The sequence below is a fragment of the Nonomuraea sp. NPDC050643 genome (genome assembly GCF_040654715.1).
Lineage (GTDB): Bacteria > Actinomycetota > Actinomycetes > Streptosporangiales > Streptosporangiaceae > Nonomuraea.
The window spans coordinates 1-57,061 of the sequence record NZ_JBFAIM010000047.1 but is presented as its reverse complement, the minus strand read 5'-3'; the positions used below and the strand labels follow the sequence as shown (position 1 = coordinate 57,061).

Sequence of the window (57,061 nt, the reverse complement as noted above, 5' to 3'; positions counted from 1 at the left end):
GGCTGCTGGCCGACAACCCCGAGGGCAACCTGTCGGAGCAGGAGGTCGAGTTCGCCACCACGATCCACAACGCCGGCAGCGACCTGCTCCAGCTCATCAACGACATCCTCGACCTGTCCAAGATCGAGGCCGGGCGCATGGACGTACGCCCGGAGAAGCTGCCGCTGAGCAAGCTGCTCGACTACGTCGACGCCACGTTCCGGCCGCTCACCGTGGACCGGGGGCTCACGTTCGAGATCGAGGTCAGGCCCGGCACCCCGCGCGAGCTCTACAACGACGAGCGGCGCCTGCAGCAGATCCTGCGCAACCTGCTGTCGAACGCGGTCAAGTTCACCTCCGCGGGCGAGGTGCGGCTGCGGGTCTCGGTCGACCGGGAGGCGTCGGAGGAGGGCGAGGTGATCGCGTTCGCGGTCAGCGACACCGGCATCGGGATCGCGGCCGACAAGCTGCCGGCCATCTTCGGCGCGTTCCAGCAGGCCGACGGCACCACGAGCCGCAAATACGGCGGCACCGGCCTGGGCCTGTCGATCAGCAGCGAGATCGCCCGCCTGCTCGGCGGCGAGATCCACGCCAGCAGCAAACCGGGCAGCGGCAGCACGTTCACCCTCTTCGTGCCCGCCACCTGCCCCGCCTCCAACGCGCCGGGCGAGCCCGAGTGGCCCGCCGGGCCCCTGCCCGAGGTGGTCGAGGCCCGCACCACCCCGGCACAGGAGGAGTGGCCGTCCGGGGAGGGCGACGACCTGTGGCAGTCCGGCTCCACGCTCTCCAGGCTCACCGAGGGCCCGCTCGGCGAGGTGTTCGGCGGCAGGCGGGTGCTCATCGTGGACGACGACATCCGCAACGTGTACGCCCTGACCCACGTGCTCGGCCGCCTCGGCATGGAGATCGTCTACGCCGAGAACGGCAGGGAGGGCATCGAGACGCTGGAACGCGAGGAGGACATCGCGCTCGTGCTCATGGACGTGATGATGCCGGAGATGGACGGCTACGAGACGCTCGTCGCGGTACGCCAGATGCCGCGGTTCGCCGAGCTGCCGATCATCGCGCTCACCGCCAAGGCGATGCCCGGCGACCGGGAGAAGACCATCGCCCGCGGCGCCTCCGCCTACGTGCCCAAACCCGTGGACCTCGACCAGCTCCTGGAGGTGATGCGCGGGTGGCTCGCGGGCGAGAGAGAGGGTGGCGGATGAACCGCCAGGTCAAGATCCTGCTGGTCGACGACAACGACGAGAGCCTGGTCGCGCTGGAGGCCGTGCTGCGGCCGCTGCAGCAGGTGCTGTTCAAGGCCAGGTCGGGGCCCGAGGCGATGAAGCTGATGTTACGCCACGACTTCGCGGTCGTGCTGCTCGACGTGCTCATGCCGGGCATGGACGGCTTCGAGACGGCCACCCACATCAAGCGGCTCGACCAGACCCGCGACGTGCCCATCATCTTCCTGACCGGCACCGAGCCCAGCTCGGGCGCCGCCTTCCGGGGCTACGCGGTGGGCGCCGTCGACTACCTCACCAAGCCGTTCGACCCGTGGGTGCTGAGGTCCAAGGTCGCGGTCTTCATCGAGTTGTTCCGCAAGAACGCGGTGCTGGTCGAGCAGGCGGCGCTGCTGAGCCAGCTCGTGCAGGACAACGAGGTGCTGACGGACTTCGCGCTGCGGCTCGGCGCGGTGGAGACGCGCCTGGAGGGGCTGGGTGACGCCGCGGGGGGAGACGAGGGGGTGCGGGAGGCGGTCAAGGACCTGGCCGACCGGGTGGCCGCCATGCAGGCCGCCTTCGAGGCCGTCTCGTCCGTCCGCGGCCGGGACTGAGCCCCGGAAGAGGGCTCAGGGGGGTTCAGGGGAGGAGGGCGGCGCGCAGTCGGTCGGCGTGGGAGCCGGTCAGGCCGTGGGCGAGCAGGAGCCGCTCCGCGCCGCCGCGCAGTCGGTCAGCGCCGCCAGGAACGTGCGCATCGCGCTCTCCGGCGCCTCCAGCAGTGCGGGTGGCATGCCGGGGCGCAGGTTCAGGCCGAGCATGGGCAGCACGTCGGGCAGCGCCTGGGCGGTGAGCGCGTAGTCGCGCACGATGGCCTCGTGCGGCACGGCGAGCAGGTCGAGGATCAGCGCGACCACCAGGCCGGTGCGGTCCTTTCCGGCGGCGCGTGCCGCACACCCAGGACGGCGCCGTCCACGACGAGGGCCCAGTCGTCGGCGGCGCGTTCGTCGTCGCCGCGCAGGTCGGCGATGAGCCGCAGGCCCGCCACCAGTGCGGCGTCCTCCCGGGTGAGGGTGTGCGGCTGCGCCGAGCGGTAGAGCACGCCGGCGCGTAACGCGGTCTCCCCCGCGACGTCCCGGAGGTTGAGAAGAGGCATAAGACAGGTATACGAATCTTTACGCGGTGGAAAGCGGCATTGAGCTGGATGGCGGATGAACCTCGCGTCACCTTTGAGGTGGTCGCATCGGCGAGCCTCCGCGCGTACCGCGGTGTCTCCGACGTACCTTTGGCATCATGGCCACCCGTACGCCGAAAAGCGCATCGAAGGGGCCGGCGAAGCGGTCGACCTCGTCTCGCCCGACTCCCGCCAAGCGCGCGAGCACGTCGGCGGGACGGTCCAGGGCGAAGGGAGCCGCCTCCGGCCGTAAACCCTCGATGACCCACCAGGACCCCATCAGCTGGGTCTTCACCATGATCTGCAAGCTGATCGTCGGGCTCTGGATGCTGCTCGCCAACGGCATCGGCAGCACGGCTCGCGCGCTGGGCAAGAACGCCCGCGAGCTGGATCCGGCGCACCGGCGCGACGGCGTGGGGCTGACGGTCCTCGCGGGCGCGGTCGTGGTCGCGTCCATGACCTGGCGCAACGCCGACGGGGCCGTCTCCGGTGTGGTCAACGTGACCGTACGCGGGGTGTTCGGCTCCCTGGCCTGGGCGCTGCCGCTGCTGCTGGGGCTGCTGGCCTGGCGTTACCTGCGTCACCCCGACCAGAACGCCGACACCGGGCGCATGGTGATCGGGTGGGCCGCGCTGCTGGTCGGCGTGCTCGGCGTGATCCACGTGGCCAACGGCACCCCCTACCCGGCCGGTGAGGGCCAGGGCATGGACCGGGTGTCGGCGGCCGGGGGCATGATCGGGTTCATCGTGTCGGCGCCGCCGATGAGCATCCTGCCGCCGTGGATCACGATCCCGCTGCTGCTGCTCCTGTCCGGGTTCGGCGTGCTGGTGATCACCGCGACGCCCGTGCACCGGATCCCCGAGCGGCTGGCCGAGCTCAAGCACATGCTGTTCGAGCGGCACGCGGAGCCCGACCAGCAGCAGAAGACGCCGGCCAAGAGGCGGACCCGGGCCAAGAAGGGCGAGGACGGCGAGGGCGTCGAGATCGTCAAGCCCTACGACACACCCGTGCTGGCCGAGAAGGACAAGCGTCCCGACCACTCGCCCGAGATCGTGCCGGGGCTGACGGACGAGGACGAACAGCCCGCTCCCGAGGCGGAGAAGCGCCCTGAGCCGCCGCTGCCCACCCCCGCGCCCCGCAAGGTCGAGCAGCTCGTCCTGTCGCCGCAGGCGGGCCCCTACAGCGTCCCGGACCTGCAATTCCTCAAGCAGGGCAGCGCGCCCAAGCCGCAGACCAAGGCCAACACCACCGTGGTCAACGCGCTGACGAGCGTGCTCGAGCAGTTCACCATCGACGCGCAGGTGATCGGGTTCACCCGGGGGCCGACCGTGACCCGCTACGAGATCGAGCTGGGCCCGGCGGTCAAGGTGGAGAAGGTCACGGCCCTCACCAAGAACATCGCGTACGCCGTCAAGTCCGCGGATGTCCGCATCCTGTCTCCCATTCCGGGCAAGTCGGCCATCGGCGTCGAGATCCCGAACGCCGACAAGGACCTCGTCTCGCTCGGCGACGTGCTGCGGGCCCAGGTGGCGCAGGCCGACCACCACCCGATGATCGTCGGCCTGGGCAAAGACGTCGAGGGCCGGACCATCGTCGCGAACCTCGCCAAGATGCCCCACCTGCTCATCGCGGGCGCCACCGGCGCCGGCAAGTCGGTCTGCGTCAACGGGCTGATCACCAGCATCCTCATGCGGGCCACGCCCGACGAGGTGCGGATGGTGCTGGTCGACCCCAAGCGGGTCGAGCTCAGCGTGTACGAGGGCATCCCCCACCTGATCACCCCCATCATCACGAACCCGAAGAAGGCCGCGGAGGCCCTCGAATGGGTGGTGGGCGAGATGGACCGGCGCTACGACGACCTGGCGGCGTCGGGGTTCCGGCACGTGGACGAGTTCAACAAGGCCGTGCGGGCGGGCAAGCTGCAGCCGCCGCCGGGCAGTGAGCGGGTCTACCAGCCGTACCCGTACCTGCTGGTGATCGTCGACGAGCTGGCCGATCTCATGATGGTGGCCCCGCGCGACGTCGAAGACTCGATCGTGCGCATCACGCAGCTCGCCCGCGCGGCCGGCATCCACCTCGTGATCGCCACCCAGCGGCCGTCGGTCGACGTGGTCACCGGCCTCATCAAGGCCAACGTGCCGTCCAGGCTCGCCTTCGCCGTCTCCAGCCTCACCGACTCGCGCGTCATCCTCGACCAGCCGGGCGCCGACAAGCTGGTCGGGCAGGGTGACGCGCTGTTCCTGCCGATGGGCGCGAGCAAGCCGATCCGCATCCAGAACGCGTTCGTCTCGGAGAAGGAGATCGCCGAGATCGTCACGCACTGCAAGACGCAGATGCAGGTCGAATACCGCGAGGACGTGACCGTCGCGCCGGTCAAGCGGGAGATCGACGAGGAGATCGGCGACGACCTCGACCTGCTCGTCCAGGCGGCCGAGCTGATCGTGACCACGCAGTTCGGCTCGACCTCGATGCTGCAGCGCAAGCTGCGCGTCGGGTTCGCCAAGGCCGGGCGGCTGATGGACCTGCTGGAGAGCCGCAACGTGGTCGGCCCGAGTGAGGGCTCGAAGGCGCGCGAAGTGCTCGTGAAGCCCGACGATCTGCCGGGTTTGCTGGCTGACCTGCGTGGCGAATGACCCCAATGCATGCTTGCGCGGTGGTAACTGATTGAATGTGTACTACCACGAACAGTGATGAGTGGTGGGGGGCGGTCACTGTGCAGGAGCAGAGCATCGGAGCCATGCTGGCGGCGGCAAGGCAGTCTGCCGGACTGTCGGTCGCACAGGTCGGCGCGGCCACCAATATCCGCGAAGCGATCATCCAGCGGATGGAGCAGGACGACTACGGTCAGTGCGGGGGCGACTTCTACGCCCGCGGGCACGTCAGAGCCGTGGCCAAGGCCGTGGGGCTCGATCCGGAGGCCACGGTCCATCTCTACGACCAGGAGCACGGCGGGGCGCCGCAGCCGTTCGCGGCCTCGGCCGTGTTCCAGGCCGACAAGAAGATCCACCTGCCGGAGCGGCGGGGGCCGAACTGGACGATGGCGCTCGGAGTCGCGCTGGCCGTCGTCGTGGTGTTCGGCATGATGCGGGTGCTGGGCGGCGCCAGCGACCAGGTGCGGACGGGCGACGTGCGGGCGGCCTCGGCCAGGCCCAGCGTCCCGCCCAACACGCCCATCACCGAGTCGCCGCGGGCCGCGCCGGCCAAGGCCCTGCCCAAGGGCATGGTGACGGTCCGGATGAAGGCCAAGCGGTCGTCGTACGTGAACGTGCACGACGCCGACGGGCGCAAACTGTTCGCCGGGACGCTGAAGGCGGGAAAGACCTCGACCTGGAAGGCACCCGGGAAGGTCAACGTGCTGATCGCGGACGCCGGAGCCGTGACCCTGCACGTCAACGGCAAAAAAGTGAAGGGCCTCGGCGGCCGGGGAGAGGTGGTCCGGCGCTCGTTCGGGCCGCCCAAACCGCAGTCTCGGTAGTCACCTGGGGAGCCCGTGCATCGGGTGGTGGCCAACTCCCGATACCGTAGTGTTCACCATGTCATCCCGCCGAACCGCATCGCTGATCACCCTGGGCTGCGCGCGCAACGAGGTCGACTCCGAGGAGCTCGCCGCGCGACTTGAGGCTGCCGGTTGGCAGCTTGGCGACGACGACCCCGATGTCGTCGTCGTCAACACGTGTGGCTTCATTGACTCGGCCAAGAAAGATTCCATCGACACGCTGCTCGCCGCCGCTGACTCCGGCGCGAAGGTGGTGGCCGCGGGCTGCATGGCCGAGCGCTACGGCAACGAGCTGGCCGAGGCTCTGCCGGAGGCCAGCGCGGTCATCTCCTTCGACGACTACGCCGAGATCGGCGGCCGCCTCGACGACGTGCTCGAGGGCCGCGCGCTCAAGCCCCACACGCCACGCGACCGCCGCACCTTGCTACCCATCTCGCCGGTGGACCGTGCCAGCGCGCCCAAGACGAGCATCCCGGGCCACGGCGACCTGCCGACGGGCCTCGCGCCCGCCAGCGGTCCCCGTGTGCTGCGCAAACGGCTCGACGAGAGCCCGGTGGCCTCGCTCAAGCTGGCCTCCGGCTGCGACCGGCGCTGCACGTTCTGCGCCATCCCGGCCTTCCGCGGCTCCTACGTCTCGCGCAAGCCGGATGAGCTGCTGGCCGAGGCCGACTGGCTGGCCCACAGGGGCGTGCGCGAGCTCGTCCTGGTGAGCGAGAATTCCACGTCTTACGGCAAGGACCTGGGCGACCTCAGGGCTCTGGAGAAGCTGCTGCCCGAGCTCACGGCCGTCGAGGGCATCGAGCGGGTGCGGGTCAGCTACCTGCAGCCGGCCGAGCTGCGCCCCGGCCTGATCGACGTGATCACCGGCACCGAGGGCGTCGCGTCCTACTTCGACCTGTCCTTCCAGCACGCCAGCGGCTCGGTCCTGCGCAGGATGCGCCGCTTCGGCGACCCTCAGCGCTTCCTGGGGCTGCTGGAGACCGTCCGTGAGCGCGCCCCCGAGGCGGGCGTGCGCTCCAACTTCATCGTGGGCTTCCCCGGCGAGACCGAGGAGGAGTTCGGCGAGCTGGTCGGGTTCCTGGAGGAGGCCAGGCTCGACGTGATCGGCGTGTTCGGCTACTCCGACGAAGACGGCACCGAGGCCGCCGGCCTGCCCGGCAAGCTGGAGCAGGAGGTCGTCGACGAGCGCGTGCGCATCCTGACCGAGCTGGCCGAAGAGCTGACCGCCCAGCGCGCGGAAGAGCGCATCGGCACCGAGGTCGACGTGCTGATCGACGACGACCTGGGCGACGGCGGCTACGAAGGCAGGGCCGCGCACCAGGGCCCCGAGGTCGACGGCTCGGTCACGGTGCAGGGCATCGGTCTGGTCAGGGGGCAGATCGTACGCGCGGTCGTGGTCGACGCCGAGGGTGTCGACCTGATCGCGCGCATCAAGGCCGGTCCATGAAGAGGGACGAGCGCCGCGTCGTAAGCCCGTGGAACATCGCCAACGTCCTCACGGTCCTCCGGTTGGTGCTCGTCCCTTTCTTCGTCGTCTGTCTCTTCCTGCCGGGCACCGGCTGGCGGGTGGCCGCCCTGGCGGTGTTCGCGGTGGCCTCCATCACCGACCACCTCGACGGGGAGCTGGCCAGGCGCTACGGCCTCATCACCGACTTCGGCAAGATCGCCGATCCCATCGCGGACAAGGCGCTCATCGGCGCCGCCCTGGTGTGCCTGTCGATCCTCGACGAGCTGCCGTGGTGGGTCACGGCCGTGATCATCGGCAGGGAGCTGGGCATCACGGTGCTCAGGTTCGTGCTGCTGCGGCACGCGGTCATCCCGGCCAGCTTCGGCGGCAAGGTCAAGACCGTGCTGCAGATCACCGCCATTGTGCTCTACCTGCTGCCCTTCGTGCCCGGGCCCGTGCGGTGGGTGGTGATGGGGGCGGCGACCGTCGTGACCGTGGGCACGGGCGTCGACTACGTCATCAGGGCCATCAGGCTGCGCCAGGTGGCCAAACAGGTGCGCGGGGAGTGAGCGATGGCCGACCTGGACGGCGTGGCCGGCGTGCTGGAGTTGCTGGTGGACCAGGGCGCCACGCTGGCGGTGGCCGAGTCGCTGACCGGAGGGCTCATCGGGGCCGCGGTCACGTCGGTCTCGGGCTCCTCCAAGGCGTTCAGGGGCGGGGTGCTCTCCTACGCGACCGACCTCAAGCGCGAGCTGCTGGGGGTGCCGGGGGAGCTGCTGGAGCGCGAGGGGGCGGTGCATCCCGAGGTGGCCGCGGCCATGGCGGCCGGGGTCGCGCGGCTGTGCGGGGCGACGTACGGACTGGCCGTGACGGGGGTGGCGGGGCCCGAGCCGCAGGACGGCAAGCCCGTCGGCACCGTCCATGTGGCCGTCAGCGGGCCCGGAGGGCAGATTTCCGCGCGGGAATTGAGACTCCATGGGTCGCGCGAACGTATCAGGGTAGAGACGGTGCACGAGGCAGTCGATCTCCTGGCAGGTGTGCTGAAGGCGAACATAGGGGAACATTCCGGGTGATTACCGTGTTACGTCCCGAGCGAACAAGCGAGGCACGGTCTGACGCGGTGTCGGTTGATACGGGTACGGTGGAGCTGTGAGTGAGGTCCGTGAGCCAACTGCAAGCACCGAGCGCCCGGCAGGCGGGCCTGATGAGTCGCGAGCTGCGGTCCAGGGGCGGCGACGCCCAGTGATGACGGCGAGGAGTATGTACGAAGCGAAGAAGACCAATGTGCGGCACGATCCGATCGCGCGGGGCGTGGTGAAGACATCCGCGCCGGGGAGGGAGCGACAGATGATTCTGCTGCGTCAGCTGCTCGGCGACGTGCTGAGGCGGTTGCGGGTGCGGCAGGGACGCACGCTACGCGAGGTGTCCACTCTTGCACGGGTTTCCCTCGGATATCTGTCCGAGGTGGAGCGTGGCCAGAAGGAGGCCTCGTCCGAGCTGCTCGCGTCCATTTGCGGCGCGCTCGGAGTGCCGCTTTCGCAGGTGTTGCGTGAAGTGTCCGACCAGTTCGCGCTGGCGGAGCTCCAGGCTGCCCCTGTGCTTGCCGATGTTCCCGAGCACGAGCGCCTGTCCCTTTCCGAGACGGTTCCCGGGTCGATCTCCGACTCCGTGTTCCCCGAAGTCAAGGACATGGTGGCTGCCTAACGCGGCTGGCAGCCGGCACACCACAGGATCAGTCGTTCCTGTGGCCGCGCCCCCATCTCCCCGCGGCTGATGCGGGTGCCGCATCGGCGACAGGGCTTCCCCGCCCTGCCATAGACCCAGGTCTGGTTCGCCGGGCGGCGATCTCCTGTTGTCACCGTGCCCGCATGCCCCTTGTTGGCGTCCAGCAGTCGCTGGGCCAATGACACGAGCCCGTTGAGATCCCCGATCTCCCCGACCCTTTTCCACGGCCAGATCCCGCGCAGGAACAGGGTCTCGGCGCGATAGATCGTGCCGATCCCCGCCAGGTTGCGCTGATCGAGCAGCGCCTCCCCGATGGTCCTGTCGGGCGCCCCTCGCAGCCTCCGCACGGCCTCATCCGGGTCCCAGTCCGGCCCCAGCAGATCCGGCCCCAGGTGGCCTACCAGTCGTGCCTCGTCGCCGGTCTTGACGAGATCCACCATCCCGAGCCTGACCCCCACCGCCTGCCACTGCTCGTTGGCCAGGATCAGCCGCACCTGGTCGCGGCCGGGGGTGCGCTGCCCGGCGGGTGCGACCTGCCAGCTCCCCTCCATGCGCAGGTGGGTGTGGACGGTCAGATCACCTTCGACGCGCGTGAGCAGGTGCTTGCCGCGGGAGAGCGTGGTGAGGACCGCGCGGCCGGTGAGGTCGGTGGTGGCGTAGCGGGGGACGCGGAAGTCCGACCGGGTGAGCACCCGGCCGTCCAGCGCGCCCCTGAGCCGCGCCGCCGTACGGTAGACGGCGTCTCCTTCTGGCATCTGTCCATAGTATGAACCGCCTTTTCGGCGAAGATCCGGCAGGTTCCGAACCGGTCACCACCGGCCGCATGAGTCCCGTGACCTTCGGGAACACGCCCGCCGACCGCTGCGGGACGCGCACCGGCTTGCCCCATCGCGTGGTCGCGACAACTCTTCACGGGCCATAATGACGATCTGGAGTCGGCCTGGCGGAAGGCTTGGGCGGGGCATGCCGGAGATCACAGATTTACGGGCGGGAGATCCCGCCGAGGTCGCGAAGTACCGGTTGACCGGACGGCTCGGCGCGACCGTCTTCACGGGACGGACGGAGACCGGCGAGGTCGTGGCCGTCAGGATGCTGCCGGCGGAGGTGGATCCCGAGCTGTTCCTGCACGCCATCGAGCCCCTGAGGGCCGTGACGGCGGCGGGCACGGCACAGGTGCTGGACACCGGGATGGTGGGCGAGCGGGCCTACGTCGTCAGCGAGTTCGTCGACGGGCCCACGCTGGAGGCGGCCGGGGGGGCGCTCGACGAGGTCGCGTCCTACCGGCTCGCGGTCGGGACGATCACCGCGCTGGTCGCGATCCACCAGGCGGGGCACGTCCACGGCGACATCCGGCCGCGCAACGTGCTGCTGGGGCCCGACGGCCCCAGGCTGATCGACCTCGGGCTCGAGCGGGCCCTGGCGGCCGCGGCCGTGTCGACGCGCAAGGTGGAGGTGCCCGCCTACACCGCGCCCGAGCGGCTGCGCGGGGCCGAGGCCGGACCGGCCTCCGACGTCTTCTCCTGGGCGGCGACCATGGCGTTCGCCGTCTCCGGCGCCTCACCCTTCGACGGCGGGTCTCTGGGCGCGACCGTCGACCGCATCCTCAAGGGCCCGCCCACGCTGCCGGACCTGGGCGAGTTGCACGCGCTGATCGCCTCCTGCCTGGCCAAGGAGCCCACCGCGCGGCCCGAGGCCGGCGAGGTGCTGTTACGGCTGGTCGGGCAGACGTCGTTCCTGACCGGGAAGGTGGTCACCGGGCCGCCCATACCGGAGACCGTGCCCCCGCCGCGCAGGCGGCTGTGGCCCCCGCTGGCCGCCGCGTTCGTGGCCGGGGCGCTGGTGTCGGGAGGCGGTGTGTACGCCGTGCTCGACGCCCGTACGGGCACCGGGGTCACGGTCGCGGCCCGGACGACCCCCACGGCGTCGCCCTCGCCCTCGCCCGTTCTCAGCGCCTCGCGCACGTCGCCGCCGTTCACGAAGGTGGCGGAGAAGGCGGCCACGGACACGCCGCTGCCCGCCGTCGGCGCCACCCTGCACGAGCATCCCAGCGACGTCTTACGGCTGGCCGCGTACATGAACGTCAAGCACCCCTTCACCAGCTACGCCAGGGACAAGAGCGGCGCCTTCAAGACGGTCGCGACGGCGGAGGAGCCGGTCGTCTCGCCCGGCGGCGACTGGGTGGCGCTCAACCCGTGGCTGAAGTTCCAGAACTCCGAGGTGGACCAGATCAAGTTCACCAGGATCTCCACCGGTGAGACCTTCAGCGTCCCCACGGTCAAGAAGCCGAAGCGCACCTCGACCCCCGTGTGGTCGCGCGACGGCGGCAAGCTGCTGCTCACGGTCATCGACGACGACAAGAACGAGCTCAGCGGCGGCTTCGTGATCGTCGACCTGGCCACCAGGAAGGCCACGTACGTGGAGACGGAGTTCGTCGACGTCGCCAGCCTCGTCTACACCTTCACCCCCGACGGCCAGGTCGCCCGCGGCTACAGCGGCAAGACCAGCCAGGGCATCGACTTCTACAGCACCACCGGCCAGGTGACCAAGGCGATGCACTGGGTGGGCCTGCCGCGCAACAAGGACTGGTTCACGCCGTCGGGCAACCGGTTCGCCACGATCTGCCCGAAGGGCGCCGGGGAGGTGTGCGTCTGGGACGCCCGGACGGGCGCCCGGGTGGCCACGGTGCCGCGAGACGACGACGAGGGCAGCGTGCTCGGCTGGTACGACGACAACCATCTGCTGCTGCAGGAGCCGGGCAAGAAGGGCAAGGCGGAGGTGCGGATCGTGGATCTCGGCGGCGCGACCAGGCGCGTGCTGGCCGACGTCACTCCTCTGCGGGCCTCCATGGACTTCCGACGCGTGCCGGGCAAATGAGACCACTTCTCGCGGGCGACCCCGTCGTCGTGGGCGACTACCGCATCACCGGGCGAATCGGTGAGGGCGGCCAGGGCGTCGTGTACGCGGGAGAGCTGCCGGACGGCCGGCGGGTCGCGGTCAAGATGCTCGGCGCCGGGCTGGGCGACGACGACGACTCGCGGACCCGGTTCAGCCAGGAGGTCGCCTACGCGCGCCGGGTCAAGGCGTTCTGCACGGCTCAGGTGCTGGCCAGCGGGGAGGCCGGCGGCGTCCCGTACGTGGTGAGCGAATATGTGGACGGGCCCTCGCTGGCGCAGGTCATCCGGGAGCGCGGCACGCTGCGGGGGGCCGAGCTGCGCCGCCTCGCGATCGGGACGCTGACCGCGCTGGCGGCCATCCACCGGGCCGGCGTGGTCCACCGGGACTTCAAGCCCGGCAACGTGCTGCTCAGCCGGGACGGGCCGCGCGTGATCGACTTCGGCATCGCGCGGGCGCTGGAGGAGACGGAGCTGGGCGGGGAGTTCCTGGTGGGGACGCCGCCGTACATGGCGCCCGAGCAGTTCGCGGGGCAGGGGGCCGGGCCGTCCGCCGACCTGTTCGCCTGGGGTTCGACCATCGTGGCCGCGGCGGCGGGCCGGCCGCCGTTCGGGAGCGGCGAGCTGCCCGCGGTGATCAACCGGATCCTGTCCGGGGAGCCCGAGCTGGGCGGCCTGGACGGCGAGCTGCGGGAACTGGTGGGCCGGTGCCTGGCCAAGGACCCCGCCGCGCGGCCGACGGCCACGCAGGCGCTGCTGACGCTGCTCGGGCATCGGGTCCCGGAGCGACTGCTGCTGGCCGAGGGGCAGCAGGCGGCCGCTCCACCCGGGACCCCGACGGTTCCCGCACCGGGCTGGACCACGGTGCCGCCGGTGCCGCCGCCTGCCGTCGTACGCCGCCGGGGGCCGGTCGTGGCCTGGGCCGCCGCGGGCGTGGTCGTCGTCGTGGCCGCCGCGGTGGTCTCGTTCCTGCTGTTACGGCCCGCGCCCGCGCCTGTGCCCGCCCCGGCGCCGTCGGCGGCCCCCGCACCGCCCACGCCGCGGCCCGGGACGCTGGCGACCGCCTCGGCGGCGGAGGTGAAGGTGCCCGACACGAAGATCACGCTGCACGAGAACCCGGCCGACCCCGTCTGGGTCTCCTCCTACGTGGACAGGCGCGGCGTCAACGGCGACCCTTCCTACATCCGCGACCCGAAGACCGGGGCGTTCGAGTTCTTCGGCGCCTGGCAGGAGCCCATCACGTCGCCGGGCGGCGGATACGTGGCCTCGCTGCCGGTGACCCGCGTCAACCAGAGCGGCTACGAGACCCTGGTGCTGCGGGACCGGACCACCGGCAAGGCGGGTGAGATCCGTACCGTCGACAAGCCCGGCACGCTCTTCTTCCCGCGGTGGTCGGGCGACGGGAAGCGGCTGCTGGCCACCGTCACCGAGAACGACAAGGCGGTGGGGTTCGCGATCGTGGACGCGGCGGCCCGGTCGGTCACGGTGACGCGGGCGCAGGGGGGCGAGGGCGCGTTCATGTGGAGCGCGGACGGCGACGCGCTGCTGCAGGCCGGGACGGAGGACGCGGTCCGGGTGCTCGACCTGGCGGGCAGGCCGCTGCGGGTGCTGCGCGGGGTGGGGGAGCTGGTCAGGGTGGACGCGTCGCGGACGCCGTTGGGGGCGGTCTTCGCCACCAAGTGCGACGATAAATCGGCAAATATTTGCTTCTGGGATGAGAAGTCGGGCGAGCGGAAGGGCATCGCGCGGCTGGCCAAGGGCGTGAGCTTCCACGGGTGGCTCGACGAGCGGCATTTCCTGGCCACCGTGCCCCACGGCGCCGACGCCGAACTGGTCATGATGGATCCGGGCGGGCGCACCGTGCGCACCCTGGCCGACGGCCCCGCGGCCCAGGTCCGGGAGATCTCGCTCTGGTTCACCCGCAGGTGAGGGTCAGCCCCGGTGGTGGGACTCCTCGTCGGGGACGGGGGCGGCCTCCGGGCTGACGGGAGCCGGGGCGGGCTGCGCCAGGATCAGCGTCAGGTCGTCGGCGGGCGCCTCGGCGGTGTGCTCGCGCAGCAGGTCGAGCACACCGTGCAGGGACTCCTCCAGCGTGGGCTGGGTCAGGGCGGCGTGCAGGTGCTCGTCGAAGGGCAACTCGGCGCCGTCGCGGTCGCGGGTCTCGGTCAGCCCGTCGGTGAACAGCAGCAGCCGGTCGGAGGGCAGCAGCCGGACGCGCCACACGTACGGGTCCGGCGACAGGCCGAGCGGACGGCACGCGCGGGGCGGGTGGAGCGCGCGCAGGCGGCTGTCGACGCGGATCGGAGCCGGATGACCGCAGTTGACCAGCAGGACACCGCCGGGCACGAACTCGGCCAGCAGCACCGTCACGAAATCCTCGGGCCCCAGGGCGGGGGCGATGTGGGCGTCGAGCTCCCGCGCCAGGGCGGCCAGGTCGGGGGCCGTGGCCCCGATGCGCCGGAAGGCGGCCAGCACGCTCGCGCTGGTGTGAGCGGCGTCGAGACCGTGGCCCTTGACGTCGCCGATGATCAGCCGCAGGCCCGTGGGCACGACGACGGCGTCGTGCAGGTCGCCGCCGATGCGGGCGGTGGCCGCCGCCGACCGCGTGTACGCGGCCAGCCCCACCCCGCCCAGCTCGGCGGGGAGCGCGGGGATCAGCGCCCATTCGGCGATGCGGGTCATGCGGGCCAGTTCGGCGCGGTGCCGGGCGTGGGCCCTGGCCGTCACGACGGCCGACAGGCCGCCGGTGGCCACGATGAGCGCGCGTACGACGTGGTGGGGCAGATCCGAGCCGTCCGCCACGGCCGGCAGCAGCAGCGCCAGCACGAGCGCGGTCGCCGCGGCCAGGGCCGTGCGTCCCGGCGTCAGCCAGTGGGCGGCGGCCAGCGGCCCGATCAGCAGCAGCGCGGACAGGGAGACCGTCGCGTACGCGGCGTCCGCCAGCGCGACCCCGACCTCCACCACCAGCAGCGCCTGCAGCAGCCGGCGCTGGTGAACGGAGACGGATCGCCGCGGAATGGGAGGCTCCTTGGTGTCGATCTGTTGGCGAGTAGCCACCTTGCCACTTTTAGTGACGATGCGGGAGCGGTTCCGGCAAACTGAGGCGCAGGCCGAGTCGTGTGAGGTGACGATCATGCAAGCAAGCCAGTGGCAAGGCAACCTGCCCAGCGAGACCACCACACTGATCGGGCGCCGCGAGGAGGTGGCGGGGCTGCGGTCCCTGTTCGGCAGGTCCCGGCTGGTGACGGTCACGGGGGTGGCGGGGGTCGGGAAGACCAGGATCGCGCTGCGGGCCGCCGCCGAGCTGCAGGAGGGCTTCGCCGACGGGGCGTGGCTGGTGGCGCTCTCGCCGCTGGCGGAGGGCAGCGCGCTGCCGTACGCGATCGCGGAGTCGCTGCCGATGGCCGACCAGAGCTCGCGCCCGGTCACCGAGGTGCTGGCCGCGTACCTGGCCGGGCGCGAGCTGCTGCTGGTGCTCGACACCTGCGAGCACATGCCCGAGGCGTGCGCCACGGTGGTCGAGACGCTGCTGGCCGCCGCCCCCCGGCTGCGCGTGCTGGCCACCAGCCGCCGGCCGCTGGGCTGCCGGGAGGAGCAGGTCTTCCCGGTGGAGCCACTGCCGGTGCCGGCCGGCCCCGACTGGCAGGACGGCGACGCGGTGGCGCTGCTGGCCGACCGGGCCGCGGTGGCGGTCCCCGGCTTCGCGGTCACCGAGGAGAACCACGACGCCGTGATGCGGGTGTGCCGCCGGCTCGAAGGGCTGCCGCTGGCCATCGAGCTGGCCGCCGCCCGGCTGCGCGAGCTGCCCGTGGAGCGGCTGGCCGAGCGGCTGGAGGACAGGTTCGACGTGCTCGGCACCACCGAGCGCAAGGTCTACGAGGCCGACCCGCCCTGGCACCAGGCCCTGCGTACCGCGATCGGCTGGAGTCACCAGCTCTGCACGCCCGCCGAGCGGCTGCTGTGGGCGCGGGCCTCGGTCTTCGCCGGCGGCATCGACCCGGCGGCGGTCAAGGAGGTCTGCGCCGACGACCGGCTGCCGACCTGGCAGATTCCGCAGTTGCTGGAGTCGCTGGCGGACAAGTCGATCCTGATCTGGGAGCCCACCGGCGCCGGCGACCGCTACCGAATGCTCGACACCATCCGCGAGTTCGGCGCCATCTGGCTACGGGACCTGGGCCAGGACGAGCGCCTGCGGCGCCGCCACCGCGACCACTACCTGGAGCTGGCCCGCGAGGGGGACGCCTCGTGGATCGGCCCCGACCAGTACGCCTGGTACGACAAGATGACCGCCGAGCACGACAACCTGCGGGCCGCGCTGCAGTTCAGCCTCGCCCGCCCGGAGGGCCACGCGGCGCTCGAGCTCGCCGGGGCGCTGTGGTTCTTCTGGTATCCGTGCGGGTTCCCCAAGGAGGGACAGCACTACCTGGAACGCGCGCTGGCCCAGGACCGCCAGCCCGGCCCGGCCCGCAACAAGGCGCTGTGGGCGTGCGGGTTCGCGATGATGTGCCAGGGCGAGGAGGTCCTGTCGGAGAAGCTGGCCGTCGAGTGCGCGGCCGAGGCCGAGCGGCAGGGCGACACGGAGGCGGCCGTGGCGGCGCGCGGAGCCCTCATGTGCGCCAGGCTCCTCGCCGGGGACCACGCGCAGGCGGCCGAGCGGGCGCGGGAGCTGATCGACGAGGCCGACGAGTCCGTGCTGGCGTTCACCACGCTGCTGGCGCTCAACGCCTACGGCCTCATCCAGACGGTCACCGGCCGATTCGAGGAGGCCATCGACACCCACGAACGGCTGCGGGTGCTGTGCGACCGGCACGGTGAGCGGTGGCAGCGCGCGTACGGCGACGTCCTGCGCGCCCAGGCCGAGATGGCGGGGGGCCGGGCGGAGAAGGCGCAGGCGTACGCGCAGGCGGGGCTGGAGGTCAAGTGGCGGCTGCACGACAGCGTGGGGATGGCGATGGCGATCGACGTGCTCGCCCCGGCCGCCGTGGCGGCGGGGCAGGGGGAGCGGGCGGCCCGCATGCTGGGGCTGGCCGAGCAGATCTGGGACACGCTGGGCAAGCAGCAGGTCGGCCTGCCGGAGCTGGTGGCGGCCCGCCGGGCGTGCGAGGAGCGGGTCCGCGCCGTGCTCGGCGACAGCGCCTACGACAGCGCGTTCCGTGCCGGACGGGAGGCCGACCTGGACGAGGGCATCGCGTACGCCCTGGGCGGCCGGGCGCCGCGCCGCTGACATGCCGCCCGCGCCGACGCCGGGTGCCGGGTCAGTCCCAGGCGGCGGGGTCGGAGGCGAGCTGGCGGACACGGTCGGGGAGCGCGCCGGTCGCGACCTGCTCGAGCGTGACCTCCTCCAGGATCGCGCGCTCGGTGGCCCGCAAGGCGATCCAGACCTGCTGCAGCGACTCGGCCGGCCCCCGGTAGCCGACGTGCTCGGGTCGCTCGCCCCGCACGTTGGCCAGCGGTCCGTCCACGGCCCTGATCACGTCGGCCAGCGAGATCTCGGTGGCGGGCCTGGCCAGCACGTAGCCACCCTCCGGCCCCCGCTGCCCGCGCACGAGCCCGGCTCGGCGCATCTGCAGCAGGATGTTCTCGAGGTATTTGGGCGGCATGTCCTGCTCCTTGGCGAGCTCGCCCACGGTGGTCGGGCCTGCACCGGCCGCGGCGAGTTCGGCGGCGGCACGTAGGGCGTAGTCGACACGAGCGGAAAGGCGCATGTTCTCGATTATCCCTCCTGGTCAACACTGGTTAGGCGCAAGGTCGTCAGAACGGGCAGGTGATCCGAATACGGAACGCGTGGCGCCTCTGCGGAAACGGCCGTCAAACCCCTGCTGATCAGCACGTGGTCGATCCGTTTGACGGGCGCGTCGGCCGGCGAGGTCGGCGGATTCCCGAGCGAGATCAGGGGATCCGACAGCCCCGCGTCGAGCAGGATCCGCATCCCGGGATCGTCGGGGGTCAGGTTCAGGTCGCCGGCCAGGATCACCGGCCGGGTGGCCCCGAGGCCACGGACGATCGCGGCGACCTCGGGGGCCTGGCCCTCGGGCGCCTGCAGATGGGTGTTGACGACACCGACCTCCTCGCCGTTCACCTCCAGCACGATCTCCTGCGCCTGCGCCCCTGTCGGGTAGTCGTGCGCGCCCAGCCGGTGGGAGCGGACGCTCTTGACGGGGAGATTGGTGAGCAGCGCGTCACCCCACACGCCGTCGGCGGCCGGCGCGAAGTGGTAGCGCATGCCCAGGCCGCGGGCGATCCTGGCCAGCCCGTCGTGCCCGCCGTTGAGCAGCCAGCCCCGGTCCACCTCGCTGAGCAGCACGATGTCGGGCTTGCGCGCCTTCGCCCACGAGGCGATCCGGTCGAGCGACAGACGGCCGTCGAGGCCGTATCCCATCCGGATGTTGTACGTGATCAGCGTGACGGTGCCGGACCGCGTGGCCTGGACGGCGGGCACCGGCTGCCGGGCGGCGGCCACGGTCAGCGGGGCCGTCACGACCATGGCGAGCACCGCCGCCCGCGCCGCCCCGGACGGGGCGCGCGGTGGGTCGCCCACTCTCCGGCCGGTCACGGCGACCGCCGCCACCAGGACGGACGCCGCGATCGGGACGACGGCGTTGGGCAGGCCGAGATCCAGGTCGTACGCCGCGTAGTAGGCGAACGTGCCCACCAGGAACACCAGGCCGCCGCAGAGCAGGGCCAGGCCCGGCCGCCGTCCGGGCGGACCGGCGCCGGCGCAGGCGAGCAGGGCGCCGAGGGACAGGATCGCGAGGCCGGCGGTGACGGCGAGCGCGGCCGGCGTCATGAGCAGCGCGACGAACACGACGAGCAGGAGCCCGGTGACCAGCGGGAGCGGCATGGGGGCGGGCCTGACGGCCTGGGCGACGGCCGCCACCAGCGTGAGCGCCAGCAGGCCGTAGGAGATCGTGAGCGACCAGACCGTCGCCGGGCCCTCCTCCGGCTTCGGCCACGACGTGGCGGCCAGGCCCGCCAGCAGCAGCGCGGGCCCGAACAGGAACCAGACCCGCGCCGAGGCGGGCTCACCGTCCCCATGCCGGGCCGGGAGCTCGGGCTGTGACGAGGAGCGAAGGAGGGGAGCGCGGCGCAGGGTGGCGGCGAAGGCGGCGCACAGGGCGAGCGTGGCCGTCCAGGGGAGCGGGCCGCCGCGCCAGACCAGGTCGACGCCGTCCAGCAGCAGGTGGACGAGGAGCGACAGCGAGATGCCGCTCATCATGCCGACCGGCACGGCGCGGCGGGGGACCGTGTGGGCGCAGCCGTACAGGAAGGTCAGGCCGGCCGTGACGCCGGCGGAGGAGACGTAGAGCTGGCCGATGCCGGCCTCCAGGAGCAGGCGGGCCAGTACGAGCCCGGCGGCGCCGGCGATCAGGGCATGGCGCGGCTTTGAAAACGCGGCCAGGAACGGCAGGATGAACCACGCGGCGGCGTACAGGCCCATCAGCTCCGGGGGCGTATCACCCGCACGGCCGAACAGCGTGATCAAGGAAGGCAGGAAGACGCGCAGGACGTCGAACAACAGGACGATACCGAGCGCGAGCATGAGGGCCGGGCGCCGCGGAGTGGTCATGAGGCATCCTCGTGTTCACCTCCGGCCGTGGGCAAGGGCCGGAGCGCTAAACTTCCAACAACCTTTTCGATTTGACGGTGGGATTCAGCGTGGAGCGACGCCCTGGTGTGCCCAGACTGCTCAGGGAGATCAACGACCGGGCCGCGCTGGAGCTGTTGCTGGCCACCGGTCCCATGACCCGCGGTCAGATCGGCGACCTGACCGGTCTGTCCAAGGTCACGGCCTCGCAGACGCTGGCCCGGCTGGAGGAGCGCGGCCTGGTCGAGGTGGTCGGCACGCAGGCCGGCGGGCGCGGCCCGAACGCGGCGCTCTACTCGGTGATCCCCTCCAGCGCGTACGTGGCCGGCCTCGAGGTCGGGCCCGAGCTGATCTCCACCGCGATCGCCGACATCCACGGCCACACGATCGCCGAGGTCACCGTCGAGCCCAACGGCCACGACGACCCGGTCTCGCTCGTGCACGGCGCGATCGTCAAGGCGTGCCGCAGCGCCAAGATCAGCATCTCCAGGCTGCGCGGCGTGGTGATCGGCACCCCCGGCGTGGTCGATCCGCGCAGCGGCGACATCCGCTTCTCCTTCGACCTGCCCGGCTGGCACGAGGGCATCCACCAGGCCCTGGCCGGCGACCTGCGGCGTCAGGTGACGATCGAGAACGACGTCAACCTCGCCGCCATCGCCGAGCGCGCCGACGGGGCCGCCAAGGGGCTCGACGACTTCGTGCTGCTGTGGGCCAGCCGCGGGCTGGGCCTGGCCATCATGCTCGGCGGCCGGCTGCACCGGGGGCGCTCCGGCAGCGCGGGTGAGATCGGCTACCTGCCGGTGCCGGGGGTGCCACTGCCCGAGGACATCCGCACCGAGCCGGGGCGGCTGCCGTCGCTGGCCGGGGGGTTGCAGTCGCTGGTGAGCGCCGACGCGGTGACCGAGCTGGCGCAGGGTTACGGGTTCGCCGCCGGGAGCGCCACCGAGGCCGTCAAGGTCGCGGTGGCGGCCGGGGCCAGCGGGGAGCCGCTGCTCGACGAGATCGCGCACCGGCTGGCTCTGGGGGTCGCGGCCGTGTGCGTGATCCTCGACCCTGGGCTGGTGGTGCTGGCCGGGGAGGTGGGTCACGCGGGGGGTGCGGCGCTGACGTCCCGGGTGGAGGAGGCCGTGGCTCGGATCTGCCCGGTGCGGCCCCAGGTCGTCACGACGACGGTGACCGACAAGAACCCGGTGCTGCGCGGAGCCGTGCTGGCGGCGCTCGACCAGGCTCGTGAGGAGCTTCTCGCCCCATAGCGGCTCTCCCACCGCACTTCGCACAGGTCCCTTTGAGAGAGGGGGAGGGGCGCCGCGCAGAGGTCTCGGGAGGCGCGGGTGGCGGCTCCCAGAGGTGGCGCGGGTGGTGGTGCCGGGTGGTGGTCCCAGTGACGGTGGGGGTGGTGGTGCCGGGGGAGGGGGCTGGAGGCGGCGCTGGGTGGCGCCGCCGGGTGGGGTTAGGCGGTCAGGAGTTCTACGGCGGCTTGGGCGTTGGCTCGGGCGGCGCCGTACGTGGCGATGTAGGCGGCGCTGTCAGGACGCCAGACGGGCAGGCCCATCTCGATCACCGTCGCGTCCGGGCGGGCCGCCACCAGGGCGGAGACCAGTTCCTGGCTCGCCTGGTGACGGTGCGCGTCCTTGACCACCACGACCAGGGACCGGTTCGCGGCTCTGGCCAGCAGGCCCGGGACGTCGGCGGCCGCGGGCTTGACCCGGACGATCTCCGCGTCGGGCAGCCACGGTCCCACCCCCCACGGCACGTCGCCCACCGCGATCGTCGGCGGGGTGTCCACCTCGATCACCAGGGGTTCGACGAGGGGCTTGGCGGAGCCGGTCAGGCGGACGGCGCGGCGCGCCGCGTGCAGGCCGACCACGTTCTGCTCGGCCGCGACCCCCTCCGGCGCCCCGAACCAGGCACGCAGCGCCGCCACCCGCGCCGCCGCCTCCTCCAGCCTGGCGAGCGGCAGGCGGCCTTCGCGCACCGCGGAGACGATCTCCGCGATGATGGCCTGGACGTCGTCGTACGTCGGCAGCGGCCCCAGGCACAGCAGGTCCGACCCGGCCGCGAGCGACAGCACCGCGCCTCCGGCCAGGCCCACGCTCCTGGTGATCGCGTGCATGTCCAGCGCGTCGGTGACGACCACGCCGTCATAACCGAGCTCGCCCCTGAGCAGCCCGGTCAGTGCGGCGGCCGACAGCGTGGCGGGCGTGTCACCCGTCACCGCCGGCACCGCGACGTGCGCGGTCATCACCGACTTGGCCCCCGCGTCGATGGCCGCCTGGAACGGCGCCAGTTCCCGCTCGCGCAGCACCTCCAGGCTCACGTCCACGACGGGCACGGCCAGGTGGGAGTCCACCCGGGTGGCGCCGTGGCCGGGGAAGTGCTTGACGCAGGCGGCCACGCGTACCGACTGCAGGCCCTGGACGGCCGCCACGGTGTGGCGGGCGACGAGTCCCGCGTCGGTGCCGAACGACCTGGTGCCGATCACCGGGTTGTCGGCCTCGCTGTTGACGTCGGCGCTGGGCGCCATGTCCAGGTTGATGCCGCAGGCGGCCAGCTCCGAGGCGATCGCCCGGTAGACGCGGCGGGTCAGCTCGACGTCGTCCACGGCCCCCAGCGCCGCGTTGCCCGGGTACGGGCTGCCGACGTGGTACGCCAGCCGCGTCACGTCCCCGCCCTCCTCGTCGAGCGAGATGACGGGCTCGCCGGCGCCCCGTAGCGCGGCGGTCAGGCCGAGCACCTGGCCCGGGTCGGCCACGTTGAAGCCGAAGAGCGTGACACCGCCCAGTCCGTGCTCCAGCTCGCGCAGCACCCATTCGGGCGCCGTGGTGCCCTGGAACGCGACGAGCAGCGTGCCGGCCGCGAGGCGGCGCAGCCCCCGATCACTCTGACTCATGGCTCCTCATCAGTTTCGTGGCATGGTCGGGTACGGCATCCGCGTGCCGTACGGGAGGTCAGCCCTTCACGGCCCCGGCGACCAGGCCGGAGACCATGCGGCGTTGAACGAGCAGGAAGAAGATGACGACCGGGATCGTCATCAGCGTGGAGCCGGCCATGATGGCGCCCCAGTCGACGCCCTTCTGGCCGAAGAAATACTGCAGGGCGACCGGCATCGTGTACCCCTCGGAACCCGACATCAGGTAGAGGGCGAAGACCAGGTCGTTCCACGCGGTGATGAACGAGAAGATGCTGGTGGCCACCAGGCCGGGCGCGACCAGCGGGAAGAGCACCTTCCAGAAGGTCGTCATGCGCGAGGCGCCGTCGATCCAGGCGGCCTCCTCCAGCGACTTGGGCACCGCGGCGACGAACGTCCGGAGCATCCAGACGCCGAACGGCAGCGTCAGCGCGACCTGGGTGACGATCAGCCCGATGAGCTGGTCGCCGAGCCCGACCCGCTTGACCATCATGTACAGCGGGATGAGCAGGCCCTCGGCCGGCAGCATCTGCACGACGAGCAGCACGACCAGGAAGACCCCGCGCCCCTTGAACCGGAAGCGGGCGATGGCGGTGGCCGACAGCAGGGCGAAGGCCGAGCCGATGAGCACGGTGCCGAGCGCCACGATCGCGCTGTTGCGCATGTAGAGCCAGATGGAGTTGTTCGCGACGCCCTCGGTCAGCACCCTCGCGAAGTGGTCGAAGGTGAAGTGCGTGGGGAACGGGATGAACTCCGTGGTGAAGATCTGGTCGTTCTCCTTGAAGCCGGTGGAGACCATCCAGTAGACGGGGAAGACGGCGTAGAGGAAGACCAGGACGCCGGCCGTGTTCAGGAGGATCTTGCCGAGCCTCTTGCGTGCGAGCGGGGTCACATCTCCTCCTGCTTCACGATCTGTCTGACGTACGCGACGGTGATGATCAGCAGGATGATCGTCAGCACCACGGAGATCGCCGCGCCGGTGCCCAGTTTCTGCGGGGGCTTGAACGCCTCGGCGACGGCGTACATGGACAGGTTGAAGCCGTCTCGGTTGGTCGGGCCGTTCATCAGCACGTAGAGCTGGCTGAACACCTTGAAGTCCCAGATGATCGACAGGATCGTCAGGACCGCGAAGACCGGCTTGAGCAGTGGCAGGGTGATCTTCCTGAACGTGCGCCACGGGCCGGAGCCGTCGACCCTGGCGGCCTCGTACAGCTCGTTGGGGATGCCCTTGAGGCCGGCCAGCACCGAGACCGCGATGAAGGGGAACCCGGCCCACACCACGCACACGACGAGCGCGACGTAGAGGGGGAAGGTGTCGTTCAGCCACGGCGTGCCCGTCCAGCTCGACTGGCCGTCGGGCGGGGCGGCCAGCCAGTCGGGCAGCAGGTTCAGCGCCCAGTTGACGATGCCGGACTCGGCGTCGAACAGGGAGCGCCAGATGACGCCCTGCGCCACGGGCGGCACGGCCCAGGCGAACATGCAGCCGATGACCACGAACAGCGACATCTTCCTGCCGAGCCGGTGCAGCAGCACGCCCACCGCGGTGCCCATGATCAGCGTGAGGCTGACGGCGACGAAGGCGAACGCCACGGTGTTGCGCAGGGCCGACCAGAAGATGTCGTTGCCGAGGATCTTCTCGAAGTTCTCCAGCCCCACCCATTCGGCGGGCCTGGTCCCCCTGATCTGCGCGAGGCCGACCTTCTGGAAGGCCATGACGCCGAGCTGGAACATCGGGTACAGCAGCAGCCCCGCGATGACCAGCAGTCCGGGAATGAGCAGCAGGTACGGGATGCTCCACGCCGGCATCCCGCTGGCCCGCGCCGTCCGTCCGTCCTTCTTCCGCCGGTGGCCCGGGGAGGGGGAGGAGTCCCTGCCCCGGGAGACCGTAGTCGTGTCCGCCATCGTTACTGGTTCAGGATCTCTTCGAGTTCCTTGTTGGCGTCCGCGAGGGCGGCGGTGGCGTCCTGCTTGCCCTCGATGACCGAGCGCGCCGCGTTCTGCAGCACGGCCTTGGTCGCGTCCGCCTCAGACCAGTTGGCGTCCGCGGGGAAGGCCTTGGCCTTGGAGAACGCCTGGGCGAACGCGCCCTGCGCCGGGTCCTCGTTCAGGGTGGCGAGGGTGTCGGGGTAGACCGGGAGCAGGCCGCCCTCCTTGGCGTAGCGGTCGGCCCAGGTCTTGCTGGTTGCCAGCTTGATGTACTCCTTGCCGAGGTCGGCCTCCTTGGTGCCGCCCCACAGCGCGATGTCGTTGCCGCCGAAGAAGGACGCCGCGACGCCGCCGGTCTTGGCGGGCAGCGGGAAGAAGCCGAGCTTGTCGCCCTTCAGCTTGCCCTTGGAGTCCTCCTCGATGCCCGGCAGGTCCCAGGCGGCGGTGAGGTACATGGCGACCTTGTTGTTGGCGAAGCGCTTGCGGATGTCCACCGTGTTGAGCGTCAGGTTCGCCTTGCTGGACAGGCCGCTCGAGACCAGGCCGGTGTAGGTCTCGAAGCCCTTGGCGAAGCCGGGCTCGGTGAGCTTGCCGACCCACTTGTCGCCTTCCTTGACGGCGTACTCGCCGCCCTCGGACCAGGCGAACGCGGCCAGCAGGTGGTTGGCGTCCGAGCCGCCGTTGAAGGCGAAGCCGTCCACCCCCTCGCCCTTCTCCTTCTGGACCTTCTGCGCGGCGGCGACGAGCTCGTCCCAGGTCTTCGGGACCTCGATCTTGAGGTCCTCGAACCAGTCCTTGCGGTAGAGCACGGCGCGGGCGCCGGCGCCCCACGGCACGGCGTAGATCTCGTTGTCCACGGTCTCGTAGCCGTAGAGGTTCTGGGGGATCTGCGCGCGGTCACCCTCGCGGGCGATGTCGGTGATCGGCGTCAGCGCGTCCTGGCTCTGCCACATCGGCACCTGGTCGTTGCCGATCTCGGTCACGTCCGGGCCCGTGCCGGTGGCGGCGGCGGCGAACTTGTCGGCCACCTGCGGCCACGGGATCCACTCGAGCTTGATCTCCGCGCCGGTCTGTGTCTTGAACTCGGCGTTCAGCTCCTCCATGTACTTGGCCGCCGCGGGGTTGCTGTCTCCCAGGCGCCACACGCTGAGGGTCTTGCCGGCGAACTTGGGGCCGCTCGCCGAGGCGGCCGCTTCAGGTGAGGACGTGGGGGGTGCTTCACCGGACCCACAGGCGGCCAGGCCGAGCGCCAGCGCGGCCGTGGTGACCGTAGTGGCTGTGATCTTCGCGATCCTCACAGGGTTCTCCCTTCCCGGGTGCTGGCCTACAGTCCGCACCAGGCTGATCGTCAATGCCGAACGATGCTGCTAAACTAACAAGAAACTTTCTTAAAAGAAACGCTCGTTAGCCGATCGTGACGGAGGGGGCCAGCCGATGAGCCGAGACCCGGGAACCCCCCGGTTGCTGCGCCGGTTGAACGACCGCGCGGCGCTCGAACTACTTCTCGGAGACGGTCCTCTCACCCGTGCCGAGCTCGGCGAGCGGACCGGGCTATCCAAGGTAACCGCAGGTCAGCTCCTTGCTCGCCTGGAGGAGCGGGGGCTGGTCGAGGTCGCGGGGGAGCGCGCGGGGGGCAGGGGGCCGCACGCCGCCCTGTACGCCGTGGTTCCCTCCAGCGCGTACGTCGCGGGCCTCGAGGTGCTGCCCGACAGCCTCCGCGTGGGTGTGGCGGACATCACAGGCCGCATCGTGGTCGAGATCACGGTCAACCCCTCCGACGGCCGCGATCCGGTCAAGGCGGTGCACACGGCCGTACGGCGGGCGTGCGACGCGGCCAACGTCAGCCTGTCGCGGCTGCGCGCGTTCGTCATCGGCACCCGGGGCGTCGTCGACCCGGTGACCGGCGACGTGCGCTGGTCGATCGACCTGCCGTCCTGGCACGTCGGCGTGCTGGCCAGCCTCCGTGAGACGCTCGGCGCCTCGGTGACGATCGAGAACGACGTCAACCTGGTCGCGCTCGCCGAGCACAGGTACGGCGCAGCCGTCGGCTTCGATGACTTCGTGGTGATCTGGGCCGGCGTCGGCCAGGGACTCGGCGTCATGCTGGGCGGCCGGCTGCACCGGGGCATCACCGGCGGAGCGGGCGAGATCGGCTGGCTGCCGGTCCCCGGAGAGCCGCTGCCCTCCGACATCTCCCAGCCGACCTCGGGCTCCTTCCAGCGCCTGGTGGGCCACGACGCGCTGCGCGGGCTGGCCGAGGCGCACGGCGTGACCGGGAACACGGTGCCCGACCTCGTACGCGGGGGCGGCGAGGACTATCTGGACGCGGTCGCGGCCCGGCTGGCCGTGGGCGCGGCGGCCGTCTCGGTCGTGCTCGACCCCGGGCTCATTGTGCTCAGCGGCGAGGTCGGCCGGGCGGGCGGCGCGCGGCTGGCGGCCAAGGTGCAGGAGGCGGTGGCCCGCGTGTGCCCGAGTCAGCCCACCGTGGTCACGACCAAGGTCGCCGGCAACCCGGTGCTGCGCGGCGCCCTGGTGGCGGCCCTGGAGCAGGCCCGGGAGCAGGTTTTCTCCGACACTGTGTGAGAATTTCTGCCCATGTGGCAGTCCCCGCACGATGTCGTGCTCATCTCCGACCCCCGCGTGACCTCCATCCCGGTGCAAGAGTGCGGCGAATCGCTGGCGGACGTACGCGGGCGGCTGCGCGTGGACACGCGCCTGGCCGACGACGCGGGCGCCTACGCGCACCTGCGCTCCGGCCTGCTCCAGCGCCTGGAGCACGCGGAGCGCCTGCTGCCCGACGGCTACCACCTGCTGATCGTCGAGGGCTACCGCCCCATCGCCACGCAGCGCCGCATCTTCGACGGCTACCGGGCCACCCTCCTGGGGCTGTCGCCGGCGGAGTCGTACGTGGCGGCCAGCCGGTACGTCTCCCCGGTCGAGGTCGCCCCCCACACCGCCGGCGCCGCCGTGGACCTGACGCTGTGCGCCCCCGACGGCGCCGAATACGACATGGGCACCCAGGTCAACGACAACCCGGAGGAGAGCGACGGCGCCTGCTACACCGCCGCCCCCGCCATCTCCGACGACGCCCGCGCCCACCGCAAGCTCCTGGCCGCCGCCCTGGAGCCGGCCGGCCTGGTCAACTACCCGACCGAGTGGTGGCACTGGTCCTACGGCGACCGCTACTGGGCCATGGTCACCAGTTCGGAGCACGCCCTCTACGGCCCGGTCGAGTACAACCCACTGTCAGAGTAGGTTTTCCGCCGGGTCAGGTCCGGGCACAAACCTCCTACCGGAGGGTTCCGGACTCCCCAGCGAGGTGTGGGTATGGTTCCGCTCATCGGGATCGAAGAGGAATACCTCATCGTCGATCCCCGCACCCGCCACGTGGCTCCCGCCTCGGCCGAAGTTCTGGCCGCGGCGACGGACATGCTCGACGTGGTTCATGAAATCACCCGATTCCAGGTGGAGGCCCGCACGCCGCCCTCCGCCGACCTCAGCGAGCTGGGCTCGCAACTGCGCTCCGTGCGCAAGGAGGTGGCGGGCGCGGCCCGCTCGTGCGGACTGGCCGTCGTCGCCAGCGGCATCCCCGTCCTGGGGAACGTCATGCCCCCGCCGCTCACCGACGACGACCGCTACCTTCAGGGCAAGGTGCTCTACCGGGCGCTGCAGGACGAGATCAGCATCTGCGCCCTGCACGTCCACGTGGACGTGCCCGACCCGGAGCACGCCGTCTACGTCGGCAACCACCTGCGGCCCTGGCTGCCGACGCTGATCGCGCTGGCCGCGAACTCGCCGTTCTTCGTGGGCCGCGACACCGGCTACGCGTCGTGGCGGGTGATCAGCTGGGGCCGCTGGCCGGTGTCGGGCGCACCGCCGTACTTCCGGTCGTACGCCGACTACGAGCTGGCCCTGCGGTCGCTGGCGGAGTCGGGCGTGCTGCTCGATCCCAAGACCGTCTACTGGGACACCCGCCCGTCGCCCAACCTGCCGACGGTCGAGGTCAGGGTGGCCGACGTGCCGCTCGACGTGGCCGACAGCCTCACCCTGATCGGGCTCATCCGGGCGCTGGTGGTCAACGCGCTGGCCGCCGTCAGGCGCGGTGACCGCGGGCTGCCGGTGCCGGCCGAGGTGCTGCGCGCCGCGTACTGGCGGGCGGCCCGCGACGGGCTGCAGGGCGACAGCCTGGACGTCCGGCACGGCACGCTCGTGCCCGCCGCGGTGATGGCCGGGCGCCTCCTGGAGCACGTACGCCCGGCGCTGGCCGAGACCGGCGACCTGACGTTCATCCAGGAGGGCCTCGACCGGCTGCTGCGCAAGGGGTCGGGGGCCATGCGGCAGCGGCGGGCGTACGCGAAGGGCAACGATCTGGCCGAAGTGGTGGACGACCTGATCGAGGCCACCGTCGCCTAACGCAGGGCCAGTGCGGCGGCCACTCCCAGGCCGAACGCCACGACCACGCCGCGCAGCACCTTCGGCGGCATCAGCCTGGCCACCCGGGTGCCGAGGAAGCCGCCCGCCAGGCTGGCCGGTGCCATCACCGCCACGGCCTCCCACCGCACGGCCCCGAACAGGGAGAACGCGACGACCGACACCGTGCTGATGACCAGCGCGAGGGCGGCCCGCACGGCGTTCACGCGGTGCAGGTTGTCGTGCAGGAACATGCCGAGCACCGTCAGCAGCAGCACGCCCATGCCGCCGTTGAAGTAGGCGCCGTAGCAGCCGCCGAGGAACACCCCGGCGTACACCATCCTGCTCGGCGGCCCCTCGGCCTCGCCGCCGAAGCGACCGCGCAGCCAGGGCTGGGCCAGCAGCGCCAGGCTGGCGAAGGCCACCAGCCAGGGCACCAGCGACTCGAACAGCCCGCTGGGCGTGAGCAACAGCAGCGAGCTGCCCGCGCAGGCCCCCAGCACGGCCGTGAGCGAGAGCACCGTCGCCCGGCGTCGCTGGCCGCGCAGCTCGGCCCGGTAGCCGAGCACGCCGCCCAGGTAGCCCGGCCACAGCGCCACCGCGTTCGTCACGGAGGCCGTCAGGCTCGGGTAGCCCAGCGCCAGCAGTGCGGGGAAGGAGATGAGCGTGCCGCCGCCGGCCAGGGCGTTCACCATCCCGGCCAGCAGACCGGCCCCGACCAGGAACAACAGGTCGGTGGCCGTCATCGGCCGGCGGCGTAGCCCTGGGCGCCACGCGGATTGGCGGCGGCCTTGAGGAAGACGCCGTCACGGGCGACCGCGCTGAGCCTGCCGAGCGTCCACGGGTCCTGGGCCTCGACCTCGTGCCCGCGCCGCCGCAGCTCGGCGATGACGCCCGCGCCCACGCGGTCCTCGACGTGCAGGACGCCGGGGCGGGAGCCGCGCGGGAAGAACGAGCTGGGGAAGTGCTCGGAGTGGAACATGGGGGCGTCGATGGCCTCCTGTAGGTTCAGCCCGCCGTGCACGACGGCGAGGAAGAAGTTCAGGCTCCACTGGTCCTGCTGGTCGCCGCCCGGGGTGCCGAACGCCAGCCACGGCCGGCCGTCCCTGAGCGCGAACGACGGCGACAGCGTGGTACGCGGGCGCGCACCGGGACGCAGCGACGCCGGCAGCCCCTCCTGCAGCCAGAACATCTGGGCCCGCGTCCCCAGGCAGAAGCCCAGCTCGGGGATGGTGGGCGAGCTCTGCAGCCAGCCGCCGCTGGGGGTGGCGGAGACCATGTTGCCGAAGCGGTCCACGACGTCGATGTGGCAGGTGTCGCCCCTGACCGTGCCGTCGCGGGCCACGGTCGGCTCGCCGACGCCCTGCGGGGAGCGGGCGCCCGAAAGACCGGGCGCGTTGACCGCCGTGCCCGGGGCGGGGAAGTCGGGCAGCCGGGGCGCCCGCCCGCCCGGAGCGCCGGGGCGCAGGTCCAGGCTGGCCTCGACGCCGATCAGCCGGCGGCGCTCGGCGCTGTACGCCGGGCTCAGCAGGTCGGCCATGGGGACGTCGGCGTCGCCGTACCAGGCTTCGCGGTCGGCGAAGGCCAGCTTGGCGGCCTCGGTGACCGTGTGCAGGTAGTCGGCGCCGAGGAAGCCCATCCCGTCGAGGTCGAAGCCCTCCAGCAGGGCGAGCTGCTGCAGGAACACCGGCCCCTGGCCCCAGGGCCCGGTCTTGCACACGGTGTGCCCTCGGTAGTCGTAGGTGAGCGGCTCCTCCACCGTGGCCGTCCAGCCCGCGAGGTCGTCGCCGGTCAGCAGGCCGCCGTGCACCTCGCCCGAGCTGTCCCGCCAGGCCGTCGTGGCGCAGAAGTCCGCGATGGCCTCGGCGACGAAGCCCTCGTACCAGGCTTTTCTGGCGGCGGCGAGCTGCCCTTCACGGGTGCTCGACGCGGTTTCGGCGATCAGCCGCCGGTACGTGGCCGCCAGCACCGGGTTGGCCAGCCTCGAGCCCGGAGCGGGGACGCCGCCCCCGGGCAGCCAGGTCACCGCCGACGTGGGCCAGTCCTCGGTGAACAGCCCCTGGACCGACTCGATCGTGGCCGAGATCCGCTCCAGCACCGGCACCCCGTGCTCGGCGTAGTGGATCGCGGGCGCCAGCACGTCGGCCAGCGACCAGGTGCCCCAGCGCTCCAGCATGAGCATCCAGCCGCCGAACGCCCCCGGCACGGTCGCCGCGAGCAGTCCCGTGCCGGGCACGATGTCCAGGCCGAGCTCCGCGAACCGCTCGATCGAGGCCGCGGCGGGGGCGCCGCCCTGCCCGCACACGACCGACACCCGCTGCTCGGCCTCGCTCCACAGCAGGATCGGCACCTCGCCGCCGGGGCCGTTCAGGTGCGGCTCGGCGACCTGCAGCACGAAACCGGCGGCCACCGCCGCGTCGAAGGCGTTGCCGCCGCGTTCCAGGACGCCCATGCCGGTGGCCGAGGCCAGCCAGTGCGTGCTTGCGACCATGCCGAAGTCGCCTGTCAGCTCGGGCCTGGTGGTGAACAAACTCTTTCTCGCTTTCTATCGGGGCGAAGCCGCGTCGGGGACACGGTCCTCGGTCACCAGGTGACAGGCGGCCGGATGGCCGTTGCCACGTGGGTCGTGCAGGGCGGGCTCGGTGGTGCGGCACTCGTCGTACGCCAGCGGGCACCGCGTGTGGAACCGGCACCCGGACGGCGGATCGACCGGGCTCGGCACGTCGCCTCCGAGCACGATCCTGCGCCGCTCCCGCTGCCTGACCGGGTCGGCGACCGGCGCCGCCGACAACAGGGCCTGCGTGTACGGATGCCGCGGCCCCGCGAACATCTCGGCCGTCGGCCCGGACTCCACGATCCGGCCCAGGTACATGACCGCGATCCGATCGGCCAGGAACTCCACCACCGACAGGTCATGGGTGATGAACAGGCAGGAAAACCCCATGTCCCGCTGCAGATCGGTGATCAGGTTGAGCACCGACGCCTGCACGGACACGTCCAGAGCCGACACCGGCTCGTCGGCCACGATCAGCTTGGGCTCGAGGATCAGCGCCCTGGCCAGGCCGACCCGCTGCCGCTGCCCGCCGGACAACTCGTGCGGGAAGCGCGAGCGCATCTCCTGGCGCAGCCCGACCTTCTCCAGCATCGCCGCCACCCGCCGGGTGGCCTCGCTCCGGTCGGCCAGCCCGTGCCGCAGCAGCGGCTCGCCGATGATCCGCTCGATCGTGAAACGCGGGTTGAGCGAGGAGTAGGGGTCCTGGAAGACCATGTGGACGTCCCTGCGCAGCGGGCGCATGGCCCGGCGCGACAGGTGGGTGATGTCGCGGCCGCTGAGCTCGATCGTGCCCGCCGTGGGCTCGGTCAGGCGCAGCACGCACTTGCCGACCGTGGACTTGCCGCTGCCCGACTCGCCGACCAGGCCGAGCACCTCGCCCTGGCCGATCTCCAGCGACAGGCCGTCCACGGCACGTACCGGGCCGTAGTGCTTGACCAGGTTGTCGATCCGCAGGATCACTTCCCACCTCCGGGGTGGAAACAGGCCGCCAGATGATCGTCGGACTGGCGGGCGAGCGGGGGCCTGGACAGGCGGCAGTCCGCCTGGGCGCGCGGGCAGCGGTCCTGGAAGGCGCACTCGTCGGGGTCCGACAGCGGCGAGGGCACCATGCCGGGGATCTCCGCCAGCCGGCCGTTCACGGCGGCCGTGGGCAGGGCCTTCATCAGGCCCAGCGTGTACGGGTGGCGCGGGTTGGCGAACAGCTCGGTCACCGGGGCCTGCTCGACGGCGCGGCCGGCGTACATGACCACGGCCCGGTCGGCGATGTCGGCCACCACGCCCAGGTCGTGCGTGATGAGGATGATCGCGGTGCCGAGCCGGTCCCGCAGGTCGCGGAACACGTCCAGCACCCCCGCCTGGATCGTCACGTCGAGCGCCGTGGTGGGCTCGTCGGCGATCAGCACCCGGGGCGAGCAGGCCACCGCGATCGCGATCATCACACGCTGCCGCATGCCGCCCGAGAGCTGGTGCGGATACTCCTTCACCCGGCGCGGCGCCGCCGGGATGCCGACCAGTTCGAGCAGCTCGACGGCCCGTCCGGCGGCGGCCCGCCGGGACAGGCCCTCGTGCCGGCGCAGCACCTCGGCGATCTGGTATCCGACGGTGAACGACGGGTTCAGCGAGGTCATCGGCTCCTGGAAGACGACCGAGACGGTCTTGCCGCGCACGTGCCGCATCTCCTGCTCGGGCAGCGTGGTCAGCTCGCGGCCGTCCAGCGTGACCGAGCCGGACAGGCGGGTCGTGTCGGGCGGCAGCAGCCGGGGCACCGACATGGCGGTGACCGACTTGCCGCAGCCCGACTCCCCGCACAGCGCCAGGATCTCGCCCTCGTCCAGGGTCAGCGAGATGTCCCTGACCGCCTGGACGAGACCGTCCTCGGTGTCGAAGCCGACGCTCAGGTCGGTGATCTCCAGCAGGCTCATCGGGCGCTCCTCGGATCCAGTACGTCACGCAGGCCGTCGCCGAGCAGGTTGAACCCCAGCGTGGCCAGCGCGATCATCAGGCCGGGCCAGACGGCCAGCCAGGGCGCGTCGCTCAGGTACTGCTGCGCGGTCGTCAGCATCACGCCCCACGACGGCGTCGGCGGCTGCACGCCCAGGCCCAGGAACGACAGCGTGGACTCGCCGATGATGGCCGCCGGGATCGCCACCGTGGCCTGCACGATGAGCGGGCTGGCGCAGTTCGGGAGCACGTACCGGAAGATGATGTGCCCGTCGCCCGCGCCGTCGGCGACGGCCGCGGCCACGTAGTCCATCTCCCTGATCGCCAGCACCTCGCCCCGCGTGATCCGGATGACGGCGGGCAACTGGGCGAAGCCCAGCGCCAGCACCACGCCCTTCAGCGAGGGCCCGATGATCGCCGCCAGGCCCACCGCGAACACCAGGAACGGGAACGCCAGCGTCACGTCCACCAGCCGCATCACGACCGGGTCCAGCCAGCGCCGGTAGAACCCGGCGACCAGGCCGATCGGGATGCCCACGGCCATGGCCAGCAGGGTGGACAGGACGCCCGCCTGCAGCGAGACCTGCGCGCCGTGCGCGATCCTGGCGAAGGCGTCACGTCCCAGGTCGTCGGTGCCCATGGGGTGCGCGGCCGACGGAGGCGCGAGCGTGGCCAGGTAGTCCTGCGCGGTGGGGTCGCCGGTGACCAGCGGCCCGGCCAGCGCCAGCAGCAGGAACGCGGCCACCAGCACGAGCCCGGCCATCGGCATCGGGCGCCGTTTGAAGCGCCGCCACAACCTAGTCATGAGCGCCTCCCGACAGCCTGATCCGGGGGTTGAGGAAGGCGTAGGCGATGTCCACCAGCAGGTTGACCAGCACGTAGCCGATCACCGTGATCAGCACGACGGCCTGGATGACCGGATAGTTCCTGGTCAGGACCGCGTCCACGGTGAGCTTGCCGAAGCCGGGGATAACGAAGATCTGCTCGGTGACCACGGCTCCGCTGATGAGCGCGCCGAGCTGCAGGCCCAGCACGGTCACCACGGTCGTCAGGCTGTTGCGCAGCGCGTGCGCGCCCACGACCTTGACCTCGGACAGGCCCTTCGACCTGGCGGTCCTGACGTAGTCGGCCGACAGCGCGCCCAGCATGGCCGCGCGGGTCTGGCGCATGAGGATCGCCGCGAAGCCGGTGCCGAGCACGAGCGCGGGCAGGATCATGCGTTGCAGGTTCTGCGCCGGGTCCTGGGTGAAGGGGACGTACCCGGAGGCGGGCAGCACCCGCCAGGTGACCGCGAACAGCAGGATGCCGAGCAGGCCCAGCCAGAAGTGCGGCACCGACAGCCCGGCCAGGCCGAATCCGGTGGCCACGTAGTCGGCCAGCCTGCCGCGCCGCACGGCCGCCACGATGCCGGCGCCCACGCCGATGACGATCGCGATCAGCATGGCCAGCGCCGACAGCTCCAGCGTCACGGGCAGCCGCTCGGCGATGATGTCGATCACCGGGAGCTGGTCCTGCGTCGAGCGGCCGAGATTGCCGGTCAGAGTCTGGGCGACGTAGTCCACGTACTGGGCGGGCAGCGGCTTGTCCAGGCCGAACTCGTGCCGAATGGCCGCGACCACGGCGGGCGAGGCCTCCTCACCCGCCATGACCGTGGCCGGGTCGCCCGGCAGCGCCCGGATGCCCAGGAAGATCAGGACGCTGCCCAGGAACAGCACGATCACCGCCGAGCCGCAGCGCCTGAGGATGAACCAGAGCATTACGCGGCGAACCCGGCGGTGACGAAGCGCGGCAGGCCGTCCTTGAAGTACTGGACGCCGGCCACGGTCTTGCTCATGCCCAGGTAGTACTTGTTGTGGTACAGGTACAGGACGCCCCGGAGCTCGGCCGCCTTCTTCATCGCGCCGGCGTAGAGTTCGGCGCGCTTGGCCGGGTCCGACTCGGCTGCGGCCTGCTTGATCGGGTCGTCGATGCCCGGGTCGGACATGCCGCTGTAGTTGTTGCTGCCCTGGCTGGTGACCAGGTTCGTGAGGTTGCCGTCCGGGTCCACCCGGCCCGACCAGCCGTTCAGCATGACGTCGAACTTGCCGGACTTGCCCTGCTCCAGCGTGCTGACGAACTCGGCGGTCTGGACGCTCACGTTGAAGCCGGCCTCCTTGGTCATCTGCTGGATGACCTGCGCCAGGCGGACGTTGGTGGCGTCGTTCGGGCTGGTGAGCGTGACCGGGATCGGCGTCGCCACCCCCGACGCCTGGACGAGCTGCTTGGCCTTGGGCAGGTCGCGCTTGGGGCACTGCAGGTCCTTGGCCCGGTACGGGCTGTCCAGCGGCACCGGGAAGCAGTCCACCTCGTGCAGGCCGTTGTAGACGGTCTTGTTGATCACGTCGCGGTCGAGGGCCAGCTCGAACGCCTCGCGGAGCTGCGGGCTCTTGGCCAGCGCCGTGTCCACCGCGCCCGGCTTCTCGGTGGAGCCACTGGCGTTGCCGGTGTTGATCGTGATGCCGTAGTAGCCGAGGCCGCCGCCGGACACGACGGTCAGGTTCGGGTCGGACTGCACGCCCTTGACCGTGGTCGTGGCGAGCTGGTCGGCCACCTGCACGTCTCCGGACTTCAGGTTCGCGGCCCGGACGTTGGGGTCGACGATGATCTTGTATACGAGCTTGTCGAGCTTGACCTTGGCGGCGTCGTAGTAGTCCGGCGCCTTCTCCAGCTCGATCTGGCTGCCGGAGGTCCGGCTCGCGAACTTGAACGGCCCGACGCACACCGGGCTGGCGCCGAAGTTGTCGTCGCCCGCGTCCAGCGCCTTGGGCGACATGATCATCCCGGCGCGGTCGGCGAGCTGCGCGGTCAGCGGCGTGAACGCCCGCGTCAGCGTGAGCTGCACCGTCGCGGGATCGACCACGGTGACCTTGGACACCGCGGCCAGGTCGGCCTGGCGGGCGGACTTCTCCCACGTGCGGTGGCGGTCCAGCGACTTCTTGACCGCCTCGGCGTCGAAGGCCGTGCCGTCGTTGAACTTCACGCCGTCGCGCAGCTTGATCGTCACCTCCTCGCCGTCGTCGGAGACCTCGGGCAGGCCGCTGGCGAGCTGCGGGACCAGCGTGGCGGTGGCGTCGATGTCATAAAGCTTCTCGCACATGTTCGCGAACACCTCACGGCCCACCAGTGTGGTCGAGATGCTCGGATCGAGGGCGTCGGGGTCGGCGTTGAGCGCGATGTTCAGCGTGCCGCCGCCCTTGACCGGCCGGTTGTCGGCCGAGGCGTCGGCTATGGAGGGAGGGGCCGCGGGCGTGCCGCTGGAGCCGCCTCCGCCGCAAGCCGCCAGGGCGAGGGGGAGGATGGCGAGCGCCGCGAGGAGCCTGGGGGACGGTCTCATGGGGCCTCCGTTGAAAGGTTTAGGAGACTGTATACAAGACCTGACATTTCAGTGGTGTTTCATAACGCAGTGTTGTTATCTGAGCGTTTTCTAATCGTTCGGGTGTTTTGCTGATCGGCCGACGGCCGCCAGGAACGATCTCCGGGCCGCGGCGACGTGGGCGATCGCCCGGGCCTGCGCCTCGTCCTCGTCGCCGGCGGCGATGGCCTCGTACAGGCTGAGGTGCTCCGACCAGGAGTGCGGGCCGCGTACGGCGGCGGTCTGGCTGAAGACCCACTGGGCCCGTTGCAACATCGGCTTCATCATCAGCGCGAGGTAGGAGTTTCCCGCGGCCTCGCCCACGGCCAGGTGGAAGGCGGTGTTGAGGTCGGCCACCGCCTCCAGCCGCCCGCCGTCCACCGCCTCCTTGGCCTGATCGAGCACCCGGCGCAGCCGCTCGGCCGAGGCGGGGGTGCGCTTGCGCGCCGCCAGCCGGGCCGCCAGGCCCTCGACGGCCATGCGCACGTCGAACAGCTCCTCGCCCTCCTCGGCCGACAGCCGGGCGACGGTGGCGCCGAGCCGGGGGGCGACCTGGATGAAGCCCTCGGCGGCCAGCACGCGGATGGATTCGCGTACGGGGTTGCGCGAGACGCCGAGCGAAGCGGCCAGCCGGTCCTCGACCAGCCGCTCACCCTGGGCCAGCTCGCCGGAGAGGATGCGGCGGCGCAGCTCCTCGGTGACCTCGTCGCGCAAGGTCTGATGGGCCGCGCCCAGCGTCAGATCGCTCATAGAGGGACTAATCGTATACAACGGATCAGTTTCGCTGGGCCGGGTACCAGTCCGCGTCCGTCACCTCCCGCGCGACCTCCCAGAGCCGGTCGAACTCGGCCCGGAAGTGCCGGCACCAATGGTGGTCACGGCGGCCGTTCAGCGTAAAACCCGGGTCGCGGCCGGGCGAGCGGTGGGTGCCCAGCTCGACGTGGATGACGCCGTCGTCGTCGCCGGCGTCCAGCATGAGCATCCCGAACGCCGGCAGGAACGGCAGCAACCGCACCTCCAGGCGCTCCTTGGTGTGCATGTCGCGCAGGACGTAGAGCGTGGATCGGACGCGGTGCTCGAAGACGTCGGGCTGGTCGGGGATCGTGCTCCGCCTGGCCGCCTCCTCCGGCACCGTGCCCGTGGGATCGATCACCAGGATCTTGACCGTCGCCCCCCGCTCCAGGCTTCGCTGCAGATCGTCCACATAGGCGCGGATCGTGCGGCTGAGCGTGACCCCGGCGAAGCGGATGTCGTTCGCACGGAGGACGCGCTCCTTGAGGTCCTTGTTGTCGCTGCTCAGGAAGCCGTCGCCGGCCAGCTTCGACTCCAGCAGGCGGTTGAGCTCGGCGACCTGCCGCTCGAGGGCGGCCACCTGGTGGCGGGGGCCCAGCGCGTTGACCGCCACCAGGGCCAGCGTGGCCAGCGTGGCGGCGCCGACCACCTTCGGCTCCACACGGTCGAAGACGCCGAGCACGCCGACGACCAGGGCGATGCACGCGGTCAGGTAGATCTCGAGGTTCTTGCCGGTGCTGAGGTCAGCGCGTAACCGCTCCAGTAGCCGCATGTGCCGGTTCCTACCCGTCGACACCACCAGGCGACCAGCAGACCCTCACGGCAACCCGGCCACGCCTCGCGATCATCGGATCCTCACACTTACCCGGCGACCGGCGGCTCCCCACGGTTGCCGGCAGCACCACTAAGCGACCAGCGGATCCCTACGATTGCCCGGCGGCACCACCGAGAGTCCGGCAGAACCTCATGGTCGCCCAACGACGTTGAGCGGCCGGCGGGGTTTTCACAGTCGGTCGCATGGGCCGGTGCTCCTGGTCAGGCGCGCAGGCGCAGCCCCCGGGGGGTCGGATGGAACCCGGCCGCCTCCAGGGCCGCCCCCAAGGGCGAGTCGGTGATGGAGGCGCCGTCGGCCCGCTCCACGGTCAGCTTGCCCAGCGCCCCGTCGCGTACGGCCAGGGCCAGCGCGTCGACCGCCGGCTGCAGCCGGTCGTCGTCGGTGAACGACAGCAGCGTCTTGCCGCCCCGCTCCACGTAGAGCACCAGATGACCATCGACGAGCACGACCAGCGAGCCCGCCTTCCGGCCAGGCTTGTGCCCCAGGTCGGCGGGACGTTGTGGCCAGGGCAGCGCGGCGCCGTACGGGCTGGCGGGGTCGGCGGCGGCCAGCACCACGGCCCGCCGCGCCCCCTCCCCGGACGAGGAGGGAGCCGCCCCGGGCGCCATGGCGCGCATCCGGTCCACCGCTCCCGGCAGCGCGAACTGCGCGCCGCCCAGCCCTTCGACGAAGTAGCCCCGGCGGCAGCGCCCGCTCTCCTCGTAGGCGCGCAGCACCTGATAGACGGGCGTGAACCCGCCGGGCAGCCGTTCGGAGGTCACCGCGCCCCGCGTGACCACCCCATGCCGCTCCAGCAGGACCTCGGCCTGGGCGTGGGCGCGCTGCGTCGTGTCGGCGGCCGGCTCGGGCAGCAGCCACCATCGGCCGGCCACGGTCGGCGGCCCGCTCCTGCTCGGCAGCACCGCCCGGCGCCGCCGCGTCGTGGCGGGCCGGTGCGCGGGCCGCCCGGTGCCGAGCGTCGCCCGCAGTGGTGCGAGCGTGTCGCCCGACACCCGGCCCGCCCACACCAGGTCCCACAGGGCCGAGACCAGTTCGGTGTCGTTCAGGGAGCCGATCTGGTCGGACAGGCCGCGGAAGAACAGCGCGCCGCCTCCGCCGAGCAACTCCAGCAGCCGCTCGTGCACCGGCGTCATCGTGATCTCGGCGGGCTCCGGCAGCAGCAGCGGCGCGGTGTCGGCGAAGTAGAGCGACACCCAGCCGTCGCCACCGGGCAGGGATCCCTGCCCGGCCCACATGACCTCGCCGGACGAGGTCAGCTCGTCGAGCAGCGAGGGATGGTAGCCGGGCACCCGCGAGGGCAGCACCAGCGTCTCCAGCGCCGAGGCGGGCACGGCGGCCCCCTGGAGCTGCTCGATCGAGCGCACCAGCGCGTCCATGGCCCGCGCCCCGGCCCCGCCCGAGCTCGACCGCAACGCGTCGGCCCCACCGGGCGCTGACCGCAACGCATCGGCTCCACCGGGACCTGACCGCGACGCGTCGGCCCCGCCGGGGCCCGATCGCGACGGATCGGACCCGCCCGTGCCCGACCGGAACGCGCCCGCCCCGGTCGCGGCCGGTCCCGGGCCGGTGGGGGTGATGCCGTGCCAGGCGGGCAGGAACAGGGCCAGCGTCTCGGGGGCGACCGGCTCGACCTCCTTGCGGAGCCTGGCCAGCGACCTGCGGCGCAGCATGCGCAGCACACCGGCGTCGCACCACTCCTCGCCCCGCCCCCCGGGCCGGAACTCACCGCTCACGACCCGGCCCGTCGCGGCCAGCCGCCGCAGCGCGTCGGTCACCACGGCCACGCCCAGCCCGAACCGGGCGGCGGCGGTGCCGGCGTGGAAGGGACCACGTGTGCGGGCATGCCGCGCCACCAGATCGGCCAAGGGATCGGCCACCGGCTCGAGGAACGCGTGCGGCACTCCCACCGGCAGCGGCGTACCCAGCGCGTCACGCACGCGCGCCGCGTCCTCGATCGCCGTCCACTGCTCCTCGCCCGCGATGCGCACCCTGATCGCCCGCCGGGCCCGCTCCAGCTCCTCCAGCCAGGCCGGATCGCCGCCGCGCACGCTCACGTCGGGCGCCAGCAGCGGCCCGTGCGAGCGCAGCAGGTCGGCCAGATCCTCCAGGTCGCGCAGGGGCCGGTCGAGCCTGGCCAGCTCGCGCTCGCTGTCGGAGATCACGTCGGGGTCGAGCAGCTCGCGCAGGTCGGCCTGGCCCAGCAACTCGGCCAGCAGCGTGGTGTCGAGCGCCAGGGCCTGCGCGCGGCGTTCGGCGAGGGGGGCGTCGCCTTCGTACATGAACGCGCCCACGTAGTGGAACAGCAGCGAGGCCGCGAACGGCGAGGCCTGCGAGGTCTCCACCTCCACCAGCCGCACCCGGCGCGCGGCGAGGTCGCGCATGAGCCGCACCAGCCCCGGCACGTCGAAGACGTCCTGCAGGCACTCGCGCATCGTCTCCAGCACGATCGGGAACGAGGCGTATTGCGAGGCCACGCCCAGCAGATGGGCGGCCCGCTGCCGCTGCTGCCACAGCGGGCTGCGCTTGCCCGGCGTGCGGCGCGGCAGCAGCAGCGCCCGGCCCGCGCACTCCCTGAACCGGGAGGCGAACATGGCCGACCCGCCCAGCTCCTCGGTGACGATCTGCTCGATCTCCTCGGCGTCGAAGGCCGCCACGTCGGTGGGCGGCTCGGCCATCGTGTCGGGGATGCGCAGCACGATGCCGTCGTCGGAGTGCACCGCCTGTACGTCGATGCCGTAGCGCTCACGCAGCCGCCGGTTGATCGCCAGCGCCCACGGGGCGTGCACCCGCGCGCCGTAGGGGGAATGGATCACCACGCGCCAGTCGCCCAGCTCGTCGTGGAAGCGCTCCACCAGCAGCGTGCGGTCGTCGGGCACGTAGCCGGTGGCCTCGCGCTGCTCGCGCAGGTAGGCCAGCAGGTTGCCCGAGGCGTATTCGTCGAGCCCGGCGGCCCGCATCCGGTCCGTCGAGTCCTGTTTGGCCTGCTCGCGCAGGAACTGCCCGATCGCCTGGCCCAGCTCGGCCGGCCGGCCCGGCGCGTCGCCGTGCCAGAACGGCAGCTTGCCCGGCTGCCCCGGCGCGGGCGAGACGAGCACCCGGTCCGCCGTGATGTCCTCGATCCGCCACGAGGTGGCGCCCAGCACGAACACGTCGCCCACGCGCGACTCGTAGACCATCTCCTCGTCCAGCTCGCCCACCCGGGAGGCCCGCTCGCCCACCAGGAACACCCCGAACAGGCCCCGGTCGGGGATCGTGCCGCCGTTGGTGACCGCCAGCCGCTGCGCGCCGGGCCGCCCCTGGAGGGTGCCGGTGACGCGGTCCCACACGATGCGCGGGCGCAGCTCGGCGAACTCCTCGCTCGGATAGCGCCCGGCCAGCATGTCGAGCGTGGCCTCCAGCGCGCTCCTCGGCAGCGTGGCGTAGGAGGCGGCCCGCTTGATCACGGACTCCAGCTCGTCGACCGTCCACTCGTCGAGCGCGGTCATCGCCACGATCTGCTGGGCGAGCACGTCGAGCGGGTTGCGCGGGTAGCGCAGCTCCTCGATCTGACCGCTCTTCATCCGCTCGGCCACCACGGTCGTCTGCACCAGGTCGCCCCGGTATTTGGGGAAGATGACCCCCTTGGAGACCGCCCCCACCTGGTGCCCCGCCCGGCCGATGCGCTGCAGCCCGCTGGCCACGCTCGGCGGCGCCTCCACGCACGCGACCAGGTCGACCGCGCCCATGTCGATGCCCAGCTCCAGGCTGGAGGTGGCGACCACGGCGGGCAGGCGGCCCGACTTGAGCGCCTCCTCGATCTGGGCCCGCTCCTCCTTGGAGACCGAGCCGTGGTGGGCGCGCACGATCTCGGCCACCGCGCCCTTGCCGGACCCGGCCTGCGCCATCATCTCGGCGGGCATGCGGTTGGGCGGCTGCGGCGGACCCGTCTCCCAGATCGACAGGTCGACGGTCTCGGCGCCGTGCTCGCGCTCGTAGGCCAGCTCGTTGAGCCGGGTGCACAGCCGCTCGGCCAGCCGCCGCGAGTTGGCGAACACGATGGTGGAGCTGTGGGCCTCGATCAGGTCGAAGAGCCGCTCCTCGACGTGCGGCCAGATCGACCTGCTGGTCGGCTCGGGCGCGAACTCCTCGCCCTCCTGACGCGGGCGGGCCTCCATCTCCGTCATGTCCTCGACGGGGACGACGACCTCGACCTCGATCTGCTTGTCCGAGGGCGGCTGCACCACGGTGGCCGGCCGCGCCCCGCCCAGGAACGCCGCCACCTCGCTCACCGGCCGGACGGTCGCCGACAGCCCGACCCGCTGCGCGGGCTTGTCGAGCAGCGCGTCGAGCCGCTCGAGGCTGAGCGCCAGATGGGCGCCGCGCTTGGTGGCCGCGACCGCGTGCACCTCGTCGACGATCACCGTCTCCACGCCGCGCAGCGCCTCCCTGGCCTGGCTGGTGAGCAGCAGGAAGAGCGACTCGGGCGTGGTGATGAGGATGTCGGACGGCCTGGCCGCGAACCGCCTGCGGTCCTCGGCGGGCGTGTCACCCGACCGGATCGCCACCGAGATCTCCGGGACGGGCAGGCCGAGCCGCCGCGCCGTCTGCTTGAGCCCGGCCAGCGGCGCGCGCAGGTTGCGCTCGACGTCGACGGCCAGCGCCTTGAGCGGCGACACGTAGAGCACCCGCGTGCCTTTACGCTGTCCCTCGTGCCGCTCTTCGGCGGGGGTGGCGGCCAGCCGGTCGAGAGACCAGAGGAACGCCGCCAGCGTCTTGCCCGAGCCGGTGGGCGCGACGACCAGGGTGTTGTCGCCGCGCGAGATCGACTCCCAGGCCCCCTCCTGGGCGGCCGTGGGCGCGTGGAAGGCTCCAGAGAACCATTGCCTGGTCATCTGGCTGAAGTGGTCGAGCGAGCTCACCAGCACATACTGCCTTGCGCCACCGACAGAAAACGCATTGGCGCCGCAGCGTGTGATTGAGCGGGGGCCCTGGCGGACATACAGCGACCGTGACCATCGACTACGCGGCCATCGACGCCCGCCGTGCGGACCTGAGGCAGAGCTACGTCTTACCGCACCGACCCTCGAGCAGTGCTCGCGGCCTGCACCACATGGCCCTGATCTCGTCCGACGTGGAACGGACCATCAAGTTCTACCAGGAACTCCTGGAGTTCCCGCTGACGGAGATCATCGAGAATCGCGACTACAAGGGCTCGAGCCACTTCTTCTTCGACATCGGCAACGGCAACCTGCTGGCGTTCTTCGACTTCCCCGGGCTCGACCTCGGGCCCTACCAGGAAGTGCTCGGCGGGCTGCACCACATCGCGATCTCCGTCGACCCGGCCACCTGGGAGCGGTTGCGCGGGAAGCTGGAGATGGCCGGCGTGCCGCACCAGATAGAGAGCGGCGCCTCCATTTACTTCAAGGACCCCGACGGCGCCCGTCTGGAGCTGCTCGCCGACCATCTCGGTGAGATGTACGGCGCGCGGGTGCTGTGACCTAACGCCGCGACGCCCTCCGCGTACGCGGCTTGCCCGCACGTGGCTCCCGCCTGATGTCCGCGTGCCGGTCGGCACGCTCCGCCTTCTCCTTCTGTACGGTCAGCCGCATCGCTAACAGTAACCGGCGTCGTTTGGCCCTGTTGGCCTTTGTTCTGGCGGTCTTCGGGGGTGAAGGCTTGTGGGTCTTTGGCATGCGGATGTCTTACCCACCCCTCGTGCGATTCCATACTTGGTTCATGCGCCTGACGGAGTTCTGGAGACGGATGAACGCTCACTTCGGTGAGATGTACGCCGAGTCATGGGCCCGCGACTACGTGCTCGCGCCGCTGGGCGGGCGCACGGTCGCGCAGGCGCTGGCCGAGGGTGAGAGCGCCAAGACGGTGTGGCGCGCGGTCTGCCAGGTGGAGGACATCTCACCCAAGCTGCGCTGACCCTCTCAGCCCGGCTGGGCCAGGTCCAGCGTACGGCGGAGCGCGGCGGCCGTACGCTCCAGATCGTCGGCGCTGCCCTGCCCGCCCGACGACCACAGGAACAGCCACCCCTGAGCCGACGGGGTGGCGAAGATGATCGTCTGACGGCCGGTGCGCGGATGCCAGACCCACAGCACCGGATCGTCGTCACCGACCATTCGGCTGACCAGGCCCTGATGGGGCAGCAACTCGGCGAGCGCCTCGAGATGGACGCGCCGTTCCCCGGTGTAGCCGCTCGCCACGTGCCGCCTCCAACTGTCGCCCTGCACTGAGTCTCCCCAGCTCACCGCGCCTGACAACACGTTGGTGGCCAACCCTCGAATGGGGGTGTTCATGGGGATGTGGAAGCGGGGAAATCGAACGTGAGCGCGTACGAGCGGCAGAACCGACGCGTCGGCGGGCCACCGATCCCAAACCCGAAATCGTGCTCGAACCCCTCCCAGAACGCCCCCTCTCCAGACCCCGAATCCGACGATGGACGGCCGAGCCTCACTCCAACCCCCTGGATCCGACCGTGGACGGTTGAGGCGAGCGTTGTCCCAGACCCCTGGATTCGGCTGGGGGGTTGAGACGAGCGTCGTCCCGGAATCCGGAATCCGGAATCCGGCTGCGGACTGCTGAGCCGAGTGTCATCCCAGACCCCTCAACCTGGCCGTCGACGGCTGAGCCGATTGTCGTCCGCTCCGCTGGCGTGGCGGCGGAAGAGTCTTTCCCCGACAGTAGGCGCGGTCGGACCGGCTCCTTCGAACCGATCGCTCCGCCATACGCGTCTGAGTGATCGAGCGTGACACGGATCGAGCCGAAGAACCCTCCGCAGCAGTCGCTCGGTGGCCGGCAGCCGGTTTGCCAGGGGTGAGGCGGGCTTGCTGGGCGGGCGCGCCCGCATGTTGCTGGGTCCCCGCGAGCCCCCGTCGACAGAGTGCATCAGCGGCGTCGAAGCCACCGGCTCGGACCGGCGCTCTTGGGACCTCCGGGCAGTGGGCTGGCCGAGCTTCCCTACGAGCAGGCGACCGACGCCATCTTGAAGTTCTCGGACGCCGGCATGCGCCTGCTGATCCTGCTCACCCCCGGGCACGGTTGTGCTGGCCATGGTCTCCCTCGATCACCGTCCTCGATCACCGTTCATAAGTGTTGTCCCCGCCCTCGGAGCCGTTCACGACAGCGTTATGCCTCCTCAGCCCCCCGGACGACAGGTGGACTGACTACACCCCGACCGACACACGCTCCGAACGGAAGGTGATCGAGGCACCTCGGCGGGAGGGCGGGGCGTACCTTGGCCGCGGCGCGATGGATGCGCTTTGGGCGGCAAACGATGGACGGACCCCCAGCCAGAAGCCGATTGACGACCACCTGCGTGTTCCTGCTGTGATCGAACAATCGTTCGGCTACCATGGACAACGCCGGGCCACGTCTTCCCCGACTGTCGCGAAAATGTCGGTGGCAGGCCGTAGCTTTCACTCGACTGATCGGACCACAACCCTCCAGGGGGAAGTTTCATGGCTATCAACGACCGCGAGAAGGCCCTCGAGACCGCCCTCGCTCAGATCGAGCGGCAGTTCGGTAAGGGCTCCGTCATGCGACTGGGCGACGACGCCCGAGCCCCCATCGAAGTGATCCCCACAGGATCGATCTCCCTTGACGTGGCCCTCGGCATCGGCGGCCTGCCACGTGGGCGCATCGTGGAGATCTACGGCCCGGAGTCCTCGGGTAAGACCACGATCGCCCTGCACGCGGTGGCCAACGCCCAGCGGGCCGGCGGCATCGCGGCGTTCATCGACGCCGAGCACGCCCTCGACCCCGAATATGCCAAGAAGCTGGGGGTCGACACCGACGCCCTGCTGGTCTCCCAGCCCGACACGGGTGAGCAGGCGCTCGAGATCGCCGACATGCTGATCAGGTCCGGTGCCGTCGACATCATCGTCATCGACTCGGTGGCCGCGCTGGTGCCCAAGGCCGAAATCGAGGGCGAGATGGGCGACAGCCACGTCGGCCTCCAGGCCCGCCTCATGTCCCAGGCGCTGCGCAAGGTCGCCGGCGCGCTCAGCACCACCGGCACCACCGCCATCTTCATCAACCAGCTCCGCGAGAAGATCGGCGTCATGTTCGGCAGCCCCGAGACGACGACCGGTGGTAAGGCGCTGAAGTTCTACGCCTCGGTCCGCCTGGACATCCGCCGCATCGAGACGCTCAAGGACGGCACCGAGGCGGTCGGCAACCGCACCAGGGTCAAGGTCGTCAAGAACAAGATGGCCCCGCCCTTCCGCGTCGCCGACTTCGACATCCTCTACGGGGTGGGCGTTTCCCGCGAGGGCGGCCTCATCGACATGGGTGTGGAGCACGGCTTCGTCCGCAAGTCCGGCGCCTGGTACACGTACGAGGGCGACCAGCTCGGCCAGGGCAAGGAGAACGCCCGCAACTTCCTGAAGAGCCACCCCGACATGGCCAACGAGATCGAGAAGAAGATCAAGGACAAGCTCGGTGTGGGCCCGCGTCTCGACGCCCCCGCCGAAGCCGCCGCCACTCCGGCCCCGGCTGCGGCCCCCGCGCCTTCGGGTCGTGGCTCGAAGTCCACCCCCAAGCCTGGTGACGTCTGATCGTTCGCCCTATGAGCAGCAAGGACCGGCCACAAGCGCCCCATTCGCGAAGCGGGGGCGCCTGGCCCGACTCCACCACGTCACCAAGGGCCCGCGACCTGGCCCGCTCATCCGCTGACGGCTGGCCATCGGTGGACGAGTGGCACGAACAACGCACCCGCCAGCGCATAGCGGAAGCCTCCACCGACACACCCACCGCCCAGGCGGCTACCACTCCCGAGACCGTCAAGTCAGAGGTCACCGACACGGCGGCCACTGACTTGAAGCCCACTGATACGGCGACTGGCACGGTGATCACCGACACGGCGATCACCGACTTGGAGGCCGCTGGCACGGCGATCACCGATACGGCGGCCACCAAATCGGCGGCTACCAGCTCGGGCACGGGAGCCGCCGCCGCGACTACGCGCGACGTCGACTCAAGCACGGAGGCCGTTGCTCCGGTTGCTGCCACCACCGTCGCCGGCCCAGGCGAGGGCATCGCCGATTCGGGGACAGAAGCCGATGCTTCGGGCATGGACACAACGGGTCCTGGGCCGGGGATCGCAGGTTCGGGCGCGAAACCCTTCGGCCCGAACGTGGAGACCGACGACAAGGACACACAAGCCCCATCCGGCCGCCAGATGGCCGCCGGAGGTGCATCTGATCGCCTGGACGGTGACGAAACTCCGTCTGGGCATGCCGGGAGTGGCAAGGCGCCGGTCAGTCGCAGGCCGGCTGATGACTGGCACTCGGAAGTTCTTGCCGGTAGTAGCTGGTTCGCTGCCGAAGAGGATGGCGGTAAGGCCGGCAAGCGGCGGTCGGGCGGAGGACGCTCAACCGGACGATCCGGCAAATCCGTCCGGTCAAGCCGGTCAGGCGAGGTCGGGTCTGCGGGTTGGTCGGACGGGCCTGAGGGGCCGCCAGGTTGGTCTGGGCAGTCAGGCGGGTCACTGGGATCAGGCGGATCGGGATCAGGTGGGTCTGGACAGTCGGGTTGGTCCGACGGGGCAGATCAGGCCGATGGGTCCGGGGAACCGGGGCTGGTAGGTCGGTCTCCAGGGTCAGGTTGGTATGGGGGATCCGGTCGGTCTGATGCGGCTGAGCGGTCTGACGCTGCTGAGGAGTCGGGCTGGGGTGGGAGATCACGTCGGTCCGGTCGAACCGGGCGACGTGGGAAGTCTGGAAAGCGGTCGGGGGAGTCCCGAGGGCGGGGTTCGCTGTCTGAGGGGAGCGATGGGGAGAGCTCTGCCAGCGCCCAGATCGAGGCCGATCCGGAGTCGGCGGCTCGGGCCATCTGTCTTCGTCTGCTCACCCTGGCTCCCAAGACGCGTGCCCAGCTCGCTGAGGCCCTACGTAAGCGAGGAGTGCCGGATGAGGCCGCAGAGGCGGTGCTCGGCCGGTTCTCGGAGTTGGGGCTGATCAACGACGAGGCCTTCGCTGCGGCCTGGGTTGATTCCCGGCATCATGGCCGAGGGCTGGCCAAGCGTGCCCTGGCGGCTGAGTTGCGGCATCGGGGTGTGGACACCGAGACGGTCAACGAGGCCGTGGAGCGGCTGGATCCCGATCAGGAAGCGGAGACGGCCCGGCGGTTGGTCGAGCGCAAGCTTGCCTCCACGCGGTCCCTCGACCCGCAGGCCCGAACGCGGCGGTTGGCAGGCATGCTCGCACGCAAGGGGTACTCCTCTGGGCTGGCCTTCCGGGTCATCCGTGAAGCCCTGGAGGAAGAGGGCATCGAGGTAGAGGAAGACTTTCCGTAAGAGGTTCGCTCGGTGCTCGGTGCTCACATCTGGTGCTCCACACCTGGTGCCTGCAGCCCCGCGCCTGGTGTCTGATGCCCGGTGCCCGGTGCTTTGTGGTGTTTGTGGCTTCTAGTTCATGGCTCGCATTCGGAGGCCGGAGCTTGGTGGCTCGTCGGCCCATAACTTGTACTTCGCGGCCTGTGCCCTGTGCCTTGCGGCCGTGCCCTGTGCCCTTCGGCTTGTGCTCTGCGGCTTCTGTCGTGTGGTCTGTGTCGCGTGGTTTGTGTCCCGTGGCTTGTGTCGGGTGGTCTGGGCCTCGGCCGGTGGATTTCTGCCGCTGGAGGAGATGGGTGAACTGTGGGCGGGCAATTCTTGTCTTAGCAGGGTGAAGTGGTTGTTATCCCCAGGCTGAGAACGGTTGCCGAGCCGCCTTTCAGCGGAGGGGGTGGTGGAGGTGCCAGATGATCAGGGCGGGGGTGTCGTGGTAGGCGGCTGCGGCTGCCTCGGGACACCATTGCTGGGCGAGTGGGCCGCCGTGTTCGCCGGGTGTCTCGGCCCATCTGGGTTCGTGGCAGGCGATGATCTCCAGCCCGGCCTCGTGGAATGCGGTGATGTAGTCGCTGGCCAGGAAGCGGCTGGCGGGCATCGCCTGGAGGTCGCCGTCCGGGCCGGTCACCATGGCCACGCCGCCCAGGTAGAGCGACAGCACATGGATGTCCGACAGCACGATGTGGCCGCCGGGTCGGGTCACCCGGGCGAACTCGCGTAGTGCCGGCCCGAGAGTTGGCTGGTGGGTCAGTGCCAGCGCGCAGACGACCAGGTCGAAGCTCGCGGACTCGACCGGCAGGTCGTGCAGATCCGCCTGGTGAAACGTGCCGTCCGGCGTCTTGGTTCGGGCCAGGGCGAGCATGTCCGCCGATGAGTCCACACCGACGACCTCGTGTCCCAGTTCGGCCAGGTACGCGGCGTGCCGTCCGGTGCCGCACGCGGCGTCCAGGGCCCGGCCCGTCGGCAGCGTGGCGAGGATGCGCCGGACCTGTGGCTCCTCTGCCGTGATCAGTGGGTTCTCCTCGAAGTCGTATCGGTCGGCCCACTGCGCGTATCCCTCCGCTGTGGTGGCGTGGCCGACGACGGTGCCCGTGCTCAGTGCCAGGTCCTGGTCGGCGGTCAGTCTGCGGATCTCGGCGATACGCCGCGTCACGAACTCCTCATCGCCGAGATCACCGGCCTGCGCTCGCAGCAGTGCCACGCCTTCGAGTGCCAAGAGCCAGGCCAGCGGATGAGTGTAGGAGGGCATGCCGGGGATGGTAAGGAACATGCCCGGGTCCGAGCCACTTAATTGATCGCTGGGCAGGCGGCTTGGGTGCTGTCTCCGCGAGTGTGGACTGGCGACGGGTCGGGACCTCGATCGGCTCCCGCCCTTGATGTCACACGTGGTCCCGAGCAGTCCCGAGCAGTCCCGAGCTGCTCCGGGCAGCCCTGGCCAGCTCCGGGCAGCTCCGGCAGCCCCGGGGAAGCCTCGGTCAGTCACGGTCAGTCACGAGGGCGTGAGCGGCCATTTGCGGGACGCGCGGCCATGTGCGGCCACGAGTTGGGGGTGCGGTGCGGCCATGTGCGAACAGGGGTGGTCGCGGGTGGTAAGCGGGCAGCCGTGAGCTGGTCGTGACGTTCTTCGGTGTTGTGGTGGATCATTGCGGCGATGATCCGTGAAGCCCTCGCGCCGGAATGTGCCTTGCGCGTGGTGGGGTGTGGGTCGCCGGTGGTCGGTGTGATCTTGGGCGCGGTGCGAGGCCGTCCCTGGGTGGGGGTCGGTGTTGGTTCAGGCTCAATGTGCTCGCCTGTCCTTCTCGTCCCACCGTCCACAAAGCTCCTCACTCCGTACCGAGGGGCAATTCGGGCGGTAGTGGGGTAAATCTGGCTGAATGTGGAGATGCGGGCCTGTAAGACACGCTTGATGACGCGTTTGCTTGCTCGTGACCTGTTCGACGCATAACCTCGACGGCAGTGAGGAGTTACTCCGCGCAGCGCGGATTGCCATACCGGTGAACGACGGACGAACGAGCTTGGTTGGTCGAGGCAGGCGAGGTGTCGGCTATCGCAGTCGACGCCCGGTCAGCCTTGGCTTGACTTTGATCCCGAGCAGGACGCCGATCGGGCTATCCGTGGCGCGCTTGTGACCCCTCCCGTTTTGTGGCCGCGTTATGAGGTGTTGACGACGCGAGGAGGGCGGGGCGCACATGGGGCCGCTTGTCGTGGTGCTGATGGTGGCGGTGCTCGTGCTCGCGTTCGGCATGATAGTCGCGCTCCTTGTCGTCATACGTCGTACCTCGGGCAGTCTGCCCCGCACCGGTAAGCCGACTCCCGAGCAGGTGCAGGCCGTGCACGAGGAACTCGAGCAGGCACGTGAGGAAGCGCTGGAGATCCGCCACAAGGCGCAGACCGACGCCGACGAGATCCTGCGCAGGTCCGAGGCCGCCGCCGAGAACGCCGCGCAGATGCGGCGGGAGGTCGAAGAGGAGAGCCGGGTACTGAAGTCCGAGCTCAAGGAGCTGCGGACCGACCTCGAGCGCCGCGAGGCGCGGCTGGCCGAGCGGGAGCAGCGGCTCGACGAGGAGGCCAGGCGGCAGTCCGAGCGGGACAGGAAGCTGGGCGAGACCGAGGTCGAGCTGGCCGACCGCCGCGAGGAGCTGCTCCAGGTCGAGGAGGAGCGGCGGGTCATCCTGGAACGGGTGGCCGGGCTCACCGGCGAGCAGGCCAAGACCGAGCTGGTCAAGGAGATCGAGAACCAGGCCAAGCGCGAGGCCGCGCTGATCATCAGGGAGATCGAGGGCGACGCCCGCAAGGAGGGCGAGAAGCGGGCCACGAAGATCGTGACGCTGGCCGTGCAGCGGGTGGCGGCCGAGCAGACGGCCGAGTCGGTCGTGAGCGTGCTGCACCTGCCCGGCGACGAGATGAAGGGCCGGATCATCGGGCGCGAAGGGCGCAACATCCGCGCCTTCGAGACCACGACCGGGGTCAACCTCATCATCGACGACACACCGGAGGCGGTGCTGCTGTCGTGCTTCGACCCGGTCCGGAGGGAGACGGCGCGGCTCACGCTGGAGAAGCTGGTGCTGGACGGCCGCATCCATCCGCAGCGCATCGAGGAGGCCCACGACCGCAGCCGCCAGGAGGTCCAGGACCTGTGCGCGCGGGCCGGTGAGGACGCCCTGGTCGAGCTGGGCATCACCGACATGCACCCGGAGCTGACGCTGCTGCTCGGGCAGTTGCGCTACCGCACCTCCTACGGACAGAACGTGCTCAAGCACCTCATCGAGTCGGCCCACATTGCCGGCATCATGGCGGCCGAGCTGAAGATGAACCAGACGCTGATGAAGCGCTGCGCCCTGCTCCACGACATCGGCAAGGCGCTCACGCACGAGGTCGAGGGCAGCCACGCGCTGATCGGGGCCGAGATCGCCCGCCGCTACGGCGAGGAGGAGGACGTGGTGCACGCCATCGAGGCGCACCACAACGAGGTCGAGGTCCGTACGGTCGAGGCCGTGCTCACGCAGGCCGCCGACGCGGTCAGCGGCAGCCGGCCGGGAGCGCGCCGGGAGTCGCTGGAGGCGTACGTCAAGCGGCTGGAGCGGCTGGAGGAGATCGCGCAGTCGTACGACGGCGTGGAGAAGGTCTTCGCCATGCAGGCCGGCCGCGAGATCCGGGTCATGGTCAAGCCGGACGCGATCGACGACATCCAGGCCCAGGTGATCGCCCGCGACGTGGCCAAGCAGGTGGAGGAGGAGCTCACCTACCCGGGCCAGATCCGCATCACCGTGGTCAGGGAGTCGCGCGCCACGGAGTTCGCCCGCTAGCGCCGGCATCAGCCGAAGAGCTGCTGGTAGAAGGCCAGCTCGGCGGCCAGGGCGGCGGCGCGCGTCTCGGCGCGGCGGAAGCCGTGCGACTCGCCCTCGAACGCCAGGTACGTGCACGCCACCCCGCGTTCCGACAACGCGTCCGCGAAGGCCGTGGACTGCTCCGGCGGCACCACGGGATCGTCGAGCCCCTGCAGGAGCAGCATCGGGCAGGAGACGCCGTCCACGAGGGCGAGCGGCTCCCTGGCTGCGTACACCTGCGGATCCTCCGGCCCCACCAGCCACTCGACGTAGCGGGACTCGAAGTCGTGGGTGTGGGCGATCAGCGGGGCCAGCGCGCTGACGCCGTAGTAGGACACGCCTCCGGCGAACACGTCTGAGCGGCAGCAGGCCGCCATCACCGTCCAGCCGCCCGCGCTACCCCCGCGCACCGCGATCCTGGCGGGATCGGCCAGGCCCTCGGCCGCCAGCCAGCGGGCGGCGGCGATCGTGTCGGCCACGTCGACCAGGCCCCACTGGCCCTTGAGGCGGTCTCGGTAGGCCCTGCCGTAGCCGGTCGAGCCGCCGTAGTTGACGTCGAGCACGCCGATGCCGCGTGAGGTGAGGAACGCCTTCTCCAGGTCGAGCGCGCTGTCGGCGTGCGCGGTCGGCCCTCCGTGGACGAAGATCACGTAGGGGGGTGTGGTCTCGGTGGCGGCGGGGTTGCGGGGCGGGTAGAGGAAGGCCGGCACGTCGCCGGGCATGCGCACGGGGCGCGGGACGGGCAGGTACGCGGCGTCCGGCGTCGAGGCCAGGTCACGGCCGAGCGTCTGACAACCCACAGAGCCCGCCTGCCTGGTGCCCGCCTGCCTGGTGCCCGTCTCCCCGGTGCCCGTCTCCGTGGTGTCCGCTTCCCCGGTGCTCGCGTCTCGGGTGGTCGAGTCTTCAGTGTCGGCGTTCCCGGTGTCGCCCTCTTCGATGCCCGTGTTCACGGTGACGACCGCGCGGGGGGTCGTGGCGGCGTACGCGATGCCGACCACGGAGGTGCCGTCGGTGGTCAGGGACGCGTCCCAGCCGGTCCAGGGCACGTCGAGGTCGGTGAGTGCGCCCGACGCGGGATCGAGCACACCCAGCCGCAGGTCGCCGTGCCCGTGCAGGACCGCGAGCCGCCCGTCGGCGAGCACCGCGTACGGCATCCCGCCCAGCCGCCACGGCGGCGACGCGAACTCCTCCCCGGCCGGATGGAGCGCCCGAGCGCCGTCACCGTGCACGCCGATCTCGTGGAGGTTCCACCAGCCGGAGGAGTCGGAGACGAGGTAGAGGCGGGAGTCGTCCTTCCACGAGGGGGCCAGCACGGACTCGGCCGGGCCGCCCCGCACCGTCCATGCGCCGCCGCCGGTCAGCCGGGTGACGCGCAGCTCGGTGCCGTCCCAGGGCATGCGCGGATGGTTCCAGCAGACGTAGGCCAGGTGCCGTCCGTCGGGGGAGAGGGTGGGGGAGGCGTAGAAGTCGCAGCCGGTGGCCCATTCGCGGATCTCGCCGCCGTCCAGCGGGATCGAGACGACGGCCCGGGTGACTTTGCCGTCCGGCGTGTGCCGCTCGCGTACGCACCACACCTGATCGTCGCGCACGAGAAGGTCGGCGTAGCGGTCGCCCTCGGGAGTGAGGGGTTTCGGATCGCCGTTTTCCGGTAGGACGTAGAGGCGCTGATCTTTCAGGTTGGCGAAGACGATCTCGCCCGCAGAAGTCACGGTGTACGGCTTGCCGCCGTATTCGTGCACCCGGGTACGCGCGCACCAAGGAGCCGGCAGCAGGTCACTGAGGGTGCCGTCGGCGGAGCGGCACACGATGGTGGTGCGCCCGCCCTCGGCGGGACGGTCTTCGGTCCACCACACTCGGCCGTTGGCAGCCGTGGGCCAGCCAGGGCGCACGCCAGAACCGGCCACGTCTCTGGTCGAAATGGGGGAGGGCCAGAAAGGCATACCCCGCATCCTGCCGGAAGATCGCCGGGGATGCGGCCCGGTCACCACAGTTCAGGGGCACCCGGCGGGGCGCGGCAGGTAGGAAGGCAGCTTCAGCCCCGTTTTGCCGAACCAGGTGTTCAGCAGCCGAACGGTCGTCCCGTCCCGCCACATGGCGGCGATGGCCCGGTTGACGGCCTCGCAGGTCCTGGTGTCGCCCTTCTTGAGCCCGACGCCCCATTTCTCGTCGGAGATGGGGTCGTTCAGCAGCCGGTACCGGCCGGGCTCCTGCTCGGCGAACGACGCCAGGATGAGGTTCTCGGTGCTCACCGCGTCGAGCCGGTCGGCGGCGAGCTTGCTCACGCAGTCGGAGTAGTTGGCCGCGGGCACCAGCTCGGCCGGCAGGCCCAGCTTGCCGTCCGGCGGCGGCTCCACGACGCGCCGGTACGAGTTCGACCCCTCCGCCAGGCAGATCCGCTTGTCCCGCAGGTCGGCCACCTTCGTGATGCTCGTGTCGTCCGCGCGGACCATCGTGTCCTGCGGGACGATCACGTACGGGCCGGCGAACGTCACCTTGGGCTTGCGGGACTCGGTGATGGTGTAGGAGGCCACGATCATGTCCACGGTGCCGTTCTGGAGCAGCGCCTCCCGGGCGGACGACGGCGACTCGCGCCACGTGATCCGCACCGGCTTGTCCCCGGCGAGGTAGCGGACGATGTACCGGGCGACGTCGACGTCGAAGCCCTGGGGCTCGTTCGCGCCCGTCTTCAGGCCGAGGTCGGGCTGGTCCCATTTGGTGCCGACGACGACGGTGCCGGAGCCCTTGATCTTGTCCACAACGGTGGCGTACGAGCCGCCGCCCTCGCACGCGGACAGGATCACGGCCACAGCCGCGAGAGGGAACGCCGCACCACGCATGGTCACAGGACCATCAGTAACCCGCGCGAGCCGGAATCAGCCTGGCTCCAACGCAGATGTGGGACATTCTTGAAGATCTACGGGAACATCCGGGCGGCGGGTACGACACCCGCCGCCCGGGGGTCACTCCAGGGGTTTGTCGGGACCCAGGCCGCCGCCCGCGGTGCCCTCACCCGTGCCCAGTCCGACCCCGACCGAGCCGGGGGCCGCGATCGGGCGGGCCGTGGTCTTGCGACTGCGCCTGCTGCGCCGCTCCAGCCAGGTGGCCAGGAAGCTCAGCGCCAGGTTGAGCGTCACGTAGATGATGCCGATGACGATCGCCGCCGGGATCAGCGACCCGAAGAAGCGGGCCGGGAGGATCTTGAACCCGGTGTTCAGCAGGTCGACGTAGGCGATGATGTAGCCCAGCGCCGTGTCCTTCAGCAGCACCACGAGCTGGCTGACGATGGCCGGCATCATCGCGGTGACGGCCTGCGGCAGCAACACCAGCCGCAGCACCTGGTTCTTGCGCATGCCCACCGCGTACGCGGCCTCGGACTGGCCCTTCGGCACGGCGTAGACGCCGGCCCTGACCACCTCGGCCAGCACCGACCCGTTGTAGAAGGTCAGGCCCAGCACCACCGCGATGAACGTGTAGTCGCCGCTGCCCATCACCGTCGGCAACAGGTAGAAGATGAAGAAGATCAGCAGCAGCAGGGGGATGGCACGGAAGACCTCCACCACCACGCCGGCCGGAACCCGGATCCAGCGATGGTCGGAGAGCCTGGCCAGACCGAAGACCGCCCCGAACAGCAGGGCGAGCACCGCGGCCACCGCGGCCGCCCGCAGGGTGCCGATCAGGCCGGGGATGATGTAGAAGTCCCAGGTCTCCCACTGCAGGAACGGCTGCCAGATCTTGGCTTCCCACTGGCCCTTGGCGTCGAAGCCGGTGTAGATGCCGTAGAGGACGGCGCCGACGGCGATGACGCTGATGACCGTGAGCAGGTGGTTGCGCACCCGCGTGCGCGGCCCGGGGGCGTCGAACAGGACGGACGTGCTCATCGGACCACCGCCAGGCGCCTGGCCAGCCAGCCGGTGAAGTAGCCGATCGGGAGCGTCACGGCCATGAAGGCCACCACGATGCCGAGGAAGATCGGGATCGAGGCGCCCACCTGGTCGAAGGCCTCCTTCATCTTGTTCGCGGAGTCGAAGGCGAAGCCGCCGGCCACCGCGACCGTGGTGTTCTTGATCATGGCGATGATCACGCTGCCCAGCGGGGCGATGACGGCGCGGAACGCCTGGGGCAGGATGATCATCGTGAGCGACTGCGGGAACGTCAGCCCGATCGCCCTGGCCGCCTCCGCCTGACCGAGCGGCACCGTGTTGATGCCCGCCCGCAGCGCCTCGCAGACGAACGCCGCCGTGTAGGCCGACAGGCCCAGCGCGACGATCCAGAACGAGTTGGTGCTGGGAGTCTCGGAGAAGACCAGGCCGAGAGTGTCGCTCAGACCCAGCGCCGAGAAGGCCAGCACCAGGGTCAGGGGGGTGTTGCGCACCACATTGACGTAGATGGTGCCCGCCGCGCGCAGGACCGGCGTCGGGGACACCCGCATCGACACCAGGATGGTGCCGAGAACCAGTGAGGCGATCGTGCCCACCAGGGCGAGCTTCATGTTCTCCAGGAAGCCCAGTGCGAGGTCGGGCGCGTACCTAATCAGATCTTCCATCGTGCTCCACCACATAGGGCGGCGGCGCGTCCACGCCGGGATGCCGCTCGCGGTGCCCGGACAGCAGCTCGTCGAGCGACCGTAGCGCCTTCTGCTCGCTCTCCCGGTCGGCCGGCTCGA

46 protein-coding genes (1 of these 46 cut by a window edge) are annotated in these 57,061 nt (G+C 71.0%); 20 read left to right on the top strand and 26 right to left on the bottom strand.

The window, feature by feature from the left end; all coding sequences use genetic code 11:
• On the top strand, positions 1-1,190 hold the 3' end of the coding sequence (locus AB0I15_RS43735; RefSeq protein ID WP_358110045.1) for a HAMP domain-containing protein. Its footprint begins 2,851 nt before the window's first position; only the last 1,190 of its 4,041 coding nucleotides appear in the window; its start codon lies beyond the left edge, outside the window; its stop codon occupies positions 1,188-1,190.
• Positions 1,187-1,801, top strand: a complete 615-nt coding sequence (locus tag AB0I15_RS43730; RefSeq protein WP_358110042.1) for a response regulator — start codon at positions 1,187-1,189, stop codon at positions 1,799-1,801. Before AB0I15_RS43735 ends, AB0I15_RS43730 begins: the two co-directional genes overlap by 4 nt.
• A gap of 69 nt (positions 1,802-1,870) precedes the next feature.
• On the opposite strand, the gene AB0I15_RS43725 is transcribed toward AB0I15_RS43730, so the two are convergent.
• Both AB0I15_RS43725 and AB0I15_RS43720 read right to left on the bottom strand, forming a co-directional pair.
• Entirely contained in the window at positions 1,871-2,101 is a 231-nt protein-coding gene (locus AB0I15_RS43725; RefSeq protein WP_358110039.1) for a tyrosine-protein phosphatase, read from the bottom strand.
• On the bottom strand, positions 2,089-2,340 hold the full coding sequence (locus tag AB0I15_RS43720) for a tyrosine-protein phosphatase (RefSeq protein ID WP_358110036.1): 252 nt from the start codon (positions 2,338-2,340) through the stop codon (positions 2,089-2,091). The genes AB0I15_RS43725 and AB0I15_RS43720 overlap by 13 nt, the downstream gene beginning before the upstream one ends.
• Positions 2,341-2,477: 137 nt before the next feature.
• Between AB0I15_RS43720 and AB0I15_RS43715 the strand changes: the two genes are divergently transcribed.
• From AB0I15_RS43715 to AB0I15_RS43690, 6 genes are all read left to right on the top strand, one after another.
• Complete coding sequence (locus AB0I15_RS43715) at positions 2,478-4,991, top strand: DNA translocase FtsK (RefSeq protein WP_358110033.1); 2,514 nt, start codon at positions 2,478-2,480, stop codon at positions 4,989-4,991.
• Positions 4,992-5,095: 104 nt separating this feature from the next.
• Entirely contained in the window at positions 5,096-5,833 is a 738-nt protein-coding gene (locus AB0I15_RS43710; protein WP_358110030.1) for a helix-turn-helix domain-containing protein, read from the top strand.
• A 58-nt stretch (positions 5,834-5,891) separates the two neighbouring features.
• Complete coding sequence (gene rimO, locus AB0I15_RS43705) at positions 5,892-7,301, top strand: 30S ribosomal protein S12 methylthiotransferase RimO (protein ID WP_358110026.1); 1,410 nt, start codon at positions 5,892-5,894, stop codon at positions 7,299-7,301.
• Positions 7,298-7,870 carry a CDP-diacylglycerol--glycerol-3-phosphate 3-phosphatidyltransferase gene (gene pgsA, locus AB0I15_RS43700; RefSeq protein ID WP_358110023.1) on the top strand — a complete coding sequence of 191 codons (573 nt, stop codon included), beginning with the start codon at positions 7,298-7,300 and terminating at the stop codon, positions 7,868-7,870. Before rimO ends, pgsA begins: the two co-directional genes overlap by 4 nt.
• Positions 7,871-7,873: 3 nt before the next feature.
• Complete coding sequence (locus AB0I15_RS43695) at positions 7,874-8,374, top strand: nicotinamide-nucleotide amidohydrolase family protein (RefSeq protein ID WP_358110019.1); 501 nt, start codon at positions 7,874-7,876, stop codon at positions 8,372-8,374.
• A 274-nt stretch (positions 8,375-8,648) separates the two neighbouring features.
• A complete protein-coding gene (locus AB0I15_RS43690) occupies positions 8,649-9,005 on the top strand; it encodes a helix-turn-helix transcriptional regulator (protein ID WP_358110198.1) in 357 nt (118 codons plus the stop codon).
• Here the strand turns inward: AB0I15_RS43690 and AB0I15_RS43685 are convergent.
• Positions 9,002-9,781, bottom strand: a complete 780-nt coding sequence (locus AB0I15_RS43685) for a DNA-formamidopyrimidine glycosylase family protein (RefSeq protein WP_358110016.1) — start codon at positions 9,779-9,781, stop codon at positions 9,002-9,004. The two genes, AB0I15_RS43690 and AB0I15_RS43685, sit on opposite strands and share 4 nt — an antisense overlap.
• 208 nt (positions 9,782-9,989) lie before the next feature.
• On the opposite strand from AB0I15_RS43685, the gene AB0I15_RS43680 reads away from it, so the two are divergent.
• Both AB0I15_RS43680 and AB0I15_RS43675 read left to right on the top strand, forming a co-directional pair.
• Positions 9,990-11,900 (top strand): serine/threonine-protein kinase, encoded by a 1,911-nt coding sequence (locus AB0I15_RS43680; RefSeq protein WP_358110013.1) that lies wholly within the window; start codon positions 9,990-9,992, stop codon positions 11,898-11,900.
• On the top strand, positions 11,897-13,846 hold the full coding sequence (locus AB0I15_RS43675) for a serine/threonine-protein kinase (RefSeq protein WP_358110010.1): 1,950 nt from the start codon (positions 11,897-11,899) through the stop codon (positions 13,844-13,846). Before AB0I15_RS43680 ends, AB0I15_RS43675 begins: the two co-directional genes overlap by 4 nt.
• 3 nt (positions 13,847-13,849) lie before the next feature.
• Here the strand turns inward: AB0I15_RS43675 and AB0I15_RS43670 are convergent, their stop codons facing one another.
• Positions 13,850-14,974, bottom strand: a complete 1,125-nt coding sequence (locus tag AB0I15_RS43670; RefSeq protein ID WP_358110007.1) for a PP2C family protein-serine/threonine phosphatase — start codon at positions 14,972-14,974, stop codon at positions 13,850-13,852.
• Positions 14,975-15,050: 76 nt separating this feature from the next.
• Here AB0I15_RS43670 and AB0I15_RS43665 point away from each other — a divergent pair, with 76 nt between their 5' ends.
• Positions 15,051-17,141: an ATPase gene (locus AB0I15_RS43665; RefSeq protein ID WP_358110004.1), complete on the top strand. Its 2,091-nt coding sequence runs from the start codon at positions 15,051-15,053 to the stop codon at positions 17,139-17,141.
• Positions 17,142-17,172: 31 nt separating this feature from the next.
• Here the strand turns inward: AB0I15_RS43665 and AB0I15_RS43660 are convergent, their stop codons facing one another.
• Together AB0I15_RS43660 and AB0I15_RS43655 are read right to left on the bottom strand one after the other, a co-directional pair.
• The gene (locus AB0I15_RS43660) at positions 17,173-17,622 is read right to left on the bottom strand and encodes an Rrf2 family transcriptional regulator (RefSeq protein WP_358110001.1); all 450 of its coding nucleotides are present in this window, start codon (positions 17,620-17,622) and stop codon (positions 17,173-17,175) included.
• 8 nt (positions 17,623-17,630) lie between these two features.
• Positions 17,631-19,484 carry an endonuclease/exonuclease/phosphatase family protein gene (locus AB0I15_RS43655; protein ID WP_358109998.1) on the bottom strand — a complete coding sequence of 618 codons (1,854 nt, stop codon included), beginning with the start codon at positions 19,482-19,484 and terminating at the stop codon, positions 17,631-17,633.
• Between the two features lie 89 nt (positions 19,485-19,573).
• On the opposite strand from AB0I15_RS43655, the gene AB0I15_RS43650 reads away from it, so the two are divergent.
• Positions 19,574-20,755, top strand: a complete 1,182-nt coding sequence (locus AB0I15_RS43650; RefSeq protein WP_358109994.1) for an ROK family transcriptional regulator — start codon at positions 19,574-19,576, stop codon at positions 20,753-20,755.
• A 197-nt stretch (positions 20,756-20,952) separates the two neighbouring features.
• On the opposite strand, the gene AB0I15_RS43645 is transcribed toward AB0I15_RS43650, so the two are convergent.
• The 4 genes from AB0I15_RS43645 to AB0I15_RS43630 are packed head-to-tail and all read right to left on the bottom strand — an operon-like array spanning position 20,953 to position 25,634.
• Positions 20,953-22,392: a glycoside hydrolase family 3 protein gene (locus tag AB0I15_RS43645; RefSeq protein ID WP_358109991.1), complete on the bottom strand. Its 1,440-nt coding sequence runs from the start codon at positions 22,390-22,392 to the stop codon at positions 20,953-20,955.
• Positions 22,393-22,450: 58 nt separating this feature from the next.
• Entirely contained in the window at positions 22,451-23,302 is an 852-nt protein-coding gene (locus AB0I15_RS43640; protein ID WP_358109988.1) for a carbohydrate ABC transporter permease, read from the bottom strand.
• Positions 23,299-24,312 (bottom strand): sugar ABC transporter permease, encoded by a 1,014-nt coding sequence (locus AB0I15_RS43635; RefSeq protein ID WP_358109985.1) that lies wholly within the window; start codon positions 24,310-24,312, stop codon positions 23,299-23,301. The genes AB0I15_RS43640 and AB0I15_RS43635 overlap by 4 nt, the downstream gene beginning before the upstream one ends.
• A 2-nt stretch (positions 24,313-24,314) precedes the next feature.
• Positions 24,315-25,634: an extracellular solute-binding protein gene (locus AB0I15_RS43630; RefSeq protein WP_358109981.1), complete on the bottom strand. Its 1,320-nt coding sequence runs from the start codon at positions 25,632-25,634 to the stop codon at positions 24,315-24,317.
• 136 nt (positions 25,635-25,770) lie between these two features.
• Between AB0I15_RS43630 and AB0I15_RS43625 the strand changes: the two genes are divergently transcribed.
• From AB0I15_RS43625 to AB0I15_RS43615, 3 genes are all read left to right on the top strand, one after another.
• The gene (locus AB0I15_RS43625) at positions 25,771-26,919 is read left to right on the top strand and encodes an ROK family transcriptional regulator (RefSeq protein ID WP_358109979.1); all 1,149 of its coding nucleotides are present in this window, start codon (positions 25,771-25,773) and stop codon (positions 26,917-26,919) included.
• Between the two features lie 12 nt (positions 26,920-26,931).
• On the top strand, positions 26,932-27,591 hold the full coding sequence (locus AB0I15_RS43620; RefSeq protein WP_358109976.1) for a M15 family metallopeptidase: 660 nt from the start codon (positions 26,932-26,934) through the stop codon (positions 27,589-27,591).
• A 72-nt stretch (positions 27,592-27,663) separates the two neighbouring features.
• The gene (locus AB0I15_RS43615; protein WP_358109973.1) at positions 27,664-28,749 is read left to right on the top strand and encodes a glutamate--cysteine ligase; all 1,086 of its coding nucleotides are present in this window, start codon (positions 27,664-27,666) and stop codon (positions 28,747-28,749) included.
• On the opposite strand, the gene AB0I15_RS43610 is transcribed toward AB0I15_RS43615, so the two are convergent.
• From AB0I15_RS43610 to AB0I15_RS43565, 10 genes are all read right to left on the bottom strand, one after another.
• Positions 28,746-29,492, bottom strand: coding sequence for a sulfite exporter TauE/SafE family protein (locus AB0I15_RS43610; RefSeq protein WP_358109970.1), 747 nt, complete (start codon positions 29,490-29,492; stop codon positions 28,746-28,748). The genes AB0I15_RS43615 and AB0I15_RS43610 overlap by 4 nt on opposite strands.
• Entirely contained in the window at positions 29,489-31,237 is a 1,749-nt protein-coding gene (locus AB0I15_RS43605; protein ID WP_358110195.1) for a gamma-glutamyltransferase family protein, read from the bottom strand. The genes AB0I15_RS43610 and AB0I15_RS43605 overlap by 4 nt, the downstream gene beginning before the upstream one ends.
• Positions 31,238-31,291: 54 nt before the next feature.
• A complete protein-coding gene (locus tag AB0I15_RS43600; RefSeq protein ID WP_358109967.1) occupies positions 31,292-32,260 on the bottom strand; it encodes an oligopeptide/dipeptide ABC transporter ATP-binding protein in 969 nt (322 codons plus the stop codon).
• Complete coding sequence (locus AB0I15_RS43595) at positions 32,257-33,222, bottom strand: ABC transporter ATP-binding protein (RefSeq protein ID WP_358109964.1); 966 nt, start codon at positions 33,220-33,222, stop codon at positions 32,257-32,259. The genes AB0I15_RS43600 and AB0I15_RS43595 overlap by 4 nt, the downstream gene beginning before the upstream one ends.
• Positions 33,219-34,046, bottom strand: a complete 828-nt coding sequence (locus AB0I15_RS43590) for an ABC transporter permease (RefSeq protein WP_358109961.1) — start codon at positions 34,044-34,046, stop codon at positions 33,219-33,221. Before AB0I15_RS43590 ends, AB0I15_RS43595 begins: the two co-directional genes overlap by 4 nt.
• Positions 34,039-34,998, bottom strand: a complete 960-nt coding sequence (locus AB0I15_RS43585; protein WP_358109958.1) for an ABC transporter permease — start codon at positions 34,996-34,998, stop codon at positions 34,039-34,041. Before AB0I15_RS43585 ends, AB0I15_RS43590 begins: the two co-directional genes overlap by 8 nt.
• Positions 34,998-36,614, bottom strand: coding sequence for an ABC transporter substrate-binding protein (locus AB0I15_RS43580; protein WP_358109955.1), 1,617 nt, complete (start codon positions 36,612-36,614; stop codon positions 34,998-35,000). Before AB0I15_RS43580 ends, AB0I15_RS43585 begins: the two co-directional genes overlap by 1 nt.
• A gap of 90 nt (positions 36,615-36,704) precedes the next feature.
• Positions 36,705-37,382, bottom strand: coding sequence for a GntR family transcriptional regulator (locus AB0I15_RS43575; RefSeq protein WP_358109953.1), 678 nt, complete (start codon positions 37,380-37,382; stop codon positions 36,705-36,707).
• A 25-nt stretch (positions 37,383-37,407) separates the two neighbouring features.
• Complete coding sequence (locus AB0I15_RS43570; protein WP_358109950.1) at positions 37,408-38,196, bottom strand: hypothetical protein; 789 nt, start codon at positions 38,194-38,196, stop codon at positions 37,408-37,410.
• A 263-nt stretch (positions 38,197-38,459) separates the two neighbouring features.
• Positions 38,460-43,130: a DEAD/DEAH box helicase gene (locus AB0I15_RS43565; protein ID WP_358110192.1), complete on the bottom strand. Its 4,671-nt coding sequence runs from the start codon at positions 43,128-43,130 to the stop codon at positions 38,460-38,462.
• A gap of 116 nt (positions 43,131-43,246) precedes the next feature.
• On the opposite strand from AB0I15_RS43565, the gene AB0I15_RS43560 reads away from it, so the two are divergent.
• Both AB0I15_RS43560 and AB0I15_RS43555 read left to right on the top strand, forming a co-directional pair.
• A complete protein-coding gene (locus AB0I15_RS43560; protein ID WP_358109947.1) occupies positions 43,247-43,735 on the top strand; it encodes a VOC family protein in 489 nt (162 codons plus the stop codon).
• Between the two features lie 239 nt (positions 43,736-43,974).
• The gene (locus tag AB0I15_RS43555; protein ID WP_358109944.1) at positions 43,975-44,169 is read left to right on the top strand and encodes a DUF3046 domain-containing protein; all 195 of its coding nucleotides are present in this window, start codon (positions 43,975-43,977) and stop codon (positions 44,167-44,169) included.
• A 5-nt stretch (positions 44,170-44,174) separates the two neighbouring features.
• Here AB0I15_RS43555 and AB0I15_RS43550 read toward each other — a convergent pair whose 3' ends face one another.
• Positions 44,175-44,477 (bottom strand): hypothetical protein, encoded by a 303-nt coding sequence (locus AB0I15_RS43550; protein ID WP_358109941.1) that lies wholly within the window; start codon positions 44,475-44,477, stop codon positions 44,175-44,177.
• 1,227 nt (positions 44,478-45,704) lie between these two features.
• Between AB0I15_RS43550 and recA the strand changes: the two genes are divergently transcribed.
• Positions 45,705-46,802, top strand: coding sequence for a recombinase RecA (gene recA, locus AB0I15_RS43545; protein ID WP_358109938.1), 1,098 nt, complete (start codon positions 45,705-45,707; stop codon positions 46,800-46,802).
• Positions 46,803-46,813: 11 nt separating this feature from the next.
• Positions 46,814-48,541 carry a RecX family transcriptional regulator gene (locus AB0I15_RS43540; protein WP_358109935.1) on the top strand — a complete coding sequence of 576 codons (1,728 nt, stop codon included), beginning with the start codon at positions 46,814-46,816 and terminating at the stop codon, positions 48,539-48,541.
• Positions 48,542-48,956: 415 nt separating this feature from the next.
• On the opposite strand, the gene AB0I15_RS43535 is transcribed toward AB0I15_RS43540, so the two are convergent.
• On the bottom strand, positions 48,957-49,820 hold the full coding sequence (locus AB0I15_RS43535; RefSeq protein ID WP_358109932.1) for a class I SAM-dependent methyltransferase: 864 nt from the start codon (positions 49,818-49,820) through the stop codon (positions 48,957-48,959).
• A gap of 940 nt (positions 49,821-50,760) precedes the next feature.
• Here AB0I15_RS43535 and rny point away from each other — a divergent pair.
• Complete coding sequence (gene rny, locus AB0I15_RS43530) at positions 50,761-52,377, top strand: ribonuclease Y (protein ID WP_358109929.1); 1,617 nt, start codon at positions 50,761-50,763, stop codon at positions 52,375-52,377.
• Positions 52,378-52,385: 8 nt separating this feature from the next.
• Here the strand turns inward: rny and AB0I15_RS43525 are convergent, their stop codons facing one another.
• The 4 genes from AB0I15_RS43525 to AB0I15_RS43510 form a co-directional block, all read right to left on the bottom strand.
• Complete coding sequence (locus AB0I15_RS43525) at positions 52,386-54,251, bottom strand: prolyl oligopeptidase family serine peptidase (protein WP_358109926.1); 1,866 nt, start codon at positions 54,249-54,251, stop codon at positions 52,386-52,388.
• 138 nt (positions 54,252-54,389) lie between these two features.
• A complete protein-coding gene (locus AB0I15_RS43520) occupies positions 54,390-55,235 on the bottom strand; it encodes a glutamate ABC transporter substrate-binding protein (protein WP_358110189.1) in 846 nt (281 codons plus the stop codon).
• Positions 55,236-55,358: 123 nt separating this feature from the next.
• Positions 55,359-56,276 carry an amino acid ABC transporter permease gene (locus AB0I15_RS43515; RefSeq protein ID WP_358109923.1) on the bottom strand — a complete coding sequence of 306 codons (918 nt, stop codon included), beginning with the start codon at positions 56,274-56,276 and terminating at the stop codon, positions 55,359-55,361.
• A complete protein-coding gene (locus tag AB0I15_RS43510) occupies positions 56,273-56,941 on the bottom strand; it encodes an amino acid ABC transporter permease (protein ID WP_358109920.1) in 669 nt (222 codons plus the stop codon). The genes AB0I15_RS43515 and AB0I15_RS43510 overlap by 4 nt, the downstream gene beginning before the upstream one ends.
• Positions 56,942-57,061 lie beyond the last annotated feature (120 nt).

Excerpts from the sequence above, each read along its gene's own strand:
- AB0I15_RS43620 (WP_358109976.1), top strand. The coding sequence starts at position 26,932 with ATGTGGCAGTCCCCGCACGATGTCGTGCTCATCTCCGACCCCCGCGTG.
- AB0I15_RS43715 (WP_358110033.1), top strand. The coding sequence starts at position 2,478 with ATGGCCACCCGTACGCCGAAAAGCGCATCGAAGGGGCCGGCGAAGCGG.
- AB0I15_RS43610 (WP_358109970.1), bottom strand. The coding sequence starts at position 29,492 with ATGACGGCCACCGACCTGTTGTTCCTGGTCGGGGCCGGTCTGCTGGCC.
- AB0I15_RS43710 (WP_358110030.1), top strand. The coding sequence starts at position 5,096 with ATGCTGGCGGCGGCAAGGCAGTCTGCCGGACTGTCGGTCGCACAGGTC.
- AB0I15_RS43595 (WP_358109964.1), bottom strand. The coding sequence starts at position 33,222 with ATGAGCCTGCTGGAGATCACCGACCTGAGCGTCGGCTTCGACACCGAG.
- AB0I15_RS43680 (WP_358110013.1), top strand. The coding sequence starts at position 9,990 with ATGCCGGAGATCACAGATTTACGGGCGGGAGATCCCGCCGAGGTCGCG.
- AB0I15_RS43660 (WP_358110001.1), bottom strand. The coding sequence starts at position 17,622 with ATGCGCCTTTCCGCTCGTGTCGACTACGCCCTACGTGCCGCCGCCGAA.
- AB0I15_RS43635 (WP_358109985.1), bottom strand. The coding sequence starts at position 24,312 with ATGGCGGACACGACTACGGTCTCCCGGGGCAGGGACTCCTCCCCCTCC.
- AB0I15_RS43695 (WP_358110019.1), top strand. The coding sequence starts at position 7,874 with ATGGCCGACCTGGACGGCGTGGCCGGCGTGCTGGAGTTGCTGGTGGAC.
- AB0I15_RS43605 (WP_358110195.1), bottom strand. The coding sequence starts at position 31,237 with ATGGTCGCAAGCACGCACTGGCTGGCCTCGGCCACCGGCATGGGCGTC.
- AB0I15_RS43730 (WP_358110042.1), top strand. The coding sequence starts at position 1,187 with ATGAACCGCCAGGTCAAGATCCTGCTGGTCGACGACAACGACGAGAGC.
- AB0I15_RS43540 (WP_358109935.1), top strand. The coding sequence starts at position 46,814 with ATGAGCAGCAAGGACCGGCCACAAGCGCCCCATTCGCGAAGCGGGGGC.
- AB0I15_RS43720 (WP_358110036.1), bottom strand. The coding sequence starts at position 2,340 with ATGCCTCTTCTCAACCTCCGGGACGTCGCGGGGGAGACCGCGTTACGC.
- AB0I15_RS43575 (WP_358109953.1), bottom strand. The coding sequence starts at position 37,382 with ATGAGCGATCTGACGCTGGGCGCGGCCCATCAGACCTTGCGCGACGAG.
- AB0I15_RS43685 (WP_358110016.1), bottom strand. The coding sequence starts at position 9,781 with ATGCCAGAAGGAGACGCCGTCTACCGTACGGCGGCGCGGCTCAGGGGC.
- AB0I15_RS43665 (WP_358110004.1), top strand. The coding sequence starts at position 15,051 with ATGCAAGCAAGCCAGTGGCAAGGCAACCTGCCCAGCGAGACCACCACA.
- recA (WP_358109938.1), top strand. The coding sequence starts at position 45,705 with ATGGCTATCAACGACCGCGAGAAGGCCCTCGAGACCGCCCTCGCTCAG.
- rimO (WP_358110026.1), top strand. The coding sequence starts at position 5,892 with ATGTCATCCCGCCGAACCGCATCGCTGATCACCCTGGGCTGCGCGCGC.
- rny (WP_358109929.1), top strand. The coding sequence starts at position 50,761 with ATGGGGCCGCTTGTCGTGGTGCTGATGGTGGCGGTGCTCGTGCTCGCG.
- AB0I15_RS43510 (WP_358109920.1), bottom strand. The coding sequence starts at position 56,941 with ATGGAAGATCTGATTAGGTACGCGCCCGACCTCGCACTGGGCTTCCTG.
- AB0I15_RS43515 (WP_358109923.1), bottom strand. The coding sequence starts at position 56,276 with ATGAGCACGTCCGTCCTGTTCGACGCCCCCGGGCCGCGCACGCGGGTG.
- AB0I15_RS43585 (WP_358109958.1), bottom strand. The coding sequence starts at position 34,998 with ATGCTCTGGTTCATCCTCAGGCGCTGCGGCTCGGCGGTGATCGTGCTG.
- AB0I15_RS43590 (WP_358109961.1), bottom strand. The coding sequence starts at position 34,046 with ATGACTAGGTTGTGGCGGCGCTTCAAACGGCGCCCGATGCCGATGGCC.
- AB0I15_RS43655 (WP_358109998.1), bottom strand. The coding sequence starts at position 19,484 with ATGACCACTCCGCGGCGCCCGGCCCTCATGCTCGCGCTCGGTATCGTC.
- AB0I15_RS43570 (WP_358109950.1), bottom strand. The coding sequence starts at position 38,196 with ATGCGGCTACTGGAGCGGTTACGCGCTGACCTCAGCACCGGCAAGAAC.
- AB0I15_RS43520 (WP_358110189.1), bottom strand. The coding sequence starts at position 55,235 with ATGCGTGGTGCGGCGTTCCCTCTCGCGGCTGTGGCCGTGATCCTGTCC.
- AB0I15_RS43555 (WP_358109944.1), top strand. The coding sequence starts at position 43,975 with ATGCGCCTGACGGAGTTCTGGAGACGGATGAACGCTCACTTCGGTGAG.
- AB0I15_RS43645 (WP_358109991.1), bottom strand. The coding sequence starts at position 22,392 with ATGAGTCAGAGTGATCGGGGGCTGCGCCGCCTCGCGGCCGGCACGCTG.
- AB0I15_RS43625 (WP_358109979.1), top strand. The coding sequence starts at position 25,771 with ATGAGCCGAGACCCGGGAACCCCCCGGTTGCTGCGCCGGTTGAACGAC.
- AB0I15_RS43580 (WP_358109955.1), bottom strand. The coding sequence starts at position 36,614 with ATGAGACCGTCCCCCAGGCTCCTCGCGGCGCTCGCCATCCTCCCCCTC.
- AB0I15_RS43675 (WP_358110010.1), top strand. The coding sequence starts at position 11,897 with ATGAGACCACTTCTCGCGGGCGACCCCGTCGTCGTGGGCGACTACCGC.
- AB0I15_RS43565 (WP_358110192.1), bottom strand. The coding sequence starts at position 43,130 with ATGACCAGGCAATGGTTCTCTGGAGCCTTCCACGCGCCCACGGCCGCC.
- AB0I15_RS43615 (WP_358109973.1), top strand. The coding sequence starts at position 27,664 with ATGGTTCCGCTCATCGGGATCGAAGAGGAATACCTCATCGTCGATCCC.
- AB0I15_RS43690 (WP_358110198.1), top strand. The coding sequence starts at position 8,649 with ATGATTCTGCTGCGTCAGCTGCTCGGCGACGTGCTGAGGCGGTTGCGG.
- pgsA (WP_358110023.1), top strand. The coding sequence starts at position 7,298 with ATGAAGAGGGACGAGCGCCGCGTCGTAAGCCCGTGGAACATCGCCAAC.
- AB0I15_RS43535 (WP_358109932.1), bottom strand. The coding sequence starts at position 49,820 with ATGCCCTCCTACACTCATCCGCTGGCCTGGCTCTTGGCACTCGAAGGC.